Here is a 57,671-nt window from a genome sequence, read left to right as displayed (position 1 = left end):
GCTTTTCGTCAGAGCTATTAGAACTACCGATTTACAAATAAAAAACGTGGATTATAAGAGATTTCTTCTTAGGTACATTTCCCCGACGAACCTCTATTGAATTGGTAAATTTAATTTAAAAATCTCTTTCATTTTCTAAAGTTTTCCTAATTTTAAAATCAGAATTTTCAATACAACTATGTTAACATTAAAAATATAACACGAAACCAAAAAATGTAAATGAATAGTTTTTTTATAAAAAATAGTCAGACTATTTATGAAGTAATTCGTATTCCATTGAACGAACTACGGCCCCTCAATTTTATTGATAACAATAAAAAACCCCCCTAAATTGATAGAGGAATTTTTTTCAAGTATATTCTATTTTAAAGTTCTTACTTACCTTTTACCCCGCTATTTGCCGGGCAGTAAGACCCCTACCTTAAAATACAGCGGAAGCAAAGAAGTTAGGTGGGGGTTCGGGCTGCCCATAAAAGCAAGATTGGTGAGGGCTGATAATCAGTGGGGATGAACAAAACTCCCCCTGATTAAAGTTTCACTTTATTTTAAAAGATATTGCTGTAACTTCTTTATTAACAGTTCCATCCCGTTTGGACTTACAATAATCTTCCCATTCGCTAACGAAATATTGCTGTCTGAAATATCCCCTGTAAGTGCACAAGCTCTTGGAGATTGATATTTTCGTAAAATAATCTGGTCCTCTTCTATAAACATTTCAAGAGAATCTTTTTCTACAATTCCTAAACTCCGTCTTATTTCCATTGGAATAACAATACGCCCCATGCTATCTGCTTTACGAGTAATTCCTCTTGATTTCATAAAATGCCACCCTTTATATTTATCTAATATTACGGTATTTATTTTAGCAATAAACAACAATTAGGAATAGTTCGTATTACAGTACTTTTTTTAGAAAAAAATAACAATTAGGAATAGTTTATGTTAGAATTCTTTCTTGTTTATTCTTGATTTTTAATATATTTTTCCTTGATCATTTTTATATATTGTTTTCTTTCAGTTAGTTCAAATATAAATAATGCTTTTTTTATGTCTGTTAAACCAACTTCATTAGAGTGCTGAACTTTCAATAAAATTGCACCTTTTTCAAAAAATAATTCACCTAATAAGTATAAAGTATTCATATTTATCGCTAATTTTATACCTATTTCACTATACTTTATTGCTTCTTCATATTGATTTGCAAGGTGTAAACATTTTGTTAACGTATGAATGAGTCTTAATTTGATTTCTTTTTCTCTAGGAAATTCTATCTTATTAAAATTAATTAAACTTTGTTTTGATATATTTATACTTTTCTCATACTCTTCATTTTCTGCATGTATTATAGCAATTGAATTCATTATGCTTATTTCTTTTTCTGATAAAAAGTTACTACTACTTAAGGTTTGTTTTAGTGCTCTATTTAAAATGTCAAACGCATTACTTGTTGCTCCATTTACATAATATATAGCAATCGCTTCATGCCATAATAGAAATTGTTTATCTTCTTTTGATTGAAAATTATTCTCATCTTTCTCTTTTTTTACTATTTCGTAAAGCTCATTATATTGTTTTTGTTTCACACAATCTCTCATTACACATTTTACATTTTCAATATATTTTATTTTTTTATTTTTGGTTAGTGCGAATATATAATTTGGATCAATACCAAGTCTTTCAGATAATTGATACAACAATATGCTAGATGGATAAATAATACCTTTTTCTATCTTACTAATTTGACTTTGTGAACATATTCCATGACATAATTCAGATTGTGACATGTTTTTTTTCTTTCTAAGTTCTTTAATAATAATACCAAGATTGTAGAATTCCATCTTTCCTCCCTCAAATGTAACACTTTATGAGTATAAGAATATTTCCCAACTTTTAATGTAATGTAAAATTAATATAGTTACAATTACTAATTATATGGATTTATAGTTTCTTTTACAAACTTGTATTACAATACGAGAAATTATTAAAATATGGTTCACTAATAATTAATGGGAGTTTTATCCCCCCACTGATTATTAGTCCACTCCAGGCAGGCTTTTACAGGGAGTTCGACTTCTTTGCCACATCTAAATTTTGAGGTGGGAGTCTTACTATCCGCAAATAGCCTGATTAAAATAAATATGATTTTTTACCTTTATTTCTTTTAATAGTTTCTTTTGATTTTTATATAAATAATTTCGAAGGAGCGTATTTTATGAAAAGAATGTTGACCGAAAGAGAGTTAGAAGTAGCTATTTATGTAGCAAAAGGATATACAGATGCAGAAATTTCCAAAAAAATATATATTACCCCTCGAAGAATTTCAACGATAATTAATCATATTAAAGAAAAATGGCATATTAATTCTAGAGTGGAATTAGGTATTTTAGTTTATCATTATGGTTTTATAGATGCACCCTTATTTTCAAATAAAAAAATTCAGCTATGTAAAAAGGTTGTACAATAGATAGCGGAATATAACGAGTTTAAATTGCAAATAAAAATAGAAGAGCAGACAAATTTTTATTATTTGGTTTACTCCATCACTTTTTAAATTTCATACATTAATATAAAAAGGTTAGAGAATTAACTTCTCTAACCTTTTTATATACACTATTAGGTTTCAAACAGTAAAGATGCCCTAATGCTACCATTGATCCTGTTCCCTATTCAACCCTGTATAAACACAAAAAAGAATCAGACATTACCACTATTCAAACCAGTTACAATTCTCTCTTTCATTTTCTGTAATACTTCACTGCTCAATACTTTTTGACCAGTAGGAAGTTTTAATATGGCAGCGGCACCTTTACTAAGGTATATTTCTTGATCATTATTTTGATTTACTACCAATATTCCTTGCCCTTCAAATTCGAAATAACTAATATCTTTTGTTTCATTTGTATTATTCTTTATTGCTGTATATAATCCATATAAATCTTTACTTCTATTTTCTCCGCCCGTTCGAATCGGTTCAGTATCATTCGCAACAATTAGTCCTTCTGGCTGCTCACCCTTCATAATAAACCACAGCTTTTCATTTGTTGGTAATAGTAAATTCTTAAATTCAGAGCTATTTAAAATTTGCTGTGCTGGAATTGTTGCATAGATTGGTAACGAAAATGGAGATGTTGTTATTTTTTCAAAACTTAAATTTTCAGAAGAACTTCCCTTACTATATTGATAATCTTTTAATGCGATCGATTGTACTGATTCACTTTTATTTTTTGATGCATAACTAATTTTACTAGCGAAAATAATAACGGTCATTAAACACATGCACGGTATCACAAGCTTAAGTAGTTTTCCCATTTATGAACCCCCGCTTTTAATATTATTAGTTTGCATGGATATTATAAACAGTTTCACTCCACCAAAAATTATTATTGTTATGGAACGTACTGAAATTATGATTATAATGATCACCATACCAAGGGTCCATGTACGTTATATAATCTGTTCCAGTTGTCCCTTTATAAAACCCATCAAGTACTAGAAAGTGTCCGATGTTAGCTCCATTTTGCCACATAATGAGTGCAATCATCGGCTGATTACTATTAATTTGACTTTTGAACCAATCATAAGATTTTGCTCCAGAACTTATAGCTGAGCTAACCCCATATCCGGATAATCCATATTGTATTTCACGTGAAGTTGCAGGATTATTATATGATCCACCCTTAACATACCTAACGTACTGATCTTGTGAAGGAGTTTTCCCAAAATAATTTAAAACTGAAACCGAAGTGCCTGCCCAACACCAATTTGACCTTTCTTGTAATATGTTAGGTACAAATAATTTACGATCTATTGATGTATTTGGAGGATTTCCATTAATATACGCTGACGTTACATATACTTTTTTTCCATCTTTAAAATAATAAAACCAACGATTATCTAAATTTCCTGTCCAGTAATCTTTAACCGCTTCACCATACTCCCATCCTTTAAAAGATACTGTTGTATTTCCGGGAATCACATCTACAATATTTGCATTCAAACTTTTTGCCTCTCTAACATTTACATTCAATGGAGCTGTTGTTCCTGTAAATTCAACTTCTTCTGCTATTATTTTCTGAACACCAATAAAACTAAATGTGAAGAACAATAAAAACATACAAACAATAAAATGCTTTCTTCCCTTCATTTCTCCACCCCTTCATCAGTACTAAAAAACATCAACAATTCATCCTTATTAATTGTTCAAGCTTAATATTACATACTAACGAAAAATGACTTCTCATAAAGTGAAACTTTGATCAGTAGTGGTTTTATTCATCCCCCACTGATTGTTAGTTAAACCAATCGGGCTGCTCTGCAAATAGCGGGATAAATTCCAATACAAAAAAGGAGCCTATAAATTTTTATAGGCTCCTTTTTATTTCGTCGTTATTACTTAGCTAATTCTTTTGTACCCTTCATTACATCAATGAAGAATCCCCAGTTATTCACTACAGAAGAGATACTGATATGTTCATCTGGAGTGTGGACGTTAAAAATGTCTGGTCCGAATGAAATTGCATCTAATTCAGGCATTTTTTGAACGAATGCGCTACACTCAATCCCCGCATGCACAGCGAAGATTTCAATTTCTTTATTGTATTTTTCTTGATGCACTTTTTCAAATAAATTACGAATTTGTGAGTTTGGATTGTATGGCCATTCTGGATACTCTGACTCTATTTCAAATGTAGCACCAACTAATTCAGCAATATATTTTATTTCTTCTGCAACATGTTGTTTTAAACTACTTACAGAACTTCGCACTTCGTTACGTAATTTAATTTCATCTCGCAATGTTTCAATAACGCCTAAATTCGTTGAGCTTTCTACAAGACCTTTAATATCCATGCTCATACTTTGAATGCCATTTGGAATTAAGAATAATGATGAAATAAGCTGCTTTTGTGTCTCTTTAGCAAATACTTTTTCAACTTTTTCATCCAATTTTGTCAGTGTAACATGAACATCTGGATCAACAGCACGCATTTCTTCTTGTAATACACGTGTCCATGATTCTAGTTTTTCTTCTACTTGTCCTACATCTTCTGTACGAATTAAAATTGTAGCTACACTTTCACGCGGAATTGCATTCGTTTTTAATCCGCCGTGAACTTCACTTATGTTTAACTCCGTATGTGCTGATAAATCACGTAATACTCGTCCTAATACTTTGTTCGCATTACCGCGTTGTTTATCAATTTCCATACCAGAATGTCCGCCTTTTAGACCGCCAACATATAGACGGTATGCATCCATATTCGCTGGCGTTTCATCCCAAATTACGGGAATTGTTGCAACAGCTTTCGCACCACCTGCACTACTTACAAGTAATTTATGATCTTCTTCAGAATCAATATTTATAAATATCTTTCCTTCAAAATGATTCGGATCAATAGCAAAAGCCCCGCCCATTGTCGTTTCTTCTTCAGTAGTGATAACGACTTCAAGTGCTGGATGCGGAATCTCTTTTGAATCTAATAAAGCTAATGCATACGCAACTGCAATACCATTATCAGCACCTAAAGTTGTTTGATTTGCATATAACATGTCCCCAATGATTCGTAATTCAATTGGATCTTTTTCAAAATCATGTACTGTTGCTTGATTTTTTTCGCAAACCATATCCATATGACCTTGGATAATAATAGCTGGTACATTTTCATAACCAGCTGTTGCTTCTTTTTTAATAATGACATTTAATGCTTCATCTTGAATGACTTCTAAGTTACGCTCTTTTGCAAAGCCCACTAAATAATCACTAATTTCCTTTTCATTACCTGATCCTCTAGGAATCTTTGAAATTTCTGCAAAATGATAAAATACAGGGTGCTTTGTTAATTGTTCTAAAGTAGAATACATTTTTCAAGCTCCTCTCCAAATGACAAAATGATATGTAAGTCTTATATCATTATACCATGATTCATTATTTTACCTTTCTTTTTACTTTTATTGTTCATTTTATTTACAACACCCTTACACCATTGTAAGGGTGTTGTAATCTATATCGACTTTTCTTATTAAATAATAGTCCTATAATTTTTAAAGAAATACTTTGAAGGAGATAAAGAAATGAAAAAATTCCCAGTAATTATTACACTATGTTTATTACTTTCTAGTTTTACTATTAGCTGTGAGAGAGCATTACTAAATAGAATTGGTAAAGATGTATATTACATACAGATAAAAGACGAAGAAACTATCGAAAATGTAGATGATAGAAACTTACGAAACTATACGCTGCCCGCATATGATGAAGATGGTGTCAAAAAACAAATTACATTTAGAAGTACAAAAAAAGAAAACGACCATAAATTAAATGAAGACGCGTTTTTACGCCTTTATGTAGATCAAGATGATAATAGCAAAAATGAAATATCATCAATTGAAGTAAAGTCCTATGAAGAGATTCAGAAAGCAGATTTACCTGAAAAAGTAAAAGATAAGTTTACTATTAAATAAAAAAACAAAAGAAAAGAAAATGCTCTATGCATTTTCTTTTGTTCTTTTCACCTGTATATATTTTGAACTACCATTATTCATTAGTTTCTCTAACCGATTTATATTCTCCGTTAATGCACCTTTCACAAGAGAGAAATCTGTATTGGATTCTTCTTTTTTTTCTTTAAAAAACGAAGACTTTTGCACATTGACTTCAGCCATCTCTTCTCCCCCTTTTCAAAAAGATACAACCTTTTATTTATATTATATAGCAAATGTAGAAAGAGTGTACACTTATGATTTTCTTTTTAATTCTTCTTCTAATTCTTCTACTTGCTGCAACGTATCCCCTTTTATTAAAGAGAAATCTGTTGTATCTTCGTTACCTTCTTTAAAAAAATCATTGTCATAATCTTTTACCACTACAATCACCTCTACATGCTAGTGTAGGAATGATTGTCCAATTTTATTCAACTTTGTCGGATTTTGTTTTTAATTTATGTATAGAAGAAAAGGACAGAAAAAGATTCTGTCCTTATTTACTAAAATAACTATGATGTATTGTTAAATTATATACATTTTCAAAATCCCGATCTTGCAGGTTATTTTTGTTTCCATCAATAACAATGAAAACGTCACTTACTATTTTTGCTGGTATAATCCCGACATTTTCTACTTGCACCGCTTTCTGCTCATTCAATTGCTCGATATGTTCTAACGGAACGATAATACTAAATTGCGAGCGAATACCACGAAAGTTTGTATTTAATTCCTTCGCGGCTTCAAAAACAACAATTTTCGCGCCAATCTTTTCCCCATATGAATCTAAAAATGCATTTAAGCTCTTTGTATATTCCTCTTCCGTATGCCATTCCATCGTACCGAATACTGCTGGATTAACATTTTGAATAATTGTCGTGTATATTTCCCCTCTCGCTTTAGATGCAATTAATGATCGTTTTATTGATTGAACTGTCTTGCCAATATCGCTAAATTTCGCACCCCATATTTCAGAAATATTAGGTGTTAAAATGAACGCAATATCAACAAAAATAGCCATTGCAGTAAACATTAAAAGATTTTTCCAGAGGGTTAAATCAATTCCTTTTATCATGAAATACACAGTGACAGATATGATAAACAAACCATACCAAGTCTTTCTAATACGTTGCTTTTTCTCCTCGTACAACTCCTCATTTTTCCAATAAAAGAAAACAAGGACTACAAAGACAATCGCTAAAACAAATAAGCCAATTCGAATGTTAGAGATCATTAATCACATCACCCTCCATTCAAAAACTACTCACGATATCATTACATGCGCAAGCTGCTCTCTTTATGACAAAAGACGTGGACAAGCTTCTAAAATTAGCTACATCGCATATATATTAGAAAGTACCACGTCTTTTATCCTGTTATTTGTGGGAAATAAGAACCCCACTGATTAAAATTTCACTTTACCATGAGTCTATATTGTATATGTAGACAAGCATTCATTTCAAATTTTCGTATTAAAAAGAAATATGTTTCGGAATTTCCCCTTCAGGTACTTCTCCATCCATACTTAAATAATAATGACGAATCGGACGTAAGTTTTCGTCTAATTCATAAACAAGCGGAATGCTAGTGGGAATATTTAATGAAACTACACCATCACTTGAAAGGTTGTCTAAATATTTTACTAGCGAGCGAATTGTGTTACCGTGTGATGAAATAATTACTTTATTACCACTTTTTAATGTCGGCGCAATTTCTGAATGCCAATAAGCAAGTACTCTCTTCTCCGTATCCTCTAAACATTCAGTTAATGGAAATTCACCTTTTTTGAGTGTTTTATATCTTGGATCGGTCGCTTCATATCGAGGATCGTCTTCAGTAAGAGCCGGTGGTCTTACATCAACACTTCTTCTCCAAATATGAACTTGCTCCTCACCATATTTTTGTGCAGTTTCATCTTTATTCAGCCCTTGCAATGCACCATAATGTCTTTCATTTAGCTTCCAAGATTTATGTATTGGAACCCAAGTAAGATCCATCTCATGAAGTACAATCCATAACGTCCGAATTGCGCGTTTTAATACTGATGTATAAGCCACATCAAAAGTATATCCGTTTTTCTTTAATATTGCTCCTGCTTCTCTCGCTTCACTTAATCCATTCTCTGATAGATCAACATCTGTCCATCCAGTAAAGCGATTTTCAAGATTCCATAAGCTTTGTCCGTGACGAATAAGTACAAGTTTTATCATTATAATTCCCCTTCCGGAAATGTGAATTTTATTGTTCCATTGCGTACACGTATAAAGTATCTAGTAATGTATCTTTTTATCCATTCACTCTATGACCAAATCATAGTTGCTAAATGTATGGATAAAATTTGTTCTTTTTCAAACGATAAAAACAGAAGTTTTTTCATTATTTTTGATCGACTGGTATTTCACGTTTGGATATCCAAGCATCAAAACCTGATCGGCTATTTGCCATTTCATTCATAACTTGGTGCCAATTGTCCTCACATGATTCACCAAATTTTGAAAAAATAGCACCCATTTGTTGTCTTTGTACATCACTCAGTTTTTTCTCTAAATCTGTACCTTTTTCTGTTAAAGACAACTGTTTCACACGTCGATCATGCATAGCTTCATTACTCTCAATTAAGCCCTTTTCCACAAGTTGACGTAACGGTCCGTGGAGAGCTTGTTTACTTATTTCTAATAGTGATAATAACTCATTTACACTTATCCCTGGAAAACGTGCGATAAAAAATAAAATTCGATGATGTACTCGTTGAATGCCATATTCTTTTATAATTTCATCTGGCTTTTCAGTAAATGTTTTATATGCAAAATAAAATAATGCTAATGCCTCATTCATCTGTTCTTCTTTATGTTGTGTCATCTACTTTCCCCCTGTATGTAAATTATACCACAATCTAGTAATGAATATTTTAATCAACGCATTAGAACTTATTTAGTCTATTGAAACATTCATTGCACAATTAGGAGATGATTCATTTGAAAAAACAATATACTGTAAGTACATATTTATTGGATAGACTACATGAATTAGGAATTGAACATATATTTGGGGTTCCTGGTGATTATAATCTTGCCTTTTTAGATGATGTGGTAGCACATGAAAAGTTAAAGTGGATTGTATTATTAGTATTGGTGTGAAGTTAACTGATACTATTACAGGCGGCTTCACACAAGGTTTTACAAAAGAACAAGTTATAGAAATCCATCCCTACACTGTGAAAATTATGGATAAAAAATACGGTCCAGTTGTAATGCAGGATGTTTTACAACATTTAAGTGATTCAATTGAGCATCGTAATAAAGATACCCTTGACGTTAAGCCATTTATTTTAGAATCCTCACCTTTTACTGAAGAGTTCATTCCAAAAGCACAAATGGTCACACAAAAACGTTTTTGGCAGCAAATGTACCATTTCTTACAAGAAAACGACGTCTTAATTGTAGAGCAAGGAACACCTTTCTTTGGTAGTTCTGCTATCCCTCTACCTAATAACACTGCATATGTAGGACAACCGTTATGGGGATCTATCGGATATACACTGCCCGCTCTACTTGGTACACAGCTCGCCAATTTATCACGGCGCAACATTTTAATTATTGGTGATGGTTCTTTCCAAGTAACTGCCCAAGAGTTATCAACTATATTACGTCAAAATTTAAAACCAATTATATTTTTAATCAATAACAACGGATACACCGTTGAACGTACCATTCACGGCCAAAACCAACCTTATAATGATATACAAATGTGGGATTACAATAAACTATCAATGGTATTTGGGTCAGAAGAAAAAAGTCTAACATTTAAAGTAGAAAATGAAGCAGAATTAGCAGAAGTCTTAACAAATATAACTTTTAATAAGAATCAACTTATCTTTATTGAAGTTATAATGAGCCAAAGCGATCAACCTGAATTGTTAGCTAAACTCGGGAAAAGATTTGGTCAGCAAAATTCTTAATATAAAAGCATAACCTAATTATACAATTGGTAGTGTAAAACTTGTTTTGAGAATAGTTTCGACACTCAAAATACATAAGGAAAAGGATGGAAAGCACCATCCTTTTCTATTTTAAGAGCGTTCTTCGACTAACGCCCCGTGCGACAAGCAAAAATTCTTAATCCATCTTTAACTTTATAGCTTTTGTCGCAATAAATGTTTTAATATGCTTATCTAATATCCTTGTTCCACCAAAATCATCCTCATAAAAACCTGTTATAGCAAAACCAGCTTCAATTTGGCCTTGGATTTGGTCTTCTAAAGTATGCGCATATTCTATTGTTTGATTTGAATCGATGTAATCTTGAACTTCATCCTCTGGTAAATAATCCAATGTTGATGAAGGAATTGAATGTTTAACATCAAGAATACCTTTTTGCTCTTGGTTATCATCAAAAACCCATAGTAACGGATTTGTAAATCCAGCAATAAGAATACCTTTATTCTTTAAAACCCTAGAAACTTCATTCCATACAAGATGAACATCTTTTACAAACAAAAATAAGCTACGCTTTTTCTTTTTTATTCAGCAAGAGTTAACTGCCAAGATACACCATACTTATCATTTAACCAGCCAAACTTTTTACTAAACGGATAAGAACCTAAAGGCATAAGAATTGCTCCATCCTGCGCTAGTTTATGAAAGACCGTATCAATTTCTTCTTCTGTCTCACAAGTTACATAAAGAGACATAGCTGGAGTGAATGTAAAATTATGATTTACATAACTATCAATACACATAAACTCTTGGCCATTTAGCGTAAAAGTTGCATGAATTACAGTTCCCTCTTTACCAGGTCCATTTTCATCGTAGCGAGAAATACTTACAATTTCCGATTGATCAAATAGCGACGTATAAAAATTCATTGCTTCCTCAGCTTTGCCTTCAAACATTAAAAACGTAGTAATTTTTTGATTTGTGTTACTCATATGGAGACAGCCCCTTGTTATATATTTATGTAAAACATAAGTCGGCAAAAAACCGAACGTACATTCCTATAAGTGTATTGTCTATAAAAACGATGAGTTTGTCAATTATCTACTTTATTATTTCTTCTTAAATAATGCTGTCCAAAGAAATGATTCTCCAAACATTTCTTTCGGTTGTTTCATTTGTTTCATCCTTCTAATCTCAATTACCTCAAATTCTTTAAATATCTCTCTTAACTTTTCTTCCGAGTATGCAAGACCACCTTGTAGACTCCATCCTCTATATACATCCCAATCTGTTATTTCCGATCCATTTCGCTCATCTAAATCGCCTGCCGCAAAACATGTTAATCCGAAATAACCACCCGATTTTAATGAGTTTTTAATTAAATCCACATAATTTATTCTTCTATGCGGTGGAATGTGATGCAAACAGCCCGAATCGTATACAAAATCAAATTCGTTTTGAACCTCTAAATTAAAAATTGAATCACAAATAAAATGAATTGCTACCCCTTTTGCCAATGCCCTTTCTTTAGCCCAATTAATGCCTTCTACAGATAAATCCACTGCTGTTACATCAAATCCTTGAGTCGCTAAATAAATGGCATTTCTACCTGGACCACATCCAAGTTCTAATACCTTCCCTTTTGAAACTCTCTCTTTTTGTATATACGAAACTAGATTCTCATCTGGAACATTTTCAAAAAACGGAACATCCTTTTCTCTATTCTCATAAAACTCATTCCAAAATGGTTCTGCAGGTCTTAATAATGAATCAAGCATTTTTAAAATGTCTTCTTGTGTGTGTAACGTTTCAGTTTTCATTAATACCCCTCCATAAATTAATAGTCAGAAAATTATTATATATCTTTTCGAACTTTCAAACAAAGAAAAAACTCCTATATTCAATAGGAGTTTTTTCCTTTAAAATCCAAGTACATCTTGCCATTTTAACAATTTCTCTTCCCGTACTTTCAAATAATCATGTTCATATTTCCCCATCCGTATTTCACTAACAATTTCTCAGTCTGCCAAAAAAAGAACTCTTTCTGTTTTCGCTGCTACCTTTACAACATGAGTCACTTAAGAAGAATACTTTGCTGAAAAATAAAGCCGATTTCGTTAAGGTATATTTTTGCTAACGCCTCTTCTTTCATACATGTTATTTCATACAATCATACTTTTCTAATAAAATAACGCTTTTGTTAAAATTCCACTTCAATCTTATTCATTTATGGTATAATCTGTATTATTTATTTTTTCAAGAAAGGCTAAAGTAATGAGAAAGTACTTCGGTTTCATTTCAATTTTGCTAACTATTATCGTATTTTTCAATTTTTATAGTGATAGTAATTTAATTTATTTAATATTTGTATCACTAGTTTTAATTATTTTTGCTCCAAAAGGTATAGGAAGGAATTTTGCTATTATAGTTTTTATACTTGTAAGTATTTTCTCCCCCTTCTTTTCCATTATTATTGCTACTATCATCAGGGCTATGTTTGGGGCTAGCTGAAATACATTTATAACAATTCCATTTACCCCAAATAAAAATTTTATTACATAATCATTTTGATTCATTTTCTCAATGGTATAATCTGCATAATTCACTTTTTAAGAAGGGATAACACAATGAGAGAATACTTTGGTTTCATTTCAATGTTTTTAACTGGACACTTATTTTTCAATCTATATTTTGCCGGTCCTTTTTTAATTTTGATACCTATCTCAAACGTTTTAGCTATTTTTTCTCCGAAAGGTACAGCTAAAACGTTTGCTTTTGTTGGTTTAATAATTTGTAGCATTTTCTTCGCCTGCATATATATCTTCATTTATTTTATTTAATACTTATTTTAGACAATCCCTTTCTCTAAAATAAGTATTTTGTTAAAAACTTATATGGATATATTTTTCGTTATATAATTAAATTATTAATATATTAGGATTATTAGTAATATTAAAAACAATAATGATTTTGTTATACATCTGTTTCGGAATAAGTGCAGTTTTTAGATTAATAAAGGAATTTTGAAAACCCTAGAAAAAACAGTTCTTAATTTTAGTTGATTCTCTAATTTTGATAGGGGCTATATTTTTAATGGCTAGTTTGTTTATCTAAATTACATAAAAAGAACCCCCAGCAAGCGAAAGTTAACTGCTTTTTAATTACAATAACTATTTTGTTTAAATTCACCTTAATTCATATCAAGGTTTCTTAACATTCGCATTAATAACTGTATAATATAATTAAACTATTTGTATGAAGGGTGATTATTATGAACTGGAAACAAAAATACAATACAAAATATCTCTTTTACCGAATGTATAGTTATACTTATAAAGCCCTTGATGATATATCATGGTCCTTAAAATAACGCTTTTGTTTAATTTATATTTAAAAAGTTCCTTTTCATAAAGAGTTTCCTTATATGCTATACTCATTTTTAAATAATTGTATAAGGAATGTTAAAAATGGATGATAGATCGTCAAGACAATGGAAATTGCGACAAAAGTTAAGAGCATTGAAAACAAAAAACAGAAATGATACAAACCCTTTGTTTAATGAATGCCTTGAATCCCTAGGAAACGAAACTGTCATTTTCCCCCAAGAAAAAAGCCAGCAGATTGCTACTATTTTAATGAATTCATTTCCTATAACTGGCTCGGGAAGAATAGATTGGGAACAGATAGATAATCAATTCATAGCTTCGAACAAAGAACAACTAATTTCCCTTATTAGAGCAAACCAACTAGATTTTAACGAACAGATTTTTATAATATGGGATAACTATGAAATCCCTGTAGTAAGTACAAATCTTGATAAAGTATTCCAATCACTAGTTGACGTTGATGCAGTCAGTTTTTATTACTGGCTATTAGACAAAGAATATAGATTCGTAATTGAAATAAATGATGAAGAATTGATTAGGGTTGGGTTTCGCTAATACTCTAAGCATATTTCCTCATTCTACTGATCTGCAAAATTTAAATTGTATTATTTATCAAAGACTTAAAATATACAAATGTCACGTAAAACGATTGGTGTTAATCATGTTTATGTTTATAATTACGTTGATTTGGATAACTTGCATTTATAAAATGTAAATATTTTATAAATGCAAGTTAAACAAACATTGTTATATCAAGGTTTGTTTGACCTAACATGTTATATTCTTGATATTAAGACGGTTTTTATGAGCATTTCGTATAAGTGTGATTTAACTGATTAAGACTATTTTTAAAAACGACATATCAGCGATAATTTATGTCTATTCTGTATAAGTGTTAGTAAGATCGTTTGCAAACTTGTTAGCACTTTTTTAAAACTTAAACCAGAGGAGATTCATACAATTTAGTAACAATGTAAAATTGAATTTATCAAGGATAAACCATTTAACAAATAGTTTGCAGCACTGAATGATTTACAAAAGAATACCCATCGATACACTACGAATAAAAATAATTAGCTAATCGAGGGAATATAATTATTTTTATTTAATTCGCACTTGTACTTCTTGTTCTTGTATTACTTGAATGATTAACTCCAATACAATATTTTGTATTAACTGATGCTCATTATCATGAAGTGTACTTTGTTCTGATATGTATTCAATACATTGATATATATACCCTTCTACCAATAAGCTCCCTTTTTCAACTGTAAGTGTATTTTGCCCATTCTTTTTTACCTTTGGTATTAAAAATTCGGTTTTTGTCAAAATAATCTCCTGTTCAACCTCTTTTATTCCTATGACTTTTTCTTTAAATACAACCTTTTCTCGTAAACTAATTTCACCTTTATATCTTCCTATTTCTACTGGTAGTTTCGCTGTAATAAAATTATTTACGTCTTCCCCATTTTCACTCTCTAATATTATACTGTGAATAGGAATCCATGAAGATGCCTCTACCTTATTCTCTTCTTTATTTCCTTTATTTTTTGGGTTATATAATTCAAAATGAATTCTCTTCTCATGAAGATTTAAAGAAACTAATTTACAATAACTATCCGAATGATATTGTTGCACTGTAGTTAATAACTTACAATCTAATTCACGCCCTTCTACACCTTTTTCATTCCTAAATACAAATGCTTCTTGATTTTTAACATTTATTTTTGGAAATATTTTAAAACTAGTTACTTCTGAAAAAATAGAAAATGGAGTTTTGACCACCAGTGAGCGTATTAAAGGCCCTATTTGTGATCCAGACGCTTTACCTTCTTTCTCTAATTTTGATGCTACATCTTCTCCCTTTAATTCAGGTGGTACTTCTTCTTTTTCCCCTCTGTTTTCGTGTGAATTATCTTGTATATTCATTTTATACTTGTAAATTTCATCCCATATTCCCTTACCAATCCATGGATTTTTCATCACCATCCCCCCGTCTGATGAAATTCAAAAAATTTGTTTTTTGTATGTGACCATTTCATCATTATATATGTTGTATACAAATAAAAAAGAAATTGTCTTTTTAACAAAGACAATTTCTTTTTATTTTTATGGTGCTACTTGTACTTGTTGTACTTGTAAAACTTTTAAAGTAAGATCTAGTACAATTTTTTCACGAAGCGTATCAAATGGTTCGTTTAGGTCTGTAGGACAAGGTGAAAAGTCTAATTCAAAAAATTGAGCGCTTACTAATTCACAATATGGTTGTTCGTTATAAAAAACTGCATTTTCAAAGAAATATTTGTCTAGACGTGGTAAATCACCGTTTTTAGGATTTATAAAATGAGAAGTAGTGTCCGAAGAAGAAGCTACTAAAGCTAATGATAGAAAATCACCTTCTGTCAGATCTGCAAAACCAGAAAATGGAACATTTGCAATACGATCATATAGAACTCCATTACACTCGTCATTTGCATATTCAATATTTTTACGAATATAGCCTTGTACAAATAATTTTGCTCTTGTAACTCGTCGGTAAGGTGTACCTGGTACTGGCACGAATGCTACAGGCACTAACTTACATTGTGTTAAAAATACGTTTTTTAAGATGCGTTTAATTTCGACTGCTGGAGGCTCTAATGAAATATCTGACTCTACAACAATTTGAAGCGTTCTTTCAGCTAATACAACTGGAATCTTTACAATGGGTGCTCCTGGAGTAACAATTGGTGTTGCAGTCTCATCACTTAATGGTGTTTGGGTTTGTCCCGCTACCTGACATGGTACATTAATTGGACATTGTTCGCTCATGTTTTATGCTCCTCTTTTTATAAGATTTTAGAGTTTATAAAATTTTCAAACTCATAATACCTGTATATGTCTTTCTTCTATTAATGTTTGGGTTCTATAGTAGTCTCTTTAATCATTATCATTAAGTTAGTATAAACTAATCATTTTTATTGAAAATTCAGAAATTTAACATTTTTAGAGAGGTACAAAATCTGTTTTCAACGTATCTCGCAAATTCGGTAAAATTATGAAGTCTTTATTACATGAGTTATCTTGAATTAAATTTTGGATGTCACGATATGAACATGGTTACCAAATGAAGATTTTTATATTTTATCAAGCTATATATTCGTAAAAAATCGCTTTACATATACTGAAGTTTTATTTGTTGTTACATAAAATCTTTTACCTATTCAATTTTGAGATATACATTCAAGATAGTATACTCCAAAATAAGAAATTATTTTAAATTAGAATGTTTTCTTTGATAAGTGTGTGTTGATTAATTTCATAATCAGTAGTTCTATCCACTCTCCCTTGAAAATTAGCATAGTTTTTATGAATTCTATATCTAGTAGAAAGCTCTCTATCATATAAAAGTATAATAATAGGTTAATAAACAAGCAGTTTTTTTACTAAAACATAGAATAATACTAACCCTAATTGAAGGGAGGTATAAAAGAATGTCCTGGAATAATGATTGCTGGAGTTCTAAGAAAAATCATTGTTGTGATGATTGGTGGAAATCTAAAGACAAGCACCATTGTGATGACGATAAATTTAGATATATTATTTATATAATTTTTGTTATAGTTTCATATGTTAATTAATTACAATATTTTCCGAAAAGAGTATACATAGTCATATAAATCATGTTATTTTGGATAGTTTGTTCTTTAAATTAGGAATTAAATAAAAAATTATAAAAACGCGCTAGGTACAACTAAGAAGGAAACAGGATAAAGAATAAGTCATTGGAGGACTAGTAATGAAACATAAAGTGTTATCAGTAGCATTACCAATTTTGCTAATTAGTGGAGTAGATTGTTCAAAAGACGATATAGAAAAGAAAAAGGCTGATAGTTTACAAGTAGCTGAAGCGGAATCTAATAAAAAGGCTTTAGAGACCTCAAATAAAGAAGTAGATAAACTACGCAAAGAAAAAGATGAATTAGAGAAGAAAATAGTTAAAGAACCAGGAATCAAAGAACAAGAAAATAAAGAGAAAGAGCCCATAACAGATGTCCATAGCCCTATTACGATAACACAGTATCAAGAAAAGATGGAGACACTTGTTAATCAGTTTTCAAAGGAGCTGCAAGCTACAAAACCGATATTTGCAAAGGATCAAACATTAAAAACAAATCAAGTGGAGTTAAAGAAACAATTTGAAGTAGTCAAGGGAGAACTTAGGAAGTTAAAAGAACTTGACCCACCTAAAGCGTACGATTATTTCAAAGTGCAACTAAGAGACGATGTTAAAATAATTGAAATATGCATAGAACAAATATTTGTAGGTTTAGATGAAAAAGATAATGAAAAGGTTGATTCAAGTTTAAAAGCTATGTATGGACATATAGATGATATGGGTTTGACACTAAACGAAATAAGAAAATTAGAAGGCTAATCCTTAGAGAAAGATTATTTGTTAATGCAATATAAATTACTAAATTTATCTACCCTTGTATTTCTTATACCAGGGGTAGATTTGAGAATGATGATAACATAAGGTAAGGTATTAAATTTCGTTGAAGTTAAAAAAAGAGAGTTACCTATTGGTAACTCTCTTTTTCACTTCACATATGCATAGGCTTCATTTGCTTTTAAATTGTATGTTTCACCTTCACTATTATTATGCACTTTATTTCTCACCAAACTATTCTTTTATTAAAAATTATTGAACAAAGGAAAAGCAAACTCATACGAGCTTGCTTTTCACATTTTTATAAACACTATCTTTTTCTTATATTTTCCATTAAAATTTAATAGAAATATTCCGATAACAAAGGAGCAACCTATGAAACATAATATAAATCTATGGTCCTTTATTTTTTCATTCGTTTGCATTGCTTTTTTTCTTTTATATCTTGAAGTATGTACACCTGAAATAAATGCATCTTTTATAAACGCCGTTTATTTTCACCCTTTATTTTTCGTACTCATTTTTTCAATAGGAACTTTTTTTGCTGGTATTAAAGGATTCTCTAAAGTGAATAATTGGATATCAATGCTTAGAAGCATAGTAACAGTTCTACTAACACTGTTATTATCAGTGTTTTTAACACTCACTTTGATTGTGGGCTATGCATTAAGTTAATCGTAGTTCTTCACGAATAAAAACCTATATTCCGTCAATACTGTAGACACATGGTTATCTTTCTCCGATTTCCTTATATGAGCAGTTAGTTTTTGCTAGCTGCTCTTTATTTGTACAAGGTACTCAATTGACTGGCGCACATATAATATCCAGAGTTCCTTTCTTTATAAAATAGTCGTTATAAAATGAGACTCGTCACGAGAGCACTTTACTAAGTGCTCTTTTTATATTCCAACTTAATACAAAATGAAAGTTTGATTAAGCTTATTTTTACTACCGCATAACATGTTTAATTCTGCTTATAATATAGTTGTAACTTAAAGTTACATATCATTTACTTGTAGGGCCTAATTTTCTTTTGTACAACAATCAGTTAGCTAATTAAGCTGGCTGCTTTGTTGTGCAAAATGAAGTTTTTATACGATTTTAAACACATTTAAAAATAAATTCATATGATATTATTCCTCTCTTTTCCCATGGAATTAAAGCTCTACAAAATAGCGTTTTTGTTCAAATTAACGATCATACAATTGGACGGATTTACCAGTATTTTTACCAAAAAATTCATGATATGGTTAATTAGTCGAGTACGTCATTACTTGGCACTTACCCTTAGAAGCCCCGCGGACAATCGGGGTTTCTTTTATCAATATATATTTGTCAAAATAGTTAGTTGAGTGTTAAAATATCATAGATTCTCCTTAGGGAGTTTTCATGTAATTAAACAAAAGTTTACAAGTTCTCGAATCTTAGCCCCTTGGAGTGCCCTTCAAGGGGCTGAACTAATTAAAATAACGATTTTGTTCACTTTTTTGATACATTTATGAAACATTCCGTCAATAATAACCACAATACAATCTGCTTCTTACCCAGGTTGTATCGAATGGAGCAGTTAATGCAAATGACTGCTCTATTTTAATTTTCATTACATAAACTTGATATTTTTGTCCATACTATACAAAACTCACGAAATATTTATACTCCTTAAATTCGTAGATGTAATGTTCTTATAGCAGTTAGCCTATGCTAGCTGCTTTTTTGTATTTAGTTAAAAATAAGTTTTAGGTCTTATTCCTTTTCTACATCATATAATTTTAACCTAAACATCCAGCTCAAAGTGTTACCTCCTATCTTAAAGAGCACTTATGCATGGTGCTCTTTTTTATTTTTTTCTTTCACTTCTGAATAACATTTTTAACCCTGTTCATACTATTTTTGTAACTTAATGTTACAAACTATTTCTGTAAGCGCAGCGTTTCTTTTGTACAACAAGCAGTTAGTTTTATTAACTAGCTGCTTTGTTGTGCAAAAGAAAGATTTGCACATGTATTAAGAACATACATAAAATATAATGTGGTATTCTTTTTCAATTTTAGTTTTGGCCATGGAGCGCCTTAAAAAGCGCTCTTTACATTTGCAAATAACCATTTCGTTCAAACATACACACGATTTATATAAACTAAACATATATTTACATAGACAAGACATAGCTTTTACTATACATGCACAATTTTTGTGCATGTTTTTTATATAACAAAATAACCATTTTGTTATATTCCTTACACTTTTAAATAAGGCAAGCATATGTTATAGTGTTATGTTTCATCACATTCCTTTTTTCAAGAGTACATATCGAATATGTACTCTTTTTGCATTACTATAAAATGAAATTTTTGTTTAGTTTTCTTTCATACATAACATTTTTAAATCTGTTTATACTATAACTGTAACTTGTGGTTACAATTTGCGTATTCATGTGGAATAGTATTTACAGCAAGCAGTTAGCTACTTCAGCTAGCTGCTTTGTTGTACAAAATAACGTTTTTGTTTTTGTTTATTTTCATTTTTTCATTCTACCAAGTTCATAACATATTCTTTTCCCCCGATAAAATAATGATTAGGTGTCCCATGCGCATTTTATCCACTGGAAATAATACCTTTCACGTACTTACGTATTAGAAACTTCATTTCCGCTTCTTCTGCAATAGCAATTTTGTTCACTTTTTTGATACATTTATGAAACATTCACATGTTATCTTCAATATGCTATTCTTTTTGAAAAACCATGTGAGAATACCAAAACAAGAAGCCCTAGAGCCCTAAATCTAGGGCTTCTTGTTTTCAAATAAGGATTTTGTTAAAAACTGCACATTTATTAAGAACATGCATAAAATATAATGTGGTATTCTTTTTCAATATTATTTTTTATCCGAGAGCGCCTTGAATGGCGCTCTTTAATTTCTAAATAACATTTTCAGATAATTACGAGAGCGGATTTTATTATTTCGTACAAGCACTACTTCACTTTATTAAATAGACTATATAGATATCTAAAAGAAGGGAGCTTTAAATTCATATGGCTGATTACTTTTATAAAGATGGCAAAAAATATTATAAAAATCAACCGCATTCCAACAATCAAAAAAACAACTGTTTTATTGAAACTCATACGATAGCTGGTTCTGCAGAAAATGCAAATGGAAATATACCTGTATCTGTTTTCCTTGAAACCACCGCTCCACAAACTGTATTTGAGGATTTTACAAACAATCATAATAAAACATTAATTCAGTTATTCGTTGTCGGTATGAGTGCACCCGTTCAAGTAACTATTCTAACAAGAAGATCTAACGTACCAATTACTACTACATTACAATCTGTTCAAACAAAAATATTTCAAGTTGAAGATTTTCAAAGTCTTACTCTTACAAAGCAAGAAGGTTCTACTAGTATAGTTAGTTTATTTGTTCAAAAAACATTCTGTATATGCTGTAACGATAATAACGATTCATGTGATGAATATTACCACGAATGTAATTGATAGATTAAATCACCAGAAGAACCCTTTATATAAAGGGTTCTTCTCCTTTAACTCCCCCTCATTTTCCGGTTTTTATTAAAATAACTATCTTGTTAAAAATCTTTCTTCATTCTTTTTAGATCAAGTAACATATCTTACTAGATAAGGATATATTCCACAAAATTTTGAAAGGAGGACTTTTTATTAACACTACTTTAATTTCTCATTTTTATAACGAAGAGTATCTGCTTCCGTGGTGGTTAATGCACCACACAAAATTATTTGATCATGGCATTCTTATTAATCGTGGGTCTACTGATCGTTCGGTTGAATTATGCAAATTATTTGCACCTCATTGGGAAATCCGTGAATCAAAGGTACTAGAGTTTGATGCCATTTTAGTTGATCAAGAAGTAATGAACATAGAAAAAGAAATTACGGGATGGAAAATGGTACTAAATACCACTGAATTTCTTTGCTGTGTTGATAAGGAAGCCTTTTTCTCATCTCTTGCCAATTTAGGGCAAAACATGTATGCTATTAGAACTATTCTGATGGTGGATGACCCTGCTCACGGTTATACCAATCCCAGATACGGAATTCCCCTTGTCAAACAGCGTTATCATGGGAGAATAATCCCTCCTAATCCACCTGCTCCATACTATGGCGGTAGATTAATCCACCATTATTCGCATGGTAACTATTGGGCAGGGCGACATTGGTCACCTCATCCATTTATCGTTTACATGTATCCTGCTTTCATTTTAAAATTCTTTTACAGTCCCTGGAATACTGCTATGAAAAACCGAAAATTACAAATTGGTCCTACTCTTTCTAAACATAGCATCCAGCGTGACTTAGGTACTCATCATCTGGCAACACTAGATAAATTAGAAAAAATTATATACACTTTACAACCTCAACTACTGATCTTCGGTTAAACCCGGAATATCAAGTTTTATTTCCAGATTTATGTTTTCCTAACTTACAGTAATGTCCTTAAAAAAACATTCATATATATTTATCAGATGCACTTTGAAATCCCAGAGTATCGAATACTTTTATGAGTCGACTGACCAACAATATTCGATTTATCTTTAAAAATTTATTAAAAATAACTTAGATACAAAAAAGCTACGTTTTATATAGGATAAAAATTTTTTTACGCAAAGGAGCTTGATTATTTGTGAATTTCCAAAATGATAACAACTCTAACATTCACAAACCTTGCACTTGTCCATCCCCCACGGCTAACAGTTTAAATGTTGTTCAAACTACCCCATCAATAGTCTCTGTAAATTCTGCGATTCCACTAGATACCGTGGTAAATTCTAATGGTACGGCAATCTCATTCACACCACCAACAACTGTTTTACTTGAAGGTGGAAGAACCTATTTAGCAATCTATGAAGTGCAAGTTATCATTCAACCAGGAGGTAATTCGGCAGGTATCACTATGTATCTGAATAATAATCCAATCATTGGATCTGGTACTTCTCTGGGATATACTGCAGGATTCACTTCTGTATCAGCACCCGCAATTTTCACTACACCTTCAGGTATAACGAGTACTCTTACTGTTAATGTAGGACCATATTCTAATACATTAAATACGTTGGGCTTGACTCTTGCTGTTGTAGCATTAATATAGTTAAATCTAATACTTTCTAAAATAAAATTCTTTGTCCTTTAACTACGGTTTGGAGTTAATCTCTAAAAACTCACTATAACTACATATAGAAAAAGAATATTTTCTAGATCAATAATATTGGGTGACTCGGCTGACACAATTGCTGAGTCACCCATTTTTTATAATAAATTAACGCTTTTTTTAGTTCTAATTTTTATAGTTAGATTAGATAAATTTGTTTCTTATTATCTCAAAATACAATCACACCCAATTCATATCATGCATCTACTGGATATAATCTGATATTCTTAGAGAGGATGATATACATATGTCTAGAAAAGACAAATTTAACCGTTCACGTATGTCTAGGAAAGACAGATTCAATTCACCTAAAAAAAATCTGAAATTTCAATTTCTCCTGACCTAGTCGGGCTACTTTCCCACCAATCCCATCATTTACTCTGCCTACTGGCATTACCGGACCTACTGGCAACACTGGGCCTACCGGTGATACCGGGCTTACTGGCAACACTGGGCCTACCGGCGATACCAGACCTACTGGCAGCATGGGGCCTACCGGCGATACCGGACCTACTGGCAGCACGGGGCCTACCGGACCCACATTTAACATTAATTTTCGTGCAGAAAAAAATGTTGCACAGTCTTTTACTCCTCCTGCAGATATTCAAGTATCGTATGGTAATATAATATTTAATAATGGTGGAGGGTATTCTTCAGTAACGAATACATTTACAGCCCCTATAAATGGTATCTATTTATTCAGTGCCAGTATAGGATTTAATCCAACTTTAGGTACGACTTCTACTCTAAGAATAACTATAAGAAAAAATTTAGTATCCGTTGCTAGCCAAACAGGAACAATTACTACTGGTGGTACACCTCAACTTGAAATTACAACTATTATTGATTTATTAGCTGGCCAAACAATAGATATACAATTTTCTGCAGCAGAAAGCGGAACTTTAACTGTAGGCAGTAGTAATTTTTTTAGTGGCGCATTATTACCATAATGAAAATCTTAAAATATAATAGCTACAACAAATCTCATACATATTGGAGGACCTTAATGATTCTAGCTCAAGAAAAGAACATAAAATTAATTATGCATTTTCTTACCTTATTATCTTTTTTTATTCTTATTTTCTTTAGCATCACAATTTTTTATATACCGTTGATTTTTTATTTTGTATACAAATCACAAAACATTCGAAAAAATATCCTTGAAGCTGTTTTTTATCAACTATTCATTTGGATAATTACAGTAATTTGGAATCTTTTCGCAATAAGAATCTTAATGCTATCCTTGTCTAATTTAGACTTGACTTCAAATAATACTTTGATTATTTTCGGCATAGCTCCTTTATATCTAATACTGTTCCTTTTGTTAATTTTCGGACCTATAAAAGGGATTTTATATACGCTACAAGAAAAAGAGTTTCATTATCCTATTATTTCTAAATGGATTAACAAATAAAATCACGTGTAGAAGAATTCAGAGTTTTACTGAATTCTTTTTTTATGGACCTTTCAAAGTCTTTTACATATTCCTCCGTTCCTTCTTTTAAATAAAACCCAAATTCTATACCAATTAATTGACTTATATTTAATTTTTTGGTATTTCATGATAATATTCACCTATAAAATCATTACTCTTATATAAGGAGCCATGAGCCTTTCCACTCATGGCTCTTTTTTATTACGATTTTCATTTCACATCTACACGATTTTAACTAGCTTCTCCACTAAATCCGTCTGGATATCTTGTTGCTAATTTAGATATATTCATTTGAGCAATATCTCCTAGGGTATATCCCCTTTCGTGAGACATGATTGAAATGTAGTACATGATGTCCCCTATCTCTAAAGCGATTTTATGTGTATTTCCTTCTTCTTCTCCTGGACAATAAGCTGGATCAAATCCATGACCATGAAAAATTGCTTTTTTTACAACATCAGCAACCTCACCAGCTTCTCCCGTAAGCCCTAATGCTGCATTTAAAACAACTCTACCAAAATCGTTATTTGTATTCCATGTACGTAATGTCGCTTCTTGATATTGATCTAATTCACAAATTTGATTGATATTCATTACAGCTTGTCCTTCCATTGATTCACTAACTAATCTGGTTATTTCATATACACCGTTTTCCATAGCGTTCATTTTATTTTCCCCTTCCTATTTTAGCAAATTCCTAATCCTTTTTGAGGTAAGTTCGATGACTGGTATAAATCTTCAAATTCATTTATCTAATTTACATCTGTTAACTGAAATTCAATAAGATATTCTCTTTCTCCCAAATTTCGTTTTAATCTTTCTAAGTCTTCATTGCTTATTACAAATCGCTTTGAACTAACGATTGATGGATTCATTTGAACATCACGAACACATGCTGATATCGTAAATTCTTGTTCCATATTATTTTTTATAATCCATATTTCATCTCCAATATGCAAATTGTATTTTTGCATAAAATAAATCGGTACACCTATTTCCCCTTTACTAATCTGTATCACTTTATTATTTAAATCTAATAAAAAATCAAAATTAGCGTTTTGTTTCACTGAACTAATATCTATTACGCTATTATGTTCGCCTTATTTTATTTTGTATAAAAATGTTATACCCGTTTACTTGTACTTGGATCATCTCTGCCGTTTGCTACTTTGTTACAAAAGGAGTTTTTTCTACAAATGAATCCATTGACTTTTGATTTATTTCTCCGGTATGCATCTGTACGACGTGCGGTGCGCTTGATACTTTAAACAATCGATCATAGATTTATAACGTTACTTGAAGCACTAGCCATTAAAAACTTGATAACTTGATAACCATAAATAAAATGATAATTATCATTTTATTTTTAGAGAAATCTCTTTTTAACATTCTCCTAATCATATGAAGCTAGTTCCCTTCATTTCTTAATATTTTCTTCGTCACCACCGCTATTATTATCATTATGAAACTAATAGCTAATATAGGTAAATAAATTTTCGTACTGAATCCTTCAAACATAAAACCATATAAGATTTGCCCAATTGGTGCCATACATTGAGATACCGCTGCTATAATTGCCATCACTTTTCCTAGATTTTCATTTGGTGTTTTCTTTTGGACTACAGTAATCACATAGATGGATACAATTGTCATAATCATCGCAATTAGAATAGAAGAAAGTATAAAGAGGATAAATGGTGGATAGATTCCTAAATTGAGAATAAATGGTGTAACCGAGAGTGCCACTGATATGACTAATAAAGCTATGATAAGCATCCAATTATATAATGTTTTCATCTGTAACTTTTTAGCAAAGAAACCGATTGACAATGCACCTAATATAGTTGCAAAATCAATTAGTCCCATTCCAATTCCATACATCGTATCGCTACTCTGCATAGTTACTCTTAACATAATAGGTCCTCCAACAACAAATAACGGTGTCAAAATTAAGTTTAATAAAGCTGCAAGTAACATAGCCTTCAAAATAAAAGGTTGCTTTAAAACATAAAGAAAACCTTCTTTCATATCTTTTACAATTGTCGGTACGATATGGCCTTCCTGTATTCTTTTTATAAATGGTATTGTAATAAACATTTCTAAAATCGCAGATAAAAAGAAAGCAAAACAACTTGTTATTACGAGCATTTTCAAACCAATTATGTCGTATAATAGTCCTCCTAGTACAGGTGCAACTATATTAGATAATGCTTGCACACCATTTACGATACCGTTCGCTTGTTCTAACTTTTTCTCTGGGACTAATTGCGGAATACTTGCCATAACAACTGGTGCGTACATTACACTAACGACTGCTAGTAAAAACATAATTGTTCCAATCAATAAAATAGATATCGATTCAGTTAATAACAAAACTATAAAACTTAATACAATAGCAGCGTTTATAAAATCCAAAATGACCATTACATTACGGCGGTTGAAACGATCTGCTATCGCTCCGCCAAGAGGAGCTAACAAAAACGGGATACTCGCTACGGCATATAACCCTGCAAATATATCGGCACGTCCTGTTATATCTAGCACATATAAAGACAGTGCAAAACGTAATAGTGTTGAACCTAAAATAGTAATAATTTGACCACTTACCATTAAGTGAAAATCTTTCAAGGAAGATTGAATACTTGCTGGCATCCTCATCACATCCTTCATTCAGCTAGACCGACTGCCGGTCGATAATACTCAAACAGAAAATCACTATTTCTGTTTAATTAAAACTTCCATCATATAATCAAAAGATCCCTCTTTCGCTCCGACAGATGCTTCAATCATTTTGATATAAGCTTTAGCTCTGTTTATCATTTCTTCCGGTTTCCACTGGAATAAACCATCATCAAATATGACTTGTGCTGAAGAGAGTAATAATTCAATTGTTTCTTGTGGGTATGGAGTAGAAAATATGCCTTCTTCTATTCCTTGCTCTAAAACTTCCGTTAATATAGGAGATAAATGTATAATGGATTGCACTAAACTTTTCTGATGCATTTCTGCATTATTCGGTTGATGGAATTGTTCAATCATTTTTTCTTTTACATCTCCTGATTTTGGTGATTGTTCCATTAAAATTTTAAATAACTTATCTAAAACGGGGATATCGGGATTGGAGACAATCCTTTTCGCCTTAGTGACATCCTCTTTAATAATCCTCATAATGATTTCATCCATTACTTCCTCCTTCGACTTAAAATAATGATAAAACGTCCCCTTTGCTATACCTATTTCTTTTAAAATGTCATTTACGGTTGTTTTCGTATAACCTTTCGTAAGAAACAAACGCTCAGCTGTTTCTAAAATTTCCTTTCTACGCTCCTCATACTCCTTTACAATTCGCATTCAAGTTCTCCTTCCTAATAGACCGACTGTCGGTCTATTAAAATTATATGTTTAGTTAGTAAAAAGTTTCCTATTATTGTATATACAACATCCTACTTTCTATTTCCTTTATAAATTTTTATTTTTTAATGTCCGCTCAATTTGTTTAAAACGTATCTCATGTTTTTTATCGTCACCTTTCATTTTAGGAAAAGAACGATGCCCTCCGCTTGATCCTATTTTTCTCGATTCTTCATCCAGACGCACAACACTTTGTAGTTTTTCAGCTCCTTCACCACAAGTCAGCGCATCTCCTTTACATCGATGACTTCAAAAAATGACAATTGATTCATACGATACGGTTCCCCCTCGGTTCAATCTATGTATTTATCAATGGAGTATTTTGTTGAGTTCCAATATGTAATATTGCATATTTCGCACTTTTAATTTTCGCACATGCGATAATTTATTTATAAAAATATAAATTATTAATAAGGGTGATTTATATGAGCAAGTTCCGAAAGAAGATGATTAAATATTTGCAAACATTTTGGGGATGCTTAGCATTTGGTGTATTAATGTTTGCTATCTTCTTAATTACGGATTTAACAGATGCATCTTTAAATACATTAGGCTGGAGAGACTGGCTAGGTTCTGTAGCAGGCGCAACCATTTTATCTGTTGGGATGTTTACTTTAAATAAATTGAATTTAAAATAAATATTCGGTCAATACTGTATGTAGGCTGTATGCCAACATTCATTTAAAGTAGTCTTCTCTGTATCTCCTTGTATTGAGCAGTTAGCTTTTGCTAGCCGCTCTTTTATTTTGTTCCGGTTCTTGCCCTATCTACTTTCCCCCAATAAGTACACATATCTATTCCCCATTGCTACAAAATGAAATCTTTATTTTGTTTTACGGATCGCTTCTTCAATTAGCCAAGATACAATATTAAAATCATTAGCTTCACCCTTTAAAGATGTTCCCTTCCAAAAGTATTCTTTCATCACTTCAAATATTTCTTCAACAGCTTCAATTCATCTCATATTCATTTTCCCTTTCTTCCAAATAACTATTTTGTTTTACTAATTAGCTGATTAATTTCACAAACACCTTTATCAAACATTCCACGTTTCTTCACCCCGTGAATATTTTTCAAATAAAAATACATACTATTTTCAAGCCGCCGTGTCCACGGCTAATACCCCTTTCTTTTGCTGTATATTTTTTAAGAAATCGAAAATAATACCAACAAGCTGTTTGAACTAGCAGCTTCACTCTTCTCGCAATGGGGATGCAAATTATCACAATTAGCTAACTCATTGAACTCACTGGCAGACAACCAAAATCGTTGTCTGCTTTTTGTATGAGATTTTTCGTTTTACATATACTACTTTTGAACCTGCAGACCAATACGAGCCATTTGGGTGCTTGGGATTTCCCTTCCGGGGATAAGTATTTTTTACTTATCCCTTTTTTGTATAGACACGTATATTTAGGGTAAAACTAATTACAAGCAGATTTTCTGTTTATGCGTAGTTCTAAACAAGATTACTTTTTCTCCTATTAAAGGACGGCAGGTACGACTGCTAGTCCTTTTTTCTTATTTCGCATATTATCACTACATTACCTTCATCGTCGTCGTAAGCAATTTCCCCATAAGGATGGCAGTGGTGCTTCTCGAGTTCCTCATCGATCAAAACTAACAAATTAGTTTTCCAGTTTCCAACGATCGTACACCAATACGAGTTTAATCCTTCATAAACTTCTCTTGTTCTATTTCGATAATTGCGGAATGTGTAATGAAAATACTCGCTCGCTTCAATACCTTTTCTTTTAACCAAAGTGTTCTGCTGAATGATAATAATACCCTGGCTCTAATGGTTTTGGACTATAAAATTTTCTTTATAAATTTCAAATGCGGTGAATGAAATTTTTGTTTTTTTCTTGCCATCATCCTTTTTGTATACAAACAAAAAAAGAGCCACAATATTTTGCGACTCTTTTACAATTATAACTATTTAACGGCCACGTCTTTGCTGACCTTGCTTTGTACTACCTTTTTTATTACTTGGCTTATTAAATGATCGGTTATTTTCATTTCTAGAACTATTTCTTGAATCACTTCTCGAGCTATTTCTCGAATCACGTCTTGATTCACTTCTTGAACCTTCGCGGCTATCTCTTTGACGATTTTGACCTGATTTCTTCGGAGCCGGCTTTGGTACCGGTTTACCATTTTCATCTACACGTTTTATCTTCGGTTGTTCGATTATTTCTCTTTGTATTGGTGCACCAAGCGTTTTTTCAATTTCTTCTAAATGTTTTTCATCTTTCGCTGCAACGAACGTAATTGCAAGACCTGATCCACCTGCACGTCCTGTTCGGCCAATGCGGTGAATATAACTTTCTACATCTTCAGGGATATCAAAGTTAAATACGTGCGTTACACCATCTACATCAAGTCCACGAGCTGCTACATCCGTTGCGATTAAGTACTGAATTTTAGCTTCGCGGAAACTCTTCATAACTCTTTCACGTTTCGCTTGAGGTATATCACCATGAAGTTCAGCACAATTATAACCTAGTCCTTTTAAATTATCATAAAGCTTACTTGCTCTAACCTTTGTACGACAGAAAATAACTGCTAAAAATGGCTGATCACGATCCATAACAAAACGAAGTGCATCTGGCTTTGCACGATCTGTCGTCTCAATGACACGCTGTTCAATTGTATCTACCGTTACTTCTTCACTTTGTACTTGAATCATTTGCGGCTCATCCATATAACGTTTCGCCAATTTTTTAATATCTTTTGGCATCGTTGCTGAGAATAACATCGTTTGTTTACTACCAGGTGTCTCATCTAAAATATCTTCAATATCATATAAGAAACCGAAATAAAGCATTTGATCCGCTTCATCTAGTACAATCGTTGAAAGATTACTTAAATCAATTGTTTCACGTCGTATATGATCTAATAATCGTCCCGGTGTTGCTACAACAATATGTGTATTACCTTTTAATTTTCTCAACTGTTGTGCGACATCTTGCCCACCATAAATCGCTAGTACATTAATATCTTCTCTTTGAACAAGCATTTTTTTAATTTCAGTTGTAATTTGCAGTGCTAGTTCCCTTGTTGGTGCAACAATTAAAGCCTGAACATCACTAGACTCTGGATCGATTTTTTCTAAAATCGGTAACACGAATGCTAACGTTTTACCCGTTCCTGTTTTCGCTTGCCCAATAATATCTTTACCTGACAGAATAACTGGAATTGCCTTCTCTTGAATTGGTGTTGCTTCTGTAATTCCATTTTCACGTAATGTATGATTAAAAGTTTCACTAATTCCTAATTCTAAAAAGTTTTTCAAATAGACCACTTCTTTTCCTTATTTTTCACATTAGCTTTCATTGTACCATTTGTTTCGCCAAATATGAAAAATAAAAAAATTCTTATCTTCTTTTTTTATATTCATCCTGTACTAGATGAACAAATTCTTTTTGCTTTTTCTCGGATTTTATTAATGTTTCCATGTTAGTAGAAGACAAAATATACTTTTTAATTTTTCTATTACTCCAAATTAAACTTGTATACTTCGGATCTTCATGTAGATTTCGAAACCACTCTAATTCACTTAATTTTGCAATATGGTGTTTCAATTTCATGTCATTTCGAGGATAAAACAAAATTTTATCCATTATTACATCAAGCAATAAACTCATCTTCTCCCCTCCTATACATATATATTTCAAATTTACGGAAACTTAGTTAAAGGGGGATGGAATTGAACACTACATTCATAAAGATATTTTGCATATTTTTCTTACTATATTTTCAGTCGACCTCAATTATTATGGCAAAATCTCGAACAAATGTGATAAGTGAATTTAAACAAGCTTTACTCAAAAATGATAAAAAATTAATGCAGTCATATGTAACAGAAGGAGTTGAACTACCTACTTTCCAAAAGGAAAAACCTATTCATGAAATTAAAATAGTACCATCTCCAAAAGAAGATACTACAATTCTTATTTCTTATTTCAAAGGCACTAATGATGAATTTACTGTCGGTTTCATTTTAGAAATAGTAACAAAAAATAATAAAATATCTCAAATCAATCAAATTTATGATGACAATCCACTTATGAAAGAAGCTACTATCGTAAAAGAATATGAAATGAAGTGTAAGGAACATATACTTACTCCTACAAAATTCCCGTTCGAAATTCACGAATTTCAAGGGTACATCTATAACGATTACTTAAACCTCCAATACTACAATGAAGATATTAATGGGATTTTCAAAATCACTGTTTCACCAGTTCAAAATAAATTAGGCTTCTATGTACATAGGGGAGCTAAGTTCTACAGCTTAAAAAATAATATAAAAGCATTATATAATCCTCATTTTGATTCAGCATATGAGCTTATCTTTCAGCAGAATGGTTTTCAATATACAATTGCAATTGGTAACAAACCCTATATACAAGGAAAATATAACGTAAAGGATTTAATTCAAATTGCAGAATCTATGAATTAAAAAACCAATCTTTTCTATATCGAAAAGATTGGTTTTTTATTATTTTATACAGTAAGCTTTCCTCCATGATAGCAATAATACTGTGCTGCTTTAAGACTTTTAATCCTATTTAAAGACTGTTCCGCCCTTTCTATATCTAAACAAAAATTCGGATTAGCTATAACTAATTCTCGATTCTCTTGAACCGCTGCATCTCCTGTAATTACACAGTCTAAATTCGGAAAATATAATGAAATATGCCCCGGGGTATGTCCTGGCGTTGCCACTACTTGACATTCATTATTCAAAATCATTTGACCATCATGTACTTTTTCATCGACGGAAATATGTTTTATATTTTTTAACTGTTGTATAAACCATTTGCCAAATTCTTTTTCTTCATTTGGCATACGTTCTAACATTTCTTCAGCTTGAACTAACCTCTCTGATTTTATATCACCATTAATATAGTTAGATTCAATTTCACTAGCAATAACATTAATATTTGGATATTTCACTTTAAAATCATATACAGCCCCTATATGATCGTCATCATAATGGGTAATAATTATATTCTTTAAGTTTTTCATCTCGTATCCATGTTTTAATATTGCATTTTCAATTAAAGGTAAAAAATTTGGATATCCTGTATCAACTAACGTTAATTTATTATGTAATATAATTAAACTTGGATAAATACATTGTTTTTGCCCGTTAAATTCGAATTCAATTGGTAGTTCTATTATTTTCATTTTTCTTCCCCCATACCGCTTATAAAATGCATAATAATAACTAAATCATACACATACATTTTACTGTACATATCACAAATAATTTGAATCCAAATATCCATTTTGTTCTAATTCACGTTTAATGTGTAATTTCTATATAACAAAGAAAAAAGCACCCGTTATGGATACTTCCTTATCTTACCTGCTCAACTACATAAATCAAATTGGGTCTATCCGAAACCTGATATGTATAGTCTTCATTTTTATGCATATATGTTTCTATCCTATTTATCACTTTAAACATTCTGTCTGAATTCGCACTGAAACGAGATACTGAATCACATAAAACTATTGACCCTTTCTTATAAAAATTTATAATTTCATAAATATCTCGTTCTAAACAAACTTCTCCTACTTGCAAATCCTCTTTCGCTTCATAGTTATAAATTCCCATTCTCATTTTCCCCTCAAATTGTATTTTTTCTTACAACATCCCCATGTTACATAAATAATACCACGATAAAATTCTAAAACTCAAACTCATCGGCTTCATTTGAGAAAATAAAAAAGCCATCACCGAAGCGACAACTTTTAAGAAAATGGGAGAAAAGAGAGGAAAAAATGGTTCGAACCAAAGTAACACCTGAAATGCTAGATGAAGTGGCTAATCTTGCAATTAATACCAGAATTACATTAGAAGCCTATGAATCACCAGCGAGTAAAGAGGCTATTCAAGAATTACAAAAGTTCTCATCAATAAATGCACCATTAGATTATTTAGAAGTAATTCAATATTGTACGAATGCAGAGATTAATGTAGAAAATGAACTTTAATACGTATTACCACCAAACGTTACCTGCGTAGTACCTTTACTTGGAACGAACACATACTATGTAACGGAACACTGTTCAAAATAATCCACATTATAATATTTTGAACAGGTCTTCCCCTATTTTTATGGAAATATATAATTAAGAAAAACAATAAAATTGATTAATCTCTCACTTCTTTGTCCATCCTTTTAAAAAATCTATGTTTTGTAAAAGGAGTGTTTATATGGAGAAACAGACACTTTGGAAAAAGTTCAAAAAAAGCTCTGTAAACCTCGGTAAATCTAGCGTATATGAAAGTATTATTTTATTCTACACAATGAAAAAGAAAGAATTACCTACTAAGGCGAAATTCATAATATTAGCCGCTTTATCTTATTACGTATTAACAATCGATTTCATTCCAGATATAGCTGCTATTATTGGGATTGGCTTATTAGATGATGTTTTAGCAATCGCTGTAGCGCATAAATACGTTATGAGACACGCAGATGCTGAAATTCGAGAAAAGAGCAAAGTAAAGATGGAGTCATTATTTACTTCAGCACAAGCATAATGAAACTATCTAGTCATTTACCTACCTTTTTACTTTCAAATAAAGCTAACTGTAATTAATGATAGTTCCACCTCACTGAATATTACCCTTCACCATGAGAGCATAGCAGAATAAATTCCTAAACAAAAGCTTTTCTCTTAGCTCTCAAACCGTAAACAAATAGGGAATCAGCACTTGTTCCTAAGTTCCGACTCCCTTTTATTTATTCTTATATCTATCTGTTATACAGTTTCATGCGTTCCCTTATATAAAACTGCTATTGCCGCTACTATAAGAATCATACCCATAAAAGCAGGTGCGGCATGACCAAGTGATACATAGATTTGTCCTCCAAGAATAGGATCAATCATTCTTGCTAAAGCTTGAATAGATTGGCTTCCACCTTGAATCCTTCCTTGTTCACTAGAACTGACAGACTTTGAAAGCATCCCGTTGAATGAAGGTCCGAAAATTGAATCCCCAAAACCATACATCAGCATCCCAACGATAAGTAGTGGATAGAGTGAAAACAAAGTTGATGCCGCAATAAAACTGTATCCTATAATCTCCGAAACCATCCCAAGAATTGCTATTTGTTTATCACTAAGCTTGATTAAAAGCTTTGGCATGATAAAACTTTGTGAAACAATGTCTTGAAAGCCCAAAATTGAAAACATAAATCCGATTAATGCAGGTTTCCAACTGAAAGTATCCATTGTAAATTGCGTGAAAATTGCTTGTAAAGATCCGTTAGGTATCCAAAGTAAAAACGCTGAGACAAATAACCATTTTAAATTTTTTATGGAAAGTATGTTTGCTAGCTGCGCAAAAGGATTTAACCTTACAAACGTAATCTCTTTCAACCTATTATTTTTGTCAAGGCTCTCAGGCATATATTTGATCCCATATACAACATTTATTAACGTTATGATTGCACCAAAATACATAGGTACAGTATCACCAAACTTGGCAAGTAACCCTCCAATGGTTGGGCCAATGATAGTTCCCGCACCTACAACTGCACTCACCCATCCAAAGTATTTCGTTCTCTGCTCTTTTGGAATGATGTCTGCAAAATATGCGAAGATAGTACTTATGCTCCCACCTGTTATACCTTCTATTATGCGTCCAGCAAATAGTACCCATAAAGCTCCTCCTATTCCCAAAACTAAGTACCCAATTGCAGAACCAAATAAGCATATTAAAAGTAATGGACGACGGCCATGCTTATCGCTTAAAGCCCCAAGTACTGGGGCAGCTAAAAACACGCAAGCCGCATATACGGAAGTTAGTAGTGTAACAACTAATGCTTGTTCTTCCGGATTACTTATATATGGCTGTACTAAGAATGGCACTACAGGCATGATGATACTGAAACCTATACCACAAAGAAATACAGAAATAAGTCCGAATAGTAAAGCATGTTTATCTATGTTTTTTTCAGTTTTCCTTTCATTTTGTGATCTAAATATAGACATTTAACTTCTCTCCTAAAAAAATATTGCTTTGTCAACAAAACAATAACTCTATTTTGTTGATTAGTCAACAAAAATAAAATAATAAAAAAGCAGCCTATTCTCATTAGAGTAAGGCTGCCCGTAAAAGCCCGATTGGTGAGGGCTGATAATCAGTGGAGATGAAGACCCCCCACTGATTAAAGTTTCACTTTATTATTAAAATATATTACGATTTAATATGTACACCTTGTTTCTTTATTTCTGCATCCAAATGTCTACTATACTTTTCCACGAAACTAATTATACTGTCGAATTCTTCTTCAGTTACTTGCTCAAATACAGCTTTATCCCGCTCTTGAAACTCTTTGTGCAGATCTTCATGGATTTTATAAATTTCTTTCCCTTCTTCCGTAAGCCTAAAATAAATTTCTTTCTTATTTTCTGACTTTTGGTAGCTTTCAATAAGGCCTTTTTGTATGAGCTTCTTAGTCATTCTACTTATAGCACCGCGAGTCACATAAAAAGCCTCTGCGAGTTGTGTCACGTTAGAATCTGCATTGTTTTCAATATATTCAATGCAGTGAACTTCAGAAGACTTAAAACCTTTAAGACCTTCTTCCATCTTATCTTTATTAAGCCAAACCAGCTTATTATATAATTCCCTGAAACCGTTCATGACCTGTTCTTCTTTATTCATGACCTGCCCTCCTCACCGCTCTTTAACACATTAAAACTATTATATTAAATTTCTGCTTATGTTTCGACAATATTGAAATAATTATTGTAACGTTCAAGATATGTGTAAAAATTGGCGCTTAAATAAAACAATTCATTAAACAGCAAATTTATTGCTACTTACAGTAAACGGTAGACAAAAAGTAAGAGCTAAGATCATTTCTCTTAGCTCTTCTTTTATAAAACTATTTCACTTCATTAGCGACAAAAAAGTGCTCACATACACTTGATATGCGCTGTAAGTCCACGTTCCCACCGGATATAACAGCTACTACTTTTTTCCCTTTTATATAACTATCAACTTTTCCTGCAAGAAGTGCAGCAGTTGCTAATGCACCTGCACCTTCTACAACAGCTTTCCCACGTTGTAATAAATCTTTCATCGCTACTTCCAGCTCTTTTTCTGATACAGTTACAATATCATCTACTAATTCTTTTACAATTTCAAATGTTAATTCACCTGGTATTTTAACTGCGCAACCATCTGCAATAGTAGGCGCCTCATAGTGTTCTACGATTGCTCCTTTATCGTAAGATGCCTTCATTCCATGAACATTATCTGCTTGGACACCAATTATATTAATGGATGGATTAAAAGATTTCAATGCTACAGAAATACCAGAAATAATTCCGCCTCCACCTATTGGTACAATGACAGTATCTACATCCCACATATCATCAAGAATGTCTAATCCAATTGTACCTTGACCAGCCATTACCTCTACATCATCATATGGATGTAAGTATGTTTCACCTGTTTCCCTTATAATTTCTTCACATTTTACCTTTGCATCATCAAAGGTTTCACCATGTAAAATCACTTCAGATCCATATCCTTTTGTTGCTTCAACTTTTGCCTGAGGTGCAGAAATTGGCATAACAATTTTACTCTTAATACCGAGTAAATGAGCAGATAATGCAACTCCTTGTGCATGATTACCTGCTGAACATGCAATTACACCTCTTTCTTTTTCTTGATCCGTGAGCCGCGACATTTTATTAAATGCGCCACGAAATTTAAAAGAACCCGTTAATTGCATATTTTCTAATTTCAAATGAATTTCTCCACCCGTTTTACTAGTCAAGTAAAAAGATTTTACTAATGGCGTTTTACGAGCATTTCTATCTAGAATTTTGTGAGCTTTTTTAATATCGTCTATATGTAATGGTAGTTTTCTAGTTATCATACTGACACCTCTTCCAATGTTCTATTCCTAAGTTTTCGTAAGTCGTAGCTCCTTTATACGAAAAGAAAAAGTCTTTATATATGTACCCCACTCTGAAATAAACACATTTGCAAACAATTTAACATCCTCTTCATATCGCGTTCTTTATAATGATTTAAACATGCAATTTGGATCCAATTATTCTTTTGTAAATAAGATGACTCATAATGAACGATGTATCCTTGTAATGCTAATGTATCGCCTACTACTTTAGAAGAATAATCTTCGCTCAATACAATAGTAAGTATCATTGGCGCGGCATGTTCTTTAGGTGAAACAAGCTTTAAACCCATATCAGTAATAACTTCTTCAACATAATCATATGTCTCTTTAATTTTTACAAATGCCTTTTCATCTTCAAATCTCTTCAACGCTTCTTGCAATGCATAAATTAAATTCCATGATTGTGAGTATGGAATACTTTCATTTTCTTCATACATGCCAATGTCCATATAGGCCGGCACAGCCTCGTTTATTTTTACAATGTGGTTATGAAAAACGAAAGAAATTCCTGTATATGATTTAATCGCTTTACCGCTAACACCACTTGCAAAATACACATCCTTCAAGTCTAATGGTATTGCTCCAATTGAGCTTATGCAATCTACACACAGTTTCATTTGATTCTCGTTACAAAGAGTATTTAGCTCGTTTAAATCGTTTAACATTCCAGTAGATGTTTCATGATGAACAAACCAAATCCATTCATAATTTCCAGTTGTCATAATTTCTTCTAATTCGGTATAAATAAATGGATCTCCCATTTCCTTTTTATACGTATCAAAATGTAACCGTGCTCGTTTTGCATGTCCAACTAATCTATTACCAAATTCCCCATTTGTTAATACTAGTCCTTTCCCTTTTAAAGAACGTAACTGTAAAGCAATCGCATCATTTGCTAACGTCCCTGTTCCTAACATAAGCTGTACATGTTTTGCTTTTGTCATGTGAAGTAACCGTTTTTTCACATTGTCCATCATCACTTGAAATGACTTAGAGCGATGGGAAATAGGTCGCGTAGAAAATGCCTTTCGAACGTTCTCTTCAATATCTACTGGACCAGGTAAAAACGTATATTCTTTCGTCATAATCCCCCCAACACTCGACTCTTCAAACATAGCAGGGGTAACATACATTGGCTGGAAGGCTGCTTCTTCTGTACCAACTAACGTATGGAAAGATTTGAATCCCATTTGCTCATATAAAGCTAGTTCACGTGTTGTTGCAGAAATGAGTGCTAATTCATATCCATTTAGAAGCAAATAACGATGTAGAAAACGAATTAATCCTAACAACGCTCTTCCATTTCTATATTCACGTTCTACTGAAAGTAAACGAATTTCATACACTTTTTCTCCATGCTCTTGCAAATAAATATCTAAATTTGAAATTTTATAATCTAACGAGAATGGTCGTTTTCCCCGCACTGCGACCATACCTACTAATCTATCCTCATCTAAACAAATTAAATATGTATTTTCTTTATGAAACCGATCTATACGAAACCGTTCTTTCGTTTCTTCATGTTGTGGTATCTCTTCTACAAAAGTTTTATAATTCAATTTATGTATACTTTCAAATTCCCAATCTTGATCAGCAACTTTATAAATTAACCCCATGCCTTATCTCCTTTATCTATTTAATAAAAAATGATAAGTGGAGATTATCCCCACTTATTAAACATTCATTTTATTCTCGATTTACATATAGAATGAGTACAATAATTATTCCACTTAATATAGTGGTAACAATAGAATAAGAATAAAGAATCATACAAATTGGTAAACAAGCAATCGTAATTAGTCCTGGCTTCGTAAACCCTTTAAATATTAAATAAAATACAATAAAAATGCCTAAGAGGGTAAGCGCTATCAAATAATCAAATGCGATTAGTCCTCCTATAAATGTTGAAATACCTTTACCGCCCTTGCCTTTAAATAAAACTGGATAAATATGTCCAATAATAACGGCCAATAATGTTAACATTACGAATGTAGGATCTTCAAAAAGGTATTTTGCTACAGCAACAACGATTGCCCCTTTAATTGCATCACCTAAAAATGTAGCGATGAAATACCCTTTTCCATATACGCGCCCCATATTTCTTGCGCCAGGATTTCCGCTTCCTTCATCCCTAATATCAACGTTATGTCTCAATTTTGTTACTATATAAGCGGTCAATATGTTTCCAATTAAATAAGAAGCCACCAAATATAAAAACTGCATACTATTAATCATGTAATCATTCACTTTCTACATGGGAATACATATACAATATTCAATTACTACGTATATTGTACGTTTTTAACATACATCCCTTTATACATTTTAACATCATATTTTTACAAATCATACAAAAATTCTCATACCTATTTTTAAAAATATATATCCCTCATTAAATAATATGTTCCTTTCACTGCCATTTCTGCTTGTGATACGAATGTAATTTCTTTCATACTTTCTTCACACCATTTCTTAAATACAGCAAATATTTCAGGAACTAAACGCAATATACTGCCACTTACTGCAATTGGCGTTGAGTGCTTAAAGTTCAACTTGTTATAAACATTTACTGTAATCCTTGCTAATTCCTTTCCAGCTTGCATCATAATTTCATGCGCATCATCATTGCCATCTCTCGCTTCCTGAATAACTAATGGGGCGATTGCTGCAATTTTATCTTTAGAAGAAGTATATACTAAGCTTTTTATATGAGACGGTGTCAAAAGTTGAAACTGCCTTTGAATATTCAAACTCAATGGACAAAGACTGATTCCTTGATCGAGCTGAATTGCCATTTTCTTTAAAGCTTGTAATGCAATCCAATATCCGCTCCCCTCATCTCCTAAAATATGTCCCCATCCACCGCTATACTGATATACTTCTCCTTTTTTTCCTATACAAATTGCACCTGTACCACCTATAGTTAATATTCCATCCTTACCTTTTAAAGCAGCTGCATGTGCGATCATTGCATCATTAAAAATTTCAATTTTTGTTCCGTATTTCTTTTTTAAACGTAATGTTAATTCATTTGTATTCGCTCCGCTTATACCAGCTAATCCTAAACAAACACAAACACAATGCCCATTTATTAAACTCTTCTGGCATTGATTAATTGCTTCCATAATATGCACAAGAGCTTCTTCAAAATCTATTAATATGTTTCCAAAACCACTGGTAGCTCTTACAAGTTCATTTCCGTCTTTATCAAATGCAATTGCCTCGGTCTTTGTTCCCCCGCCATCTACTCCAATCATATACTTCATATGTTCGCCTCATTTTCATCTGCGTATGGAGGGAATGTTATATTCCCTAAAATTACGGAATTCTTAGCACCTGTTGCGCTCGGCACATTACTCGGATTACGATGATACGTTTCGTTTGCTAAAATAGCAAATGCAATTGCTTCTTTCGCTGCTGAAGAATGACCAATATCTTCTTGTATACATATGCTACATTTCTCTTCTCTTAATCCATTCCGTAACATTTCAACAAGTGTATTATTATAACTTCCACCACCACCTAAAATCACCTCATCAATTTCATAATACGGCAAAATAAACGCCTTATAATGATGAACAATTGAACATGCTGTAAACATCGTGACAGTTGCCAATATATTTTCTTTACTATGCTTTTTAAATCGATTCAATAATTCAGTCACAAACGCTTCTCCAAACTGTTCTCTACCTGTTGATTTTGGTGGTTTCATGTTCAAAAATGGATGGTTCATACAGTATGTTAAAATTTCATCTACAACTACCCCCTGCTTTGCAATCCAACCATTTTGATCATATGGTACATGAAATAATCTTTGACATACTTCATCGATTACCATGTTGCCTGGTCCAGTATCGAAAGCAATAACACTCTCTTTACTTCGTTTACTTGGAACCACTGTAACATTACTAATCCCACCAATATTTTGTAGTAGTCTATTTTTAGTTTGATGCCGATATAAAATAATCTCTGAATATGGTACAAGTGGTGCACCTTGTCCCCCTGCCGCTATGTCCATCGTTCGGAAATTCGAGATAACCGTCGTGTTCGTTTCATATGCTATTACTGCTGGTTCCCCAATTTGCAATGTTGAAGAAATAATATTCCCTTCTTGCTTTGGCTGATGATAAATCGTTTGTCCGTGAGAGCCTATTAAATCTAATTGTCTCAAAGGAAAATTGGCCTCTTTACAAACTTCCTTTACAGCATTGGCGAAGCATAAACCAAGTTTAAAATTTAAACTACATATAATTTGGACATTCGAAGTTTCAATTGATAACGCTTGTTGGATCTCATTTTTCATATCATTACAAAATGGAACAGTAGTAAAATGGATGAGTTGGATTTTAGAATCTACACCACTTCCTTCTATATGAACGAGCGCTACATCTATTCCATCTAACGAAGTACCAGACATTACCCCTGCAATATACATAACGTGCATGACCTCCTATTTACTAAAAAACAATCATGTAAGTAACGAACGTACAACCAATCGAAAACAATATAAATCTAAAAAACAACTGAGCTTTCGATGCAAACGATCCATCAATGAAAGAAACAACTACCGTAAGCAAAACGCTTGCCGCAATACTTGTAACAAGCCAGATACTATGCATTTGTGATAGATTTAGCATGCCTAATAAAGGGACAAAAAGTAAATTTGCACAAATCACTCCAAATAATAATAAAAATACGCCTTTATAACTAAATTTTATATTCATTCTATTTCCCCCTTTCTAGTTTTAATGTGAAAGAAGTGATAGACAAAAAGTCTATCACTCAAAATAACAGCGTGCAGATTAAGGATTAACAGATTCCTCGTCACCATTTTTTTCAATTTCAAGCATATTTTTGTCGTACATTTTAAAGAATGGTAAATAAATAAGGAACGATATTGCTATATTTATAAAAACTAATACAATCGCACGCCAATCTCCTCCTGTTGCTAAATATGCACCAATTGGAGCAGGTAGTGTCCATGGCGGCATAATATGCGTTGGTGTTACAAATCCCATCGCAGTTGCTGAATATGCAACAGTTGCTGTTACAAGTGGTGTAATGATAAATGGGATAATTAAAATTGGATTTAGTACAATCGGTAATCCGAATATGACTGGTTCATTAATATTAAAGATACCCGGAACAATACAAGTTCTTGACAATGCTTTCGAATATTTCGATCGACCAAATACAATCATAGCTAATACAAGCCCTAACGTCGCACCAGAACCGCCAATCCATATAAACCATTGATATAACGGCTCTGGTGAAATAAATGGCAACTGATCTGCTCCACTAGCAACTGCTTCACCATTTTTCCCTAGGTATACTTCCCATAATGGCCTAGCAACAGTTCCAACAACCGACACACCATGGATTCCGAATGACCAAAAAAACGTAATTAAAAACACTGGAATCATTACACCGAAGTAACTATCCCCAGCTTTTACTAATGGTGCTGCTAATTTATCAACAACATGGTGTAAATCAATGCTAAAAACGACAGTTACTAGACTCATTATAATAATAACGAATGCTGCAGGTATAAGTGCTTCAAATGAACGCGATACAGATGGCGGTACTTGTTCTGGCATTTTAATCATTACATTTTTCTTCTTACAAAATCTTAAAATCTCTACGGATAAAATAGAAACAATCATCGTCACAAATAATCCATGACCTCCGAGATTTGTCATCGGAAGCATGAATCCTTTTTTATCAATTAACTCAGGCGTTAATGTTAAAAGTAGTGAACATACCGCGAGCTGTGCTCCTGATAAAGCATCTAATTTATAACTTTTCGCTAAATTATATCCTATTCCAAATGCGATATATAAAGACATAATAAACATGGTTAAACGATATGGTATCAATATACTTGTTTGATTCTTTAATGCCCAAACTGATATGAAACTATCTTTCGGCAGTGGTGGAAATGCTACTATTAAAAAGAAGCTTCCTACTATAATAAATGGTAACGCCGAAATAACTCCATCACGGATTGCTTGTAAATGTCTCTGCTCAGAAAGCCTTGCCATCGGTCCAGATAAGTTTTTATCAAGAAACGTGACAAACTTATTCATAACGTTTCCCCCTAACTTATTAATTCATTTACAGTTTTTAATAAAGTCGGGCCACCAAGCGGTGTGTATGCTTGCGGCGGTATGATGCCACACGGAATAGATTCCTCCTCTGCAAATTTTTTTACAGAGTCAAATCGGTGTCTTATTTGAGGTGCCACCATTACGACATCCCAGCCATTCTTTACTTCTTCCTCTACCTCATTCGTTCCAATTGCATGCACTTCCATGTTCACACCATTTTTCTCCGCTTCTTTTTTTAAAGCGTTTACAACAATTGCACTGGACATTCCTCCAGAACAGACGAACAAAACTTTCATTTATTAATCCTCCTATACTTATAATTTATTACCCTTCAAATGAAAGGAAGTTTCACTTTACTAACAAGCATATGAAGTAGTAAATGAATTTAGTTATAATGAAAGTAAATTTCATTAAAAATATTTTTCCTATTAAATTAATGTTTCAATATGCAATTTTCTCTATTGCAAAGTCAACCTCGCCTCATATATTATTTTAAATAATCATATGATAGGGAGGCGTATAAATGATCGTTAAACGTTTATTAATGATATGTTGTATCGTTATCTTGTTCATCCCTTTCTCTTTCATTCCCCCTCACTTTACTTATGCTGAAGTAAATACTACGTACAAAAAACATGAATTACGTGCTGTATGGATCGCATCAGTTCTGAATATTGATTGGCCCTCAAAAACTGGCTTACCTATTGAAAAACAGAAGCAAGAATTTATAAGATTATTAGACGATGTAAAAAGCACTGGTATGAATGCAGTTGTTGTACAAATTAAACCAACCGCTGATGCTTTCTATCCTTCAAATTACGGTCCTTGGTCTGAATACATTACAGGAACACAAGGAAAAGATCCTGGTTATGACCCGCTCGCATTTATGATTGAAGAAACTCATAAAAGAAATATAGAATTCCACGCTTGGATTAACCCATACCGAATAACGATGAATCACACCGATATAAATCGATTATCAAATAATCACCCTGCAAGGCAACATCCCGATTGGGTTGTCCCTTATGGCGGAAAGTTATATTACAATCCCGGTATTCCGGAAGTGAAAAAATTTATAACAGAAGGCGCTTTAGAAATCGTACAAAATTACGATATTGATGCGCTGCATATGGATGATTATTTTTACCCATATAAAGTAGCCGGTGAAGAATTTCCAGATCAGAAAACGTACGAAACATATAATAATGGTAGATTTACAAATATAGAAGATTGGCGACGTAACAATGTAAATGAACTTGTAAAAGATTTAAATACTGCTATAAAACAAGAAAAATCATATGTAAAGTTTGGCATTAGTCCGTTCGGCGTATGGCGAAATATAGCTGACGATCCCACTGGCTCTAACACAACCGCAGGCCAAAGAAACTATGATGACCTTTATGCTGACACACGTGAGTGGATACAAAAAGGATATATTGACTACATTACACCGCAAATATATTGGAATATAGGTTTCACCCCAGCTGCATATGACATATTAGTAGATTGGTGGGTTAAAGAAACAAATAACAAACCGCTTCACCTATACATCGGTCAAGCGGCCTATAAAATTAATAATAACTCCGTCCCTGCTTGGTCTGATCCAGAAGAATATCCAAAACAAATTGCATTAAACCGGCTATATCCTGATATAAAAGGTAGTATGCATTTTAGCTTAAAAGATATTAATAACAATCCACTCGGAGTTAAAGATAGACTTTCAAAAAACATATATAAACATCCTGCATTAATCCCGCCTATGCCTTGGCTTGATCATGATCCACCAAAACAACCGACTTTAAAAGGCGCCATTCCAAGAGATGAAGGTATTGCAATCGGTATCATTGACAATAGAGATAATGATTCTGCTTATTACGCTATTTACCGCGTGAATGGGAAAAATGAAGTGGATATACAAAATCCCAAAAATTTACTTACTACTGTAAGAAAAACAAAACTTGGAGAAATTTATGTAGATAAAACCGCTATTTCCGGAGAAACGTATACCTATGTCGTAACTGCAGTTGATCGATTGCATAATGAAAGTGTGGCTTCTAGTAAATCTACTATTCAAGCAAAATAAAAGTAAGAGCCCCCATTTTTTTGAATGCGGGCTCTTACTTTTATTTTCGTAGTTCACTATATTGAATATGAATTCTATTCTCAGGGTTTTTATCTACTGTGTAAAGTACAAATAAGAAGAACCATTCTAGTGGCTTCATTAAAATATAAACAAAATCAGCCGACCATTTCGTATTAATATGTTTACTAACCGGATAACCGTATTTATCATAAAAATTACGAATAACTTTATGACATTTTGGTACCCGCTCCTCAATTACATTTTCAAAAGCGTTCGCAATTAATAACTGTCGATTAACTGTAATTCTTTCCCCATGCCTAATTCCTGCTCGTAATGGCTTAACGATGTTTTTATGGCCTTTCACAGAAACTGTACATAAATAATGCCCATCCCCGGAGACAATTTGAGGACTTGGGGCAGGAATCTTAGAATAATTAAAACTACTTGTTTCCATAAACACTCTTATAAAACTATCTGGTTTTTGGCCAAACAGTATTAAAATGAATTGAATAATTAACAAGACAGGAAATAAACTTATCATCCAGACTGTAGCCATTTTTTGATGTCCAAAAGAAATACGATACAGCAATAATATAATTCTGTTGCTCTGCGTATAATCTTTCTCATTCTGAGATTGTATGAAATAACCTAATGTATTTCTTAATTTAGCTAAGAATAATAGACTAAAGGCAAGCATTCCAACTTGAATACAAAAGACTGGAATGTATCTCAATCCTCCGAGTTCCGTATAAAAGGCAAAGCCTGTATGGGTAATATAGATGAATGTATATACAATGTTTACTATCATTAAAGTACTATAAAAAATATAAAATATTGGTGAAAGTTTTGTTAAGCCTTTCGTTAATCTCCAATACGAAACCGCACCTAAAATAACTAAGAGAACTACTATAGCAATGTGGTCATGTGCTAAAGAAGCATATTGATCAGACATCATTCCGTTCTTTTCAAATTTATGTAATGGTATTCCTCCTCTTACATCATTTGCATTCCACATAATGCCTAAACCAAATATAAAATAACTCAAACATATTGATAATATTTCCTGTGGCTCGAACTTTAGTATACTTGAGGAATTTTCCTTCTTCGATTGGAAACTATCCCAAGCTTTACTAATGGGATAGCCCAGAAATAAAAATAAAATTACAAATAGGATGACTAACTCAAATAACACAATACCATACCCCTTTTATAATAATTATTTACACAAAGTACAAAAAACCACTCTATATTTTACCATTTATTTACGTTTGCATATACTATTTTACAAAAGATTAAACGCTCTCAATTTACAAAAAAAAACGCCTAAAAGCTGAAACATTCAACTTTTTAGGCGATCTCTTCTATTTATTCTTAAACTTCTCAGTCGCTGCCCTCATCTTCACATTTAAATCGTGATCAATCGAGTCGCGAATATCTCGCTCTACTACTTCCATTTCTTTTTTGAAATTTTCCAAGTAGATCTTCAGTTCTTCTTCCTTCTCTGGTCTTTGTGAAGGTGGTAATTGTACTACCAACGATAACATGGCCGTTAAATCTTTCATTAAGAATGTTTCAAGTTTATGTTGTTGTTCAAACATGCGTTGCTCTTGATAGTACGGAAGTGCATTTAATACCGAAATTGTAATATCATCAACCGTTCTTTGTAATGAAGGATTTATTGAGCGTTTATACGCTTGAATTGTATTTAATGCGTCTGGATAACGGTCATAAAAATACAATTTGTAAAATGATAAGTCTGTCGGTTTTACAGTTTGCTGCGTTTCTTGTCTTAAGAAATCTTTCACTTTCATCGCAGCCACATCAATATCTTCATTCGTAAGCTTTTTCGTAGTTTTTGCCATTACATGCACTTTTTTCTGCTTTTCTTTCGGTAACATCGAGAAGACTTGTTCTCTCGTACGTTGACCTGATGCACAAAATAGAGTATTTAATGTATTTTGTTCTTTCTTCCCTTCGGTGCGAATCCAGCGATAAAACAGTGGATGTTGTGTAAATTCTTGTAGAAACGGTATTGATTTGTTTGATAACTTATCTAAAGAATCTTGCGCTCTTTTATATGGCTTCGTCCATGAAAAATACAGCTTCCGTCCGAAATATACGACTAAAACAACAACAGTAAATGCTATTAAAAGCAATGTACCGAGTAGTAATAGTACTGTTTGAATGAAACTCATTTGTTCACCTCCTCTAATAATCCGTTATTTCCTTGGACGCTGAATGAGTTTCTGCTTCATCTCATCATTAAATGTGTCTAGTTCAATAACGAACTTCTTACTTGACTCGATAATACGTTCTGACGATTTTTCAGATGCTTCAATTGCAGCGAACACATTTTGGAATGATTCACGTAATTTATCCATGCTAATAGCAGGGTTTTCAAGCAATTTCGTCGTTTCTTCTGTATTTTGTTTTAACGCTTGAGAATTACTTAATACCATCGATTCAATTGCTTCATTCGTTGCATTTACCGCATCAATTGTTTTACGTTGATTCGTTAATGCAAGCTGAATAGCAGCTGAAACTGTTACAACGTTTTGCGTCATCGTAATTGCATTACGTATTGCCTCTGTTAACTTTTCGTTATTTTTCTTAATGATGTCTACAGAAGCTATAGATTGTAATAATACACTTTTCGCTTGCTGCATATTACGTGTACGTACAAGTATCTTTTCTAACGCATCGTTAATTAACGGAATATCCCTTTGACGATCTGGGTTTTGTTTCTCAGCTTCAAGCATGCCAGCAAGCTTTTTCCCTAAGTATACTTGTTTATCAAGCGCATGAATTTTATCGTGCGATTGTTCTTTTAACATTTCAAGACCAACTGTATCCTCTTGTAAGTTATCACGGCCAATTAGAAGGGATCTAATAATTTCCTCGATTTGTTTATCTATAGATTGGTATTTATGCACATATGTTTCAAGTGGATTTTTCTTAAATACTTTAAACATAATTTTCTTCATACCACTTGCTTTTAATGAATTCGGATCAAGCTCTGATACTACTTTGCGTAATTCTAACAATGTATTTGGAATTTCTTCATTCTTTCCATTCATCATCGCTGTTACAGGGCGTTTTAAAGCTGATAACGTTTGTCCTGCTGCTTGTTGCTCTTTATCTCCTAAATCTCCTAGCTGCGACAATACTTTCGATAAATCTGTATTTTGCTCGCTATTTAACTTTTGTACATAAAGATCGGCTTCTTTATTTAATTCATCAAGTTCTTCATCTTTTATAACTGTATCAACCACTACTTCTACATTATTATCTTTCACAATGGATACAGGTTCTTTTTTCTCGAGTTCAGTCAACAAAATCGCTCCTTTATTTATATGTGCGAATTTATATGCACTATATTTCATCAATTATATCGTATTTCATACACATTCTGATTGCTTGAAATCGATTTTTTTAGAAATGTCTGTTTATGCAGTCATTCCCTGTTTCTTACTATAAGTATACCTGTAATCAACATAATTTTCCTCAGACTTAAGACCTAGAGAACTACATGCTGAAGGCGGATTCTTCATATATTTCCTAAATAATTTACGTTCTTTTAATCGTGCTACACTCAATCTTTTGACATTCACCCGTTTTCAATGTGATAATTCTATTACACTCACTTCTATTTATTTTTGCGAGCTACAAATGCTCCCTTTTGAAACGCTAATAACACTGTTTCAAACGTATCATCTTCTTCAATCATTTTTATAAACTCATCTAATTCACTTGCATGAGAAGTTGCATTATCAACAACAAGAAAACCTTTTGGCTGTAACATACGTTTTATATGCTCAAACCACCACATGTATTGCGTGCGCTCTGAATCTAGGAAAATAAAATCAAATGAATGATCTAATTGGGAATCTAAAAATGCCCCTGCTTCTTGATTGTGAACATCAATCCTTTGTAAAAGGTTTGCCTTTTCAAAATTGACAAGTGCCTCTCCAACTCGTTCTGAAGAAAGCTCTACAGTTGTTACATTTCCATTTGTTTCTTCTACCGCATTAGCTAACCACAATGTAGAATAACCATTAGAAGTTCCGATTTCTAAAATGTTTTTTGCATTACACCCTTTTACTAAAATTGATAAAAATTGCCCCATCTCACGAGAAATATTCCGTAATTTTTCTTCCCGTATTTTTTTATTCCGATCATGCTCTTCTCCATATTGTTCAAGTTGAAGTAATAATGAATCTAACGTATCCATTCTTTTCATCGCCTTTCCAAGCAATATGATGAAAAAGCTCTTGCTGCCCGTCTACTTTTATTATATGCGAAACGAAATCCTTTTTCCCGTTATATGACAAAGATTTATAATTTTTTATAGCATATTGTTTCGTTTTTTGGTAAAGTTAATTTCTACGTGCAATTATTCCATTCATATTATTTCATATAAAAATTGCAGTTATTAAATTATATAAACCCCATTTAAATGAATCGGTATTTCAAATTCAATTAAGCGCCCTTTTCGGACGCATTTTCTTTGTTTATATATTTCCAGAAGAAAGGATGCTTACAAATGAACGTGATTAGCTTAGATGCTGCTCGAAAACGAAAGCAGCATAAAAAATTAATGATTACTATACCGATTATTACACGTATTTATGAAGAAGACGGGGAAATTAAATTTGAGGTAGCTGGCGAAAAAGATGTACCTCTTGAAATGTTAGAAAAATAATAAAAAACGCATTTCTGAAGAAATGCGCTTTTTTATATTTTTACATTCAAATGCATAAGTTTTTCAGGATTAACCATCATATAAATATTTGAAATCTTCTCATCCTCAAATGCAAACGAAAGAACATATGTTACTTTATTATTTATTGTAACTATAACTCCTGGTATACCATTTACCATTTTGAAATCAACAGTGTACTCTTCTGTCAATCGTTGTGCAATCCCAAAGAACAAACGTATAATTCGATCTGCAGAATAAATTGGATTGATCGCAGTCGTAACTTTACCGCCACCATCAGCTTTGAGTATAGCATCTGTTTTTAATACTTCCAACATACCTTCCGTATCCCCACACTGTAATGATGCTACAAACTTTTCAACATAAGAAGCCATTTTCTCCGTGCTTAATTTTGATTGCTTCGGTTTCTCCAACATGCTTTTTCGTGCACGTTGAAAGATCTTCCTGCAGTTCACACTACTCTTATCAACAATTGAAGCTATTTCTTCGTATTCATAACTGAAAACCTCTCTTAATATGAAAACAATCCTTTCTACCTCAGATAGTTGTTGTAAAAGTAATAAATATGCGGTGGAAAGGGATTCTTTCATTATAAATGACTTTGATGGCTCATCACTATCTTCTACAAGTGGCTCTGGTAACCACATCCCTACATACACGTTACGTTTATGCGCTGCCGATCGTAATTTATCAATTGAACGATTTGTCGCCATCTTACATAAATATGCTTTCATATTTTCTATAGATTGTGGATCTTCTATATTATTTAGCGAGATAAATACATCCTGAACGATATCCTCAGCATCCATAACACTCCCAAGGATTCTGTATGATAACGAAAATAATAATGGTTGATACGCTTCATATAACTGCTCCGTTTCCATGATGAACTGCCTCACTTTCATATTGCTTTAAAATGTGTAACGCTGCACGTTTCCCGCTTGCTACGGCAGCATCAGCTAATATTTCATCATGCCCTGCCCAATCTCCTGCAACATAAACACCTGGCATTTCAGGTATATTAGGACCCGGCTTTTCAACACGGTCAATATGAGGAAAATCATGTACTACTGTTATTTTCGGTAAATATTGCTGTGCAACAACTTCCCTTTTCCAATTTGGGTGTAACAACTCCATCGTACTTTCCAACTGTTCTTTATCTTCATGAATATGATTCATCTCTAGCACAGGATTATGGTACTTAATTAGACTCACTGCAATTGATCCGTCTTCACTTAATTTAGCTGCTCTCGATTGATTTGTGAAAAATATAGGTTGATCTAATCCTAATACAAATTGATGTGTAGGATTGGGTAATTGTCTCAAGCCAATGTCTAATGCACCAACAGTAACCGGTACCGATTGTTCACTCCATTTATGCAAACTTGTTCCTTCTGCACCTTTTATTATTTTACAAGCCTCTTTCGGCGGAGTCGTCACGATGACTGTACCTACTTCAAAAACCTCATCATCAACACAATGTATTCTTTGTTTATCTTCATAATGCTCTATTTCCAAAACATGCTTTTTAGCCAAAAATTTTACCCCGACATCATTCGCTAAATCTCTTAATTTTGTTATTATCGTCTCCCAACCACCATCTACATAAAGCACTCCTTCTTTTATAGAAAGCTGTATTTGCTTTAGTACAGATGATGCTAATTGTATTGTAGGAGCAAACGTATATGTTGTTGTCCGGCATAGCGCATAAAATATATTGCGAACCATTGGATCTTTTATTTCATTTTCTGCCCATGTAGTTAGACTCATTTTCGGAACTTCTCCTACATCTAAATTTCCTAAACGAATCATAAGACGTGAGAATTGTACTTTTGCAGACCAAGAAAGTAGTGGTGTTGATAAAATTGAGCGAAAATCTGTTGGGATGGTGAATATATCCCCTTTCCATATTCCATGTGCTTTTGTAGATGGTATTCCACCTGGAAGATTCAAACCGAGCTCATTAAAAGTTATAAACGCTGCCCCGCCTCTATATAAAGCATGTGCACCAAGATTCATGCAGATTCCATTTTTATTTATAGTCATCCCTCGGCCACCGAATTGACTGGATTTTTCTAATACAATCACTTTCTTTCCAGCTTTCGCTAAATATATAGATGCTGTTAATCCAGCAAGCCCACCGCCAACAATTGCTACATCAAATGTATTCATAATAAAATCCCTCCTTATCGTTCTACATACAAGACGAACGATTAAGGAGGGATGTGACATGAAAATAAATTTTTATTACCCTACTATATTTCATTACTTTTTAATTCGGTCATATTGCATACGAAATAACTCAATTGCAAATGGAATATCCTCTTCACTCTTTATATAATAACTGATCCATCCTGATTCAGGTAATACGTGATGTGGTTTTACCAATCCTTGCTTCACTAATTCATCTCGCTTTAACTTCGGAAATGGTAAATCAGCTAATTTATCACCATGAAGATGGCCAAGTTCTTTCTTACCATAATTTATTTCAATACCACCAAATCGATGCGGTTTTTCAGAAACACCCGCCCAGCTGAGTACTTCATTTCTAATCATTTCACTAAATGACATGAACATTCACTCCTTATAAATGATTGATGTACTTTTAAATTAACATTTTCATTACTTTTTTCCATCAATCCAAAGTATGAATGGGAATACGAATATAGTTTAATCTTTATACTTTATTCTTTATGGAATAAGTGAATTTATTAAGCTACTGACAACAGCACAAAACAAAGACTAGACACATATCCTAATTTTGTAACCTAACTTACCTATAGAAAGGCGGGTAATACAATTGACTGCCAACATCGACTATACCTCCCCTTCAACCAATTTTACTTATGATGTAAATAAAAGTAATTTTTTTCGGAAAGATGCCCAAAATTATATAAATGTACTTGGTATTAAACAATTAAACACTTTAGAAAATACTTCTTTATTAGATATTTATTTAAGTACAGGAAATGTTGTAGAACCACATATTCATCAAAATGCAGCTGAACTTGTTTATTGTATTTCAGGGTCTGCTGTTGTTTCTTTACTTAATCCATTTACGAATCAAATATTAAACTTACCGATAAAACCCGGGCAAGTTGCCAACATTCCACAAGCGTGGTGGCATTATGAAATTGCTACAGCAGATAATACTCATTTATTAGCTATTTTCAACGCTCCAACTCCAGAAGTTATTTTCGGTTCTGACATTTTAAGATTAACTCCAGCTCATATGATGGCCCATACTTACTGCCTCAATGAACAACAATGGAAACAAGCGCTTTCCCCTATTCAATCAACTACTGTAATTGGTCCTCCGGCAAACTGCAATCAAAACCGTGAAACGAAAAATTATCCAACCCAGCCCCTCGCTCAACAACAGAATCCGCATCACCAAGATTCTTATTACTTTCCTCTTTACTGGGGCTATTAATTTGTGAATTTTCAAAAGAATCATCATTTATCTCCTAGGAAAATACCAAGGAGATTTTTTTATTGTATCTTCTCTTCCTATTAAAAATAGTAACAATTGATAGTGTACATACATATAATATTTATATATTAAATTGGAGGTGATAGTACTATGAGTAATTATAACTATCGAAAAAACTACTCTTATAATAAAAATAGTAGCTCTTCAGCATCCTCTCAATCTTCCAATTCTCAATCTTCCAATTCCCAATCGCAAAGAGACTTAGCCGAGCAAGGCTATGTAAAGAAAAAAGGATGTAACTGTAATAAAAATAAATAGTTTATTTTATGGATGAATTCTTTTAAAAGAATTCATCTTTTTTGCTGAATGAAAATTTTTTAAGTTACATAACTTATTCATTAAATAAGAAAGGGTAAATTATACTTTTTTATACGAACTTAACAAAGAGTAATTGTTCAATTGATTTATTACTTATTTCCCCCAAAAATATAGTCCTTCCTAAATTTATTAGGAAGGACTATATACAAACCCCTGTTTAATTTCCTACTAAACATTGTAACAAATTAAACGATATTAAGACCTGCACTTACAAATCCGGCAACTGCTGCTATTGGACTTGCTGCTGTTAATGAAACATATACTAATATTTTATCCCCAGCAACTACTGGAACATTATATGCTTGGATTCCTGTTGCTGTAGTACCAATTGCTATTGCTGGTAATGCTGGTGTTAATAATAGAGGTGGCGCTACTGGTGTAAACGTATTACTTGCAGCAGGTGCGATAAATATTTGCATCTGAATTTGAACAGGTGCTAATGGAGCTAATGCAGCTGTTGCACTAAAGAAACCTGCTAATGACGTGATAATTCCATCACGTGGTGCTACAAATGCATAATCACCTACAACACCTGGTAGTATTGTGAGAGTTCCTCCAACCCCTGGAGCTATACCTGGCTGACTAAATCCAAATCCAAGTAGAGTTCCTGTATTAGCTAATACCGCGTTAGCTAACAGCGCTGGTGTTGTACCTGAAGCAAACGGAATAATAGCTCCGCCACCAGTTGCACCTGTTGCTCCAGTTGCTCCCGTTAGACCTGTTGCTCCTGTCGGGCCTGTTGCTCCTGCTAGACCTGTTGCTCCTGTCGGGCCTGTTGCTCCTGCTAGACCTGTGTCTCCCGTTGGACCTGTTGGGCCCGTTGCTCCTGCTAGACCTGTGTCTCCCGTTGGACCTGTTGGGCCTGCTGCTCCAGTATCTCCTGTTGGACCTGTTGCTCCAGTTGCTCCTGCTAGACCTGTGTCTCCCGTTGGACCTGTTGGACCTGTTGCTCCTCCTCCTGGACCTGTTGGACCTGTTGGACCTGTTGCTCCTCCTCCTGGACCTGTTGGACCTGTTGGGCCTGTTGCTCCTCCTCCTGGAGTAGCACCAATTAATTGAGTTAATAAGTTTAATAAAAGTTGTAAACTTGCAGGGTCAATAATTAAAGAGAAGAAGAATGGTGCAAGAGCACTATAGAATTGTTGTAATAAAGAAAGCAATTGACCTAAATCTGGGTTAGGAGATTGTAGTAAATTAATAATACTTTGAATTAATTGTTTTAAGAAATTCCCTTCTGGAGAAGGTGCTAATTCATTTAGTAAGTTCAATAGTTGAGTAAACAAATTGAGTAAAGCTAATCTGTTTGCATCACTTGGATTTGCAAAAAACGCTGCAATAGCCGCTATTAAAGAGTTTAGTAAAGTAATTAATCTACCTAATTGCTCACTAGTAATTGGAACTGTTTGTGGATTATTACAACAATCTGGAGTGAAAACAATCGGATTATTGCAGTGGTTATGACCAAAACAATTATTGTTTGTCATTTATGTCCTCCTTACTTGTTTTATATTTGAGTTTTTCCTATTATAAGGATCATAAAGTTGTAAAAAAATATGTTATATATTGACTTAAAATAGGAAACATGAAATATAATTAAACTTAAAAACGTTATTTAATTATGTTCATGACTCACATATTAATTATATGTTTTTAATAATTGACTGCTTAGATTAAATACCTAAACTTACGGGTTTATTTTATTTTTCCACGTTTATCTCTTAGGTTTAAATACACATATTAATTTGAATATACTAAACAATTAACAGTGCCATTTTTTTATATAAATATACATTATTTCTTTACTAAGATTGTGTTCTCTTTTTAAACATGAAGCCGTTTGTATTATAGAGAACTCTCATATAAAATATATTGAAAAATTCATTCTATATTTTATTCCCATACACTATAAAAAGGATTGAAGTTAAAATTCCTATCAGTCAACCATTTATGACAACTAGAAATTGAATGTACCTTCACTTAATTTTAACTATTTAAATATAAAACAAAAAGGACAGATTCCTTTTCATTAAGGATCTGTCCTTTTAATTAATAATGATAAATTGTAATATAATTGAAGATCCTTGCGATGGTGGTTGCGTATCCAATAAAGTTAATTTACCAGCACTCACTTCATATAATGGTTGTGGTTGCAGTATTCCGTTAACAAACAAATTAATGTAAGAAACTTCAATAGGAGACAAAATATTCGTTGTACCATATTGAGGTATCCCGTCAGCATCTGTATATATAAGCTTCTCTCCATCCGCAAAAGTGTAATATAACAAATTGGTTGTTGTTATAGGGCCATTACCCCCAGTTGGACCTGTTGCTCCGGTTGGTCCTGTTGCTCCGGTCGGTCCCGTTTCTCCGGTTGCTCCTGTTGCTCCGGTCGGCCCCGTTTCTCCGGTCGACCCCGTTTCTCCGGTCGGCCCCGTTTCTCCGGTCGACCCCGTTTCTCCGGTCGGCCCCGTTTCTCCGGTTGCTCCTGTTATTCCGGTCGGTCCCGTTATTCCGGTTGCTCCTGTTATTCCGGTCGGTCCCGTTATTCCGGTTGCTCCCGTTTCTCCAGTTGGTCCTGTTATCCCTGTTGCTCCTGTTATTCCAGTCGGTCCAGTTGGTCCTGTTATTCCGGTTGCTCCTGTTATTCCAGTCGGTCCCGTTATTCCGGTTGCTCCCGTTTCTCCAGTTGGTCCTGTTATCCCTGTTGCTCCTGTTATTCCAGTCGG

At 32.8% G+C, this 57,671-nt stretch carries 58 protein-coding genes and 6 pseudogenes; 19 read left to right on the top strand and 45 right to left on the bottom strand.

All coding sequences use genetic code 11. The annotated features are described in order from the left end of the window. Positions 1–540: 540 nt before the first annotated feature. Together ACS2QP_RS19225 and ACS2QP_RS19220 are read right to left on the bottom strand one after the other, a co-directional pair. On the bottom strand, positions 541–819 hold the full coding sequence (locus tag ACS2QP_RS19225; RefSeq protein ID WP_000842216.1) for an AbrB/MazE/SpoVT family DNA-binding domain-containing protein: 279 nt from the start codon (positions 817–819) through the stop codon (positions 541–543). A 140-nt stretch (positions 820–959) separates the two neighbouring features. Next, positions 960–1,838 (bottom strand): helix-turn-helix domain-containing protein, encoded by an 879-nt coding sequence (locus ACS2QP_RS19220; protein ID WP_438882738.1) that lies wholly within the window; start codon positions 1,836–1,838, stop codon positions 960–962. 374 nt (positions 1,839–2,212) lie between these two features. Here ACS2QP_RS19220 and ACS2QP_RS19215 point away from each other — a divergent pair, with 374 nt between their 5' ends. Then, a complete protein-coding gene (locus ACS2QP_RS19215; RefSeq protein WP_438882737.1) occupies positions 2,213–2,464 on the top strand; it encodes a response regulator transcription factor in 252 nt (83 codons plus the stop codon). 230 nt (positions 2,465–2,694) lie between these two features. Here ACS2QP_RS19215 and ACS2QP_RS19210 read toward each other — a convergent pair whose 3' ends face one another. The 3 genes from ACS2QP_RS19210 to pepD form a co-directional block, all read right to left on the bottom strand. After that, positions 2,695–3,309, bottom strand: a complete 615-nt coding sequence (locus ACS2QP_RS19210) for a hypothetical protein (RefSeq protein WP_326265270.1) — start codon at positions 3,307–3,309, stop codon at positions 2,695–2,697. Positions 3,310–3,334: 25 nt separating this feature from the next. After that, positions 3,335–4,144 carry a papain-like cysteine protease family protein gene (locus ACS2QP_RS19205; protein WP_326265269.1) on the bottom strand — a complete coding sequence of 270 codons (810 nt, stop codon included), beginning with the start codon at positions 4,142–4,144 and terminating at the stop codon, positions 3,335–3,337. A gap of 245 nt (positions 4,145–4,389) precedes the next feature. Then, a complete protein-coding gene (pepD, locus tag ACS2QP_RS19200; RefSeq protein ID WP_326265196.1) occupies positions 4,390–5,859 on the bottom strand; it encodes a beta-Ala-His dipeptidase in 1,470 nt (489 codons plus the stop codon). 210 nt (positions 5,860–6,069) lie between these two features. On the opposite strand from pepD, the gene ACS2QP_RS19195 reads away from it, so the two are divergent. Next, positions 6,070–6,459: a YxeA family protein gene (locus ACS2QP_RS19195; RefSeq protein ID WP_326265197.1), complete on the top strand. Its 390-nt coding sequence runs from the start codon at positions 6,070–6,072 to the stop codon at positions 6,457–6,459. 24 nt (positions 6,460–6,483) lie between these two features. On the opposite strand, the gene spoIISB is transcribed toward ACS2QP_RS19195, so the two are convergent. The 5 genes from spoIISB to ACS2QP_RS19170 all read right to left on the bottom strand — a co-directional run bounded on the left by spoIISB (position 6,484) and on the right by ACS2QP_RS19170 (position 9,336). Then, the gene (gene spoIISB / locus ACS2QP_RS19190) at positions 6,484–6,660 is read right to left on the bottom strand and encodes a stage II sporulation protein SB (RefSeq protein ID WP_326265623.1); all 177 of its coding nucleotides are present in this window, start codon (positions 6,658–6,660) and stop codon (positions 6,484–6,486) included. A gap of 72 nt (positions 6,661–6,732) precedes the next feature. Then, the gene (locus tag ACS2QP_RS19185; RefSeq protein ID WP_000237819.1) at positions 6,733–6,861 is read right to left on the bottom strand and encodes a hypothetical protein; all 129 of its coding nucleotides are present in this window, start codon (positions 6,859–6,861) and stop codon (positions 6,733–6,735) included. Positions 6,862–6,973: 112 nt separating this feature from the next. Next, positions 6,974–7,711: a type II toxin-antitoxin system SpoIISA family toxin gene (locus ACS2QP_RS19180; RefSeq protein WP_326265624.1), complete on the bottom strand. Its 738-nt coding sequence runs from the start codon at positions 7,709–7,711 to the stop codon at positions 6,974–6,976. Between the two features lie 238 nt (positions 7,712–7,949). Then, positions 7,950–8,687 (bottom strand): 2,3-diphosphoglycerate-dependent phosphoglycerate mutase, encoded by a 738-nt coding sequence (gene gpmA / locus ACS2QP_RS19175; protein ID WP_000594152.1) that lies wholly within the window; start codon positions 8,685–8,687, stop codon positions 7,950–7,952. 166 nt (positions 8,688–8,853) lie between these two features. Beyond that, entirely contained in the window at positions 8,854–9,336 is a 483-nt protein-coding gene (locus tag ACS2QP_RS19170) for a MarR family winged helix-turn-helix transcriptional regulator (protein ID WP_000191888.1), read from the bottom strand. A 107-nt stretch (positions 9,337–9,443) separates the two neighbouring features. Between ACS2QP_RS19170 and ACS2QP_RS19165 the strand changes: the two genes are divergently transcribed. Together ACS2QP_RS19165 and ACS2QP_RS19160 are read left to right on the top strand one after the other, a co-directional pair. After that, positions 9,444–9,614, top strand: coding sequence for a thiamine pyrophosphate-binding protein (locus ACS2QP_RS19165; protein WP_438882736.1), 171 nt, complete (start codon positions 9,444–9,446; stop codon positions 9,612–9,614). Then, positions 9,590–10,435: pseudogene (locus ACS2QP_RS19160) on the top strand (thiamine pyrophosphate-dependent enzyme); the annotation flags it as partial. The gene ACS2QP_RS19165 and the pseudogene ACS2QP_RS19160, both read left to right, overlap by 25 nt. Before the next feature lie 157 nt (positions 10,436–10,592). Here the strand turns inward: ACS2QP_RS19160 and ACS2QP_RS19155 are convergent. The 6 genes and pseudogenes from ACS2QP_RS19155 to ACS2QP_RS19130 all read right to left on the bottom strand — a co-directional run. Continuing rightward, positions 10,593–10,973 (bottom strand): annotated as a pseudogene (locus ACS2QP_RS19155) (SAM-dependent methyltransferase); the annotation flags it as partial. A gap of 23 nt (positions 10,974–10,996) precedes the next feature. Further along, positions 10,997–11,404 carry a VOC family protein gene (locus ACS2QP_RS19150; RefSeq protein WP_000072493.1) on the bottom strand — a complete coding sequence of 136 codons (408 nt, stop codon included), beginning with the start codon at positions 11,402–11,404 and terminating at the stop codon, positions 10,997–10,999. A gap of 117 nt (positions 11,405–11,521) precedes the next feature. Then, the gene (locus ACS2QP_RS19145) at positions 11,522–12,232 is read right to left on the bottom strand and encodes a class I SAM-dependent methyltransferase (RefSeq protein WP_000846301.1); all 711 of its coding nucleotides are present in this window, start codon (positions 12,230–12,232) and stop codon (positions 11,522–11,524) included. Between the two features lie 99 nt (positions 12,233–12,331). After that, positions 12,332–12,490 (bottom strand): annotated as a pseudogene (locus tag ACS2QP_RS19140) (ABC transporter ATP-binding protein); the annotation flags it as partial. A 276-nt stretch (positions 12,491–12,766) separates the two neighbouring features. Further along, entirely contained in the window at positions 12,767–13,018 is a 252-nt protein-coding gene (locus ACS2QP_RS19135; RefSeq protein WP_438882735.1) for a hypothetical protein, read from the bottom strand. Beyond that, entirely contained in the window at positions 13,015–13,227 is a 213-nt protein-coding gene (locus tag ACS2QP_RS19130; protein ID WP_153582516.1) for a hypothetical protein, read from the bottom strand. The genes ACS2QP_RS19135 and ACS2QP_RS19130 overlap by 4 nt, the downstream gene beginning before the upstream one ends. 652 nt (positions 13,228–13,879) lie before the next feature. Here ACS2QP_RS19130 and ACS2QP_RS19125 point away from each other — a divergent pair. Then, complete coding sequence (locus ACS2QP_RS19125) at positions 13,880–14,353, top strand: CDI toxin immunity protein (RefSeq protein WP_135277622.1); 474 nt, start codon at positions 13,880–13,882, stop codon at positions 14,351–14,353. Between the two features lie 546 nt (positions 14,354–14,899). On the opposite strand, the gene ACS2QP_RS19120 is transcribed toward ACS2QP_RS19125, so the two are convergent. Further along, positions 14,900–15,781, bottom strand: coding sequence for a BC_2427 family protein (locus ACS2QP_RS19120; RefSeq protein WP_088338929.1), 882 nt, complete (start codon positions 15,779–15,781; stop codon positions 14,900–14,902). Between the two features lie 126 nt (positions 15,782–15,907). Next, on the bottom strand, positions 15,908–16,609 hold the full coding sequence (locus ACS2QP_RS19115) for a CsxC family protein (RefSeq protein ID WP_001294981.1): 702 nt from the start codon (positions 16,607–16,609) through the stop codon (positions 15,908–15,910). Positions 16,610–17,576: 967 nt separating this feature from the next. Between ACS2QP_RS19115 and ACS2QP_RS19110 the strand changes: the two genes are divergently transcribed. The 7 genes and pseudogenes from ACS2QP_RS19110 to ACS2QP_RS19080 all read left to right on the top strand — a co-directional run bounded on the left by ACS2QP_RS19110 (position 17,577) and on the right by ACS2QP_RS19080 (position 24,830). Next, positions 17,577–18,215 carry a hypothetical protein gene (locus ACS2QP_RS19110; protein WP_088338931.1) on the top strand — a complete coding sequence of 213 codons (639 nt, stop codon included), beginning with the start codon at positions 17,577–17,579 and terminating at the stop codon, positions 18,213–18,215. Positions 18,216–18,605: 390 nt separating this feature from the next. Beyond that, the gene (locus ACS2QP_RS19105) at positions 18,606–18,905 is read left to right on the top strand and encodes a hypothetical protein (protein WP_000682209.1); all 300 of its coding nucleotides are present in this window, start codon (positions 18,606–18,608) and stop codon (positions 18,903–18,905) included. A gap of 2,356 nt (positions 18,906–21,261) precedes the next feature. Next, entirely contained in the window at positions 21,262–21,726 is a 465-nt protein-coding gene (locus ACS2QP_RS19100) for an exosporium protein D (protein WP_326265023.1), read from the top strand. A 242-nt stretch (positions 21,727–21,968) separates the two neighbouring features. Beyond that, positions 21,969–22,699: pseudogene (locus ACS2QP_RS19095) on the top strand (glycosyltransferase family 2 protein). Positions 22,700–22,891: 192 nt separating this feature from the next. Beyond that, positions 22,892–23,356 carry a hypothetical protein gene (locus ACS2QP_RS19090; protein WP_326263996.1) on the top strand — a complete coding sequence of 155 codons (465 nt, stop codon included), beginning with the start codon at positions 22,892–22,894 and terminating at the stop codon, positions 23,354–23,356. Positions 23,357–23,901: 545 nt separating this feature from the next. Further along, a complete protein-coding gene (locus ACS2QP_RS19085; RefSeq protein ID WP_438882734.1) occupies positions 23,902–24,366 on the top strand; it encodes a C1q-like domain-containing protein in 465 nt (154 codons plus the stop codon). Between the two features lie 56 nt (positions 24,367–24,422). Beyond that, complete coding sequence (locus tag ACS2QP_RS19080) at positions 24,423–24,830, top strand: DUF4870 domain-containing protein (protein ID WP_000599418.1); 408 nt, start codon at positions 24,423–24,425, stop codon at positions 24,828–24,830. A gap of 252 nt (positions 24,831–25,082) precedes the next feature. Here the strand turns inward: ACS2QP_RS19080 and ACS2QP_RS19075 are convergent, their stop codons facing one another. The 4 genes and pseudogenes from ACS2QP_RS19075 to ACS2QP_RS19060 all read right to left on the bottom strand — a co-directional run bounded on the left by ACS2QP_RS19075 (position 25,083) and on the right by ACS2QP_RS19060 (position 28,202). After that, positions 25,083–25,517, bottom strand: a complete 435-nt coding sequence (locus ACS2QP_RS19075; protein ID WP_088338934.1) for a nucleoside triphosphate pyrophosphohydrolase family protein — start codon at positions 25,515–25,517, stop codon at positions 25,083–25,085. A gap of 26 nt (positions 25,518–25,543) precedes the next feature. Continuing rightward, positions 25,544–26,252, bottom strand: a pseudogene (locus ACS2QP_RS19070) (ABC transporter permease); the annotation flags it as partial. Between the two features lie 6 nt (positions 26,253–26,258). Then, positions 26,259–27,503 (bottom strand): MFS transporter, encoded by a 1,245-nt coding sequence (locus tag ACS2QP_RS19065; RefSeq protein ID WP_326263997.1) that lies wholly within the window; start codon positions 27,501–27,503, stop codon positions 26,259–26,261. 63 nt (positions 27,504–27,566) lie between these two features. Then, entirely contained in the window at positions 27,567–28,202 is a 636-nt protein-coding gene (locus ACS2QP_RS19060) for a TetR/AcrR family transcriptional regulator (protein ID WP_326263999.1), read from the bottom strand. Positions 28,203–28,687: 485 nt separating this feature from the next. Here ACS2QP_RS19060 and ACS2QP_RS19055 point away from each other — a divergent pair, with 485 nt between their 5' ends. Beyond that, on the top strand, positions 28,688–28,900 hold the full coding sequence (locus tag ACS2QP_RS19055) for a hypothetical protein (RefSeq protein WP_000033159.1): 213 nt from the start codon (positions 28,688–28,690) through the stop codon (positions 28,898–28,900). A 1,301-nt stretch (positions 28,901–30,201) separates the two neighbouring features. Here ACS2QP_RS19055 and ACS2QP_RS19050 read toward each other — a convergent pair. Beyond that, on the bottom strand, positions 30,202–31,566 hold the full coding sequence (locus ACS2QP_RS19050; RefSeq protein ID WP_086412531.1) for a DEAD/DEAH box helicase: 1,365 nt from the start codon (positions 31,564–31,566) through the stop codon (positions 30,202–30,204). Between the two features lie 73 nt (positions 31,567–31,639). Then, positions 31,640–31,909: a hypothetical protein gene (locus ACS2QP_RS19045; RefSeq protein WP_153582371.1), complete on the bottom strand. Its 270-nt coding sequence runs from the start codon at positions 31,907–31,909 to the stop codon at positions 31,640–31,642. A 56-nt stretch (positions 31,910–31,965) separates the two neighbouring features. Between ACS2QP_RS19045 and ACS2QP_RS19040 the strand changes: the two genes are divergently transcribed. Continuing rightward, entirely contained in the window at positions 31,966–32,727 is a 762-nt protein-coding gene (locus tag ACS2QP_RS19040; protein ID WP_194808001.1) for a hypothetical protein, read from the top strand. Positions 32,728–32,771: 44 nt separating this feature from the next. On the opposite strand, the gene ACS2QP_RS19035 is transcribed toward ACS2QP_RS19040, so the two are convergent. Together ACS2QP_RS19035 and ACS2QP_RS19030 are read right to left on the bottom strand one after the other, a co-directional pair. Then, positions 32,772–33,458: an MBL fold metallo-hydrolase gene (locus ACS2QP_RS19035; protein ID WP_153582369.1), complete on the bottom strand. Its 687-nt coding sequence runs from the start codon at positions 33,456–33,458 to the stop codon at positions 32,772–32,774. A gap of 172 nt (positions 33,459–33,630) precedes the next feature. Continuing rightward, positions 33,631–33,891 carry a hypothetical protein gene (locus ACS2QP_RS19030; protein ID WP_000513517.1) on the bottom strand — a complete coding sequence of 87 codons (261 nt, stop codon included), beginning with the start codon at positions 33,889–33,891 and terminating at the stop codon, positions 33,631–33,633. Between the two features lie 194 nt (positions 33,892–34,085). On the opposite strand from ACS2QP_RS19030, the pseudogene ACS2QP_RS19025 reads away from it, so the two are divergent. Both ACS2QP_RS19025 and ACS2QP_RS19020 read left to right on the top strand, forming a co-directional pair. Continuing rightward, positions 34,086–34,268, top strand: a pseudogene (locus ACS2QP_RS19025) (hypothetical protein); the annotation flags it as partial. A 226-nt stretch (positions 34,269–34,494) separates the two neighbouring features. Then, positions 34,495–34,824, top strand: coding sequence for a YkvA family protein (locus ACS2QP_RS19020; protein ID WP_000415089.1), 330 nt, complete (start codon positions 34,495–34,497; stop codon positions 34,822–34,824). Between the two features lie 221 nt (positions 34,825–35,045). Here the strand turns inward: ACS2QP_RS19020 and ACS2QP_RS19015 are convergent, their stop codons facing one another. The 10 genes from ACS2QP_RS19015 to ACS2QP_RS18970 form a co-directional block, all read right to left on the bottom strand. Next, on the bottom strand, positions 35,046–36,281 hold the full coding sequence (locus tag ACS2QP_RS19015) for an MFS transporter (protein ID WP_438882733.1): 1,236 nt from the start codon (positions 36,279–36,281) through the stop codon (positions 35,046–35,048). A gap of 205 nt (positions 36,282–36,486) precedes the next feature. Next, complete coding sequence (locus tag ACS2QP_RS19010; RefSeq protein WP_001030898.1) at positions 36,487–36,957, bottom strand: MarR family transcriptional regulator; 471 nt, start codon at positions 36,955–36,957, stop codon at positions 36,487–36,489. Positions 36,958–37,180: 223 nt separating this feature from the next. After that, on the bottom strand, positions 37,181–38,182 hold the full coding sequence (gene tdcB, locus ACS2QP_RS19005; RefSeq protein WP_000632959.1) for a bifunctional threonine ammonia-lyase/L-serine ammonia-lyase TdcB: 1,002 nt from the start codon (positions 38,180–38,182) through the stop codon (positions 37,181–37,183). A gap of 74 nt (positions 38,183–38,256) precedes the next feature. Further along, a complete protein-coding gene (locus tag ACS2QP_RS19000; RefSeq protein ID WP_103622409.1) occupies positions 38,257–39,840 on the bottom strand; it encodes an aminotransferase class V-fold PLP-dependent enzyme in 1,584 nt (527 codons plus the stop codon). A gap of 70 nt (positions 39,841–39,910) precedes the next feature. Beyond that, a complete protein-coding gene (plsY, locus tag ACS2QP_RS18995; RefSeq protein WP_000610870.1) occupies positions 39,911–40,459 on the bottom strand; it encodes a glycerol-3-phosphate 1-O-acyltransferase PlsY in 549 nt (182 codons plus the stop codon). A 137-nt stretch (positions 40,460–40,596) separates the two neighbouring features. Beyond that, entirely contained in the window at positions 40,597–41,490 is an 894-nt protein-coding gene (locus ACS2QP_RS18990; protein ID WP_103622408.1) for a BadF/BadG/BcrA/BcrD ATPase family protein, read from the bottom strand. Beyond that, positions 41,487–42,659 (bottom strand): anhydro-N-acetylmuramic acid kinase AnmK, encoded by a 1,173-nt coding sequence (gene anmK, locus ACS2QP_RS18985; protein WP_000274977.1) that lies wholly within the window; start codon positions 42,657–42,659, stop codon positions 41,487–41,489. Before anmK ends, ACS2QP_RS18990 begins: the two co-directional genes overlap by 4 nt. 22 nt (positions 42,660–42,681) lie before the next feature. Continuing rightward, entirely contained in the window at positions 42,682–42,948 is a 267-nt protein-coding gene (locus ACS2QP_RS18980) for a hypothetical protein (RefSeq protein ID WP_001021963.1), read from the bottom strand. 78 nt (positions 42,949–43,026) lie between these two features. Beyond that, positions 43,027–44,310, bottom strand: a complete 1,284-nt coding sequence (locus ACS2QP_RS18975) for a PTS sugar transporter subunit IIC (protein ID WP_001032279.1) — start codon at positions 44,308–44,310, stop codon at positions 43,027–43,029. An 11-nt stretch (positions 44,311–44,321) separates the two neighbouring features. Then, positions 44,322–44,627: a PTS sugar transporter subunit IIB gene (locus tag ACS2QP_RS18970; protein ID WP_000865907.1), complete on the bottom strand. Its 306-nt coding sequence runs from the start codon at positions 44,625–44,627 to the stop codon at positions 44,322–44,324. Between the two features lie 227 nt (positions 44,628–44,854). On the opposite strand from ACS2QP_RS18970, the gene ACS2QP_RS18965 reads away from it, so the two are divergent. Further along, the gene (locus ACS2QP_RS18965; RefSeq protein WP_326235344.1) at positions 44,855–46,414 is read left to right on the top strand and encodes a glycoside hydrolase family 10 protein; all 1,560 of its coding nucleotides are present in this window, start codon (positions 44,855–44,857) and stop codon (positions 46,412–46,414) included. 40 nt (positions 46,415–46,454) lie between these two features. On the opposite strand, the gene ACS2QP_RS18960 is transcribed toward ACS2QP_RS18965, so the two are convergent. From ACS2QP_RS18960 to ACS2QP_RS18945, 4 genes are all read right to left on the bottom strand, one after another. Next, a complete protein-coding gene (locus ACS2QP_RS18960; protein WP_438882732.1) occupies positions 46,455–47,606 on the bottom strand; it encodes a DUF6688 domain-containing protein in 1,152 nt (383 codons plus the stop codon). Positions 47,607–47,775: 169 nt separating this feature from the next. After that, on the bottom strand, positions 47,776–48,609 hold the full coding sequence (locus tag ACS2QP_RS18955) for a DUF3974 domain-containing protein (RefSeq protein WP_000008377.1): 834 nt from the start codon (positions 48,607–48,609) through the stop codon (positions 47,776–47,778). Between the two features lie 24 nt (positions 48,610–48,633). Further along, positions 48,634–49,746: a toxic anion resistance protein gene (locus tag ACS2QP_RS18950; protein WP_061457196.1), complete on the bottom strand. Its 1,113-nt coding sequence runs from the start codon at positions 49,744–49,746 to the stop codon at positions 48,634–48,636. 314 nt (positions 49,747–50,060) lie between these two features. After that, positions 50,061–50,654, bottom strand: a complete 594-nt coding sequence (locus ACS2QP_RS18945; RefSeq protein ID WP_016124554.1) for an O-methyltransferase — start codon at positions 50,652–50,654, stop codon at positions 50,061–50,063. 303 nt (positions 50,655–50,957) lie between these two features. Here ACS2QP_RS18945 and ACS2QP_RS18940 point away from each other — a divergent pair, with 303 nt between their 5' ends. After that, on the top strand, positions 50,958–51,116 hold the full coding sequence (locus ACS2QP_RS18940) for a hypothetical protein (protein WP_001100984.1): 159 nt from the start codon (positions 50,958–50,960) through the stop codon (positions 51,114–51,116). 32 nt (positions 51,117–51,148) lie between these two features. Here ACS2QP_RS18940 and ACS2QP_RS18935 read toward each other — a convergent pair whose 3' ends face one another. The 3 genes from ACS2QP_RS18935 to ACS2QP_RS18925 form a co-directional block, all read right to left on the bottom strand. Then, entirely contained in the window at positions 51,149–52,018 is an 870-nt protein-coding gene (locus ACS2QP_RS18935; protein WP_017674052.1) for a sigma-70 family RNA polymerase sigma factor, read from the bottom strand. Then, positions 51,996–53,306 (bottom strand): phytoene desaturase family protein, encoded by a 1,311-nt coding sequence (locus tag ACS2QP_RS18930; protein WP_001091209.1) that lies wholly within the window; start codon positions 53,304–53,306, stop codon positions 51,996–51,998. Before ACS2QP_RS18930 ends, ACS2QP_RS18935 begins: the two co-directional genes overlap by 23 nt. A 93-nt stretch (positions 53,307–53,399) precedes the next feature. Then, positions 53,400–53,705: a luciferase domain-containing protein gene (locus ACS2QP_RS18925; protein WP_000010317.1), complete on the bottom strand. Its 306-nt coding sequence runs from the start codon at positions 53,703–53,705 to the stop codon at positions 53,400–53,402. A gap of 229 nt (positions 53,706–53,934) precedes the next feature. Here ACS2QP_RS18925 and ACS2QP_RS18920 point away from each other — a divergent pair, with 229 nt between their 5' ends. Then, complete coding sequence (locus ACS2QP_RS18920; protein ID WP_017674054.1) at positions 53,935–54,567, top strand: cupin domain-containing protein; 633 nt, start codon at positions 53,935–53,937, stop codon at positions 54,565–54,567. Between the two features lie 563 nt (positions 54,568–55,130). Here ACS2QP_RS18920 and ACS2QP_RS18915 read toward each other — a convergent pair. Next, positions 55,131–56,429, bottom strand: a complete 1,299-nt coding sequence (locus ACS2QP_RS18915; RefSeq protein ID WP_061457193.1) for an exosporium glycoprotein BclB-related protein — start codon at positions 56,427–56,429, stop codon at positions 55,131–55,133. 558 nt (positions 56,430–56,987) lie between these two features. Continuing rightward, the coding region (locus ACS2QP_RS18910) for a DUF4183 domain-containing protein (RefSeq protein ID WP_438882731.1) at positions 56,988–57,671 on the bottom strand (684 nt) is incomplete at its 5' end.

Source organism: Bacillus cereus group sp. Bce019 (assembly GCF_051781745.1).
Taxonomy (GTDB): domain Bacteria; phylum Bacillota; class Bacilli; order Bacillales; family Bacillaceae_G; genus Bacillus_A; species Bacillus_A cereus.
This window is presented reverse-complemented; position numbering and strand designations above follow the sequence as displayed.

Excerpts from the sequence above, each read along its gene's own strand:
- ACS2QP_RS19125 (WP_135277622.1), top strand. The coding sequence starts at position 13,880 with ATGGATGATAGATCGTCAAGACAATGGAAATTGCGACAAAAGTTAAGA.
- ACS2QP_RS19170 (WP_000191888.1), bottom strand. The coding sequence starts at position 9,336 with ATGACACAACATAAAGAAGAACAGATGAATGAGGCATTAGCATTATTT.
- ACS2QP_RS19015 (WP_438882733.1), bottom strand. The coding sequence starts at position 36,281 with ATGTCTATATTTAGATCACAAAATGAAAGGAAAACTGAAAAAAACATA.
- ACS2QP_RS18945 (WP_016124554.1), bottom strand. The coding sequence starts at position 50,654 with ATGAAAAGAATGGATACGTTAGATTCATTATTACTTCAACTTGAACAA.
- ACS2QP_RS19080 (WP_000599418.1), top strand. The coding sequence starts at position 24,423 with ATGATTCTAGCTCAAGAAAAGAACATAAAATTAATTATGCATTTTCTT.
- ACS2QP_RS19000 (WP_103622409.1), bottom strand. The coding sequence starts at position 39,840 with ATGGGGTTAATTTATAAAGTTGCTGATCAAGATTGGGAATTTGAAAGT.
- ACS2QP_RS19205 (WP_326265269.1), bottom strand. The coding sequence starts at position 4,144 with ATGAAGGGAAGAAAGCATTTTATTGTTTGTATGTTTTTATTGTTCTTC.
- ACS2QP_RS18930 (WP_001091209.1), bottom strand. The coding sequence starts at position 53,306 with ATGAATACATTTGATGTAGCAATTGTTGGCGGTGGGCTTGCTGGATTA.
- ACS2QP_RS19105 (WP_000682209.1), top strand. The coding sequence starts at position 18,606 with ATGAAACATAATATAAATCTATGGTCCTTTATTTTTTCATTCGTTTGC.
- ACS2QP_RS19210 (WP_326265270.1), bottom strand. The coding sequence starts at position 3,309 with ATGGGAAAACTACTTAAGCTTGTGATACCGTGCATGTGTTTAATGACC.
- ACS2QP_RS19215 (WP_438882737.1), top strand. The coding sequence starts at position 2,213 with ATGAAAAGAATGTTGACCGAAAGAGAGTTAGAAGTAGCTATTTATGTA.
- gpmA (WP_000594152.1), bottom strand. The coding sequence starts at position 8,687 with ATGATAAAACTTGTACTTATTCGTCACGGACAAAGCTTATGGAATCTT.
- ACS2QP_RS18975 (WP_001032279.1), bottom strand. The coding sequence starts at position 44,310 with ATGAATAAGTTTGTCACGTTTCTTGATAAAAACTTATCTGGACCGATG.
- ACS2QP_RS18925 (WP_000010317.1), bottom strand. The coding sequence starts at position 53,705 with ATGTCATTTAGTGAAATGATTAGAAATGAAGTACTCAGCTGGGCGGGT.
- ACS2QP_RS19150 (WP_000072493.1), bottom strand. The coding sequence starts at position 11,404 with ATGAGTAACACAAATCAAAAAATTACTACGTTTTTAATGTTTGAAGGC.
- ACS2QP_RS19115 (WP_001294981.1), bottom strand. The coding sequence starts at position 16,609 with ATGAGCGAACAATGTCCAATTAATGTACCATGTCAGGTAGCGGGACAA.
- ACS2QP_RS18940 (WP_001100984.1), top strand. The coding sequence starts at position 50,958 with ATGAACGTGATTAGCTTAGATGCTGCTCGAAAACGAAAGCAGCATAAA.
- ACS2QP_RS19130 (WP_153582516.1), bottom strand. The coding sequence starts at position 13,227 with ATGCAGGCGAAGAAAATGCTACAAATTATTAAACCAACAAAAGCAAAC.
- spoIISB (WP_326265623.1), bottom strand. The coding sequence starts at position 6,660 with ATGGCTGAAGTCAATGTGCAAAAGTCTTCGTTTTTTAAAGAAAAAAAA.
- ACS2QP_RS19220 (WP_438882738.1), bottom strand. The coding sequence starts at position 1,838 with ATGGAATTCTACAATCTTGGTATTATTATTAAAGAACTTAGAAAGAAA.
- ACS2QP_RS19030 (WP_000513517.1), bottom strand. The coding sequence starts at position 33,891 with ATGGGAATTTATAACTATGAAGCGAAAGAGGATTTGCAAGTAGGAGAA.
- ACS2QP_RS19145 (WP_000846301.1), bottom strand. The coding sequence starts at position 12,232 with ATGAAAACTGAAACGTTACACACACAAGAAGACATTTTAAAAATGCTT.
- ACS2QP_RS19040 (WP_194808001.1), top strand. The coding sequence starts at position 31,966 with ATGGAATTGAACACTACATTCATAAAGATATTTTGCATATTTTTCTTA.
- ACS2QP_RS19020 (WP_000415089.1), top strand. The coding sequence starts at position 34,495 with ATGGAGAAACAGACACTTTGGAAAAAGTTCAAAAAAAGCTCTGTAAAC.
- ACS2QP_RS19195 (WP_326265197.1), top strand. The coding sequence starts at position 6,070 with ATGAAAAAATTCCCAGTAATTATTACACTATGTTTATTACTTTCTAGT.
- ACS2QP_RS18915 (WP_061457193.1), bottom strand. The coding sequence starts at position 56,429 with ATGACAAACAATAATTGTTTTGGTCATAACCACTGCAATAATCCGATT.
- ACS2QP_RS19060 (WP_326263999.1), bottom strand. The coding sequence starts at position 28,202 with ATGCGAATTGTAAAGGAGTATGAGGAGCGTAGAAAGGAAATTTTAGAA.
- ACS2QP_RS19225 (WP_000842216.1), bottom strand. The coding sequence starts at position 819 with ATGAAATCAAGAGGAATTACTCGTAAAGCAGATAGCATGGGGCGTATT.
- ACS2QP_RS19165 (WP_438882736.1), top strand. The coding sequence starts at position 9,444 with ATGATTCATTTGAAAAAACAATATACTGTAAGTACATATTTATTGGAT.
- ACS2QP_RS19045 (WP_153582371.1), bottom strand. The coding sequence starts at position 31,909 with ATGAGTTTATTGCTTGATGTAATAATGGATAAAATTTTGTTTTATCCT.
- ACS2QP_RS19085 (WP_438882734.1), top strand. The coding sequence starts at position 23,902 with ATGGGGCCTACCGGCGATACCGGACCTACTGGCAGCACGGGGCCTACC.
- ACS2QP_RS18965 (WP_326235344.1), top strand. The coding sequence starts at position 44,855 with ATGATCGTTAAACGTTTATTAATGATATGTTGTATCGTTATCTTGTTC.
- anmK (WP_000274977.1), bottom strand. The coding sequence starts at position 42,659 with ATGTATATTGCAGGGGTAATGTCTGGTACTTCGTTAGATGGAATAGAT.
- ACS2QP_RS19035 (WP_153582369.1), bottom strand. The coding sequence starts at position 33,458 with ATGAAAATAATAGAACTACCAATTGAATTCGAATTTAACGGGCAAAAA.
- ACS2QP_RS18970 (WP_000865907.1), bottom strand. The coding sequence starts at position 44,627 with ATGAAAGTTTTGTTCGTCTGTTCTGGAGGAATGTCCAGTGCAATTGTT.
- tdcB (WP_000632959.1), bottom strand. The coding sequence starts at position 38,182 with ATGATAACTAGAAAACTACCATTACATATAGACGATATTAAAAAAGCT.
- ACS2QP_RS19065 (WP_326263997.1), bottom strand. The coding sequence starts at position 27,503 with ATGCCAGCAAGTATTCAATCTTCCTTGAAAGATTTTCACTTAATGGTA.
- ACS2QP_RS19100 (WP_326265023.1), top strand. The coding sequence starts at position 21,262 with ATGGCTGATTACTTTTATAAAGATGGCAAAAAATATTATAAAAATCAA.
- ACS2QP_RS18990 (WP_103622408.1), bottom strand. The coding sequence starts at position 41,490 with ATGAAGTATATGATTGGAGTAGATGGCGGGGGAACAAAGACCGAGGCA.
- ACS2QP_RS18980 (WP_001021963.1), bottom strand. The coding sequence starts at position 42,948 with ATGAATATAAAATTTAGTTATAAAGGCGTATTTTTATTATTATTTGGA.
- ACS2QP_RS19010 (WP_001030898.1), bottom strand. The coding sequence starts at position 36,957 with ATGAATAAAGAAGAACAGGTCATGAACGGTTTCAGGGAATTATATAAT.
- ACS2QP_RS18955 (WP_000008377.1), bottom strand. The coding sequence starts at position 48,609 with ATGAGTTTCATTCAAACAGTACTATTACTACTCGGTACATTGCTTTTA.
- ACS2QP_RS19110 (WP_088338931.1), top strand. The coding sequence starts at position 17,577 with ATGAAACATAAAGTGTTATCAGTAGCATTACCAATTTTGCTAATTAGT.
- ACS2QP_RS18935 (WP_017674052.1), bottom strand. The coding sequence starts at position 52,018 with ATGGAAACGGAGCAGTTATATGAAGCGTATCAACCATTATTATTTTCG.
- pepD (WP_326265196.1), bottom strand. The coding sequence starts at position 5,859 with ATGTATTCTACTTTAGAACAATTAACAAAGCACCCTGTATTTTATCAT.
- ACS2QP_RS19055 (WP_000033159.1), top strand. The coding sequence starts at position 28,688 with ATGAGCAAGTTCCGAAAGAAGATGATTAAATATTTGCAAACATTTTGG.
- ACS2QP_RS19120 (WP_088338929.1), bottom strand. The coding sequence starts at position 15,781 with ATGAAAAATCCATGGATTGGTAAGGGAATATGGGATGAAATTTACAAG.
- ACS2QP_RS19075 (WP_088338934.1), bottom strand. The coding sequence starts at position 25,517 with ATGAACGCTATGGAAAACGGTGTATATGAAATAACCAGATTAGTTAGT.
- plsY (WP_000610870.1), bottom strand. The coding sequence starts at position 40,459 with ATGATTAATAGTATGCAGTTTTTATATTTGGTGGCTTCTTATTTAATT.
- ACS2QP_RS19180 (WP_326265624.1), bottom strand. The coding sequence starts at position 7,711 with ATGATCTCTAACATTCGAATTGGCTTATTTGTTTTAGCGATTGTCTTT.